General features: G+C 67.6%; 48 protein-coding genes and 1 pseudogene (1 of these 49 running past the window's edge). 31 read left to right on the top strand and 18 right to left on the bottom strand.

Annotated features, from left to right (window positions below):
• The 8 genes and pseudogenes from fliM to fliF all read right to left on the bottom strand — a co-directional run.
• Positions 1-108: pseudogene (gene fliM / locus ACK4ZD_RS02255) on the bottom strand (flagellar motor switch protein FliM); the annotation flags it as partial.
• Between the two features lie 125 nt (positions 109-233).
• Positions 234-803, bottom strand: a complete 570-nt coding sequence (gene fliL / locus ACK4ZD_RS02260) for a flagellar basal body-associated protein FliL (RefSeq protein WP_409658192.1) — start codon at positions 801-803, stop codon at positions 234-236.
• Between the two features lie 150 nt (positions 804-953).
• On the bottom strand, positions 954-2,114 hold the full coding sequence (locus ACK4ZD_RS02265) for a flagellar hook-length control protein FliK (RefSeq protein ID WP_409658195.1): 1,161 nt from the start codon (positions 2,112-2,114) through the stop codon (positions 954-956).
• 10 nt (positions 2,115-2,124) lie between these two features.
• The gene (gene fliJ, locus ACK4ZD_RS02270) at positions 2,125-2,598 is read right to left on the bottom strand and encodes a flagellar export protein FliJ (protein ID WP_409658198.1); all 474 of its coding nucleotides are present in this window, start codon (positions 2,596-2,598) and stop codon (positions 2,125-2,127) included.
• A 27-nt stretch (positions 2,599-2,625) separates the two neighbouring features.
• Positions 2,626-4,044: a flagellar protein export ATPase FliI gene (fliI, locus tag ACK4ZD_RS02275; RefSeq protein ID WP_409658201.1), complete on the bottom strand. Its 1,419-nt coding sequence runs from the start codon at positions 4,042-4,044 to the stop codon at positions 2,626-2,628.
• Positions 4,041-4,757 (bottom strand): FliH/SctL family protein, encoded by a 717-nt coding sequence (locus tag ACK4ZD_RS02280; protein WP_409658204.1) that lies wholly within the window; start codon positions 4,755-4,757, stop codon positions 4,041-4,043. The genes fliI and ACK4ZD_RS02280 overlap by 4 nt, the downstream gene beginning before the upstream one ends.
• Before the next feature lie 17 nt (positions 4,758-4,774).
• Entirely contained in the window at positions 4,775-5,770 is a 996-nt protein-coding gene (gene fliG / locus ACK4ZD_RS02285) for a flagellar motor switch protein FliG (RefSeq protein ID WP_409658207.1), read from the bottom strand.
• A gap of 37 nt (positions 5,771-5,807) precedes the next feature.
• On the bottom strand, positions 5,808-7,514 hold the full coding sequence (fliF, locus tag ACK4ZD_RS02290) for a flagellar basal-body MS-ring/collar protein FliF (RefSeq protein ID WP_409658210.1): 1,707 nt from the start codon (positions 7,512-7,514) through the stop codon (positions 5,808-5,810).
• A gap of 227 nt (positions 7,515-7,741) precedes the next feature.
• Here fliF and fliE point away from each other — a divergent pair, with 227 nt between their 5' ends.
• Positions 7,742-8,074, top strand: a complete 333-nt coding sequence (gene fliE, locus ACK4ZD_RS02295) for a flagellar hook-basal body complex protein FliE (RefSeq protein ID WP_409658213.1) — start codon at positions 7,742-7,744, stop codon at positions 8,072-8,074.
• A gap of 36 nt (positions 8,075-8,110) precedes the next feature.
• Here the strand turns inward: fliE and ACK4ZD_RS02300 are convergent, their stop codons facing one another.
• From ACK4ZD_RS02300 to ACK4ZD_RS02330, 7 genes are all read right to left on the bottom strand, one after another.
• Entirely contained in the window at positions 8,111-8,740 is a 630-nt protein-coding gene (locus ACK4ZD_RS02300; RefSeq protein ID WP_409658216.1) for a protein phosphatase CheZ, read from the bottom strand.
• 9 nt (positions 8,741-8,749) lie between these two features.
• Positions 8,750-9,142 carry a chemotaxis response regulator CheY gene (gene cheY / locus ACK4ZD_RS02305; RefSeq protein ID WP_409658219.1) on the bottom strand — a complete coding sequence of 131 codons (393 nt, stop codon included), beginning with the start codon at positions 9,140-9,142 and terminating at the stop codon, positions 8,750-8,752.
• A 38-nt stretch (positions 9,143-9,180) separates the two neighbouring features.
• A complete protein-coding gene (gene motB / locus ACK4ZD_RS02310; protein ID WP_409658222.1) occupies positions 9,181-10,146 on the bottom strand; it encodes a flagellar motor protein MotB in 966 nt (321 codons plus the stop codon).
• 12 nt (positions 10,147-10,158) lie between these two features.
• Positions 10,159-11,022 carry a flagellar motor stator protein MotA gene (gene motA, locus ACK4ZD_RS02315; protein WP_409658224.1) on the bottom strand — a complete coding sequence of 288 codons (864 nt, stop codon included), beginning with the start codon at positions 11,020-11,022 and terminating at the stop codon, positions 10,159-10,161.
• Positions 11,023-11,226: 204 nt separating this feature from the next.
• Positions 11,227-11,760, bottom strand: coding sequence for a flagellar transcriptional regulator FlhC (gene flhC / locus ACK4ZD_RS02320; protein ID WP_409658227.1), 534 nt, complete (start codon positions 11,758-11,760; stop codon positions 11,227-11,229).
• Between the two features lie 44 nt (positions 11,761-11,804).
• Positions 11,805-12,134, bottom strand: coding sequence for a flagellar transcriptional regulator FlhD (flhD, locus tag ACK4ZD_RS02325; protein ID WP_409658229.1), 330 nt, complete (start codon positions 12,132-12,134; stop codon positions 11,805-11,807).
• 175 nt (positions 12,135-12,309) lie between these two features.
• Positions 12,310-17,463, bottom strand: a complete 5,154-nt coding sequence (locus tag ACK4ZD_RS02330; protein ID WP_409658232.1) for a rhamnan synthesis F family protein — start codon at positions 17,461-17,463, stop codon at positions 12,310-12,312.
• Positions 17,464-17,928: 465 nt separating this feature from the next.
• On the opposite strand from ACK4ZD_RS02330, the gene ACK4ZD_RS02335 reads away from it, so the two are divergent.
• The 17 genes from ACK4ZD_RS02335 to ACK4ZD_RS02415 all read left to right on the top strand — a co-directional run bounded on the left by ACK4ZD_RS02335 (position 17,929) and on the right by ACK4ZD_RS02415 (position 43,203).
• Positions 17,929-18,864, top strand: a complete 936-nt coding sequence (locus ACK4ZD_RS02335) for a flagellin (protein ID WP_409658235.1) — start codon at positions 17,929-17,931, stop codon at positions 18,862-18,864.
• A gap of 193 nt (positions 18,865-19,057) precedes the next feature.
• Positions 19,058-19,996, top strand: coding sequence for a flagellin (locus tag ACK4ZD_RS02340; RefSeq protein WP_409658238.1), 939 nt, complete (start codon positions 19,058-19,060; stop codon positions 19,994-19,996).
• A 104-nt stretch (positions 19,997-20,100) separates the two neighbouring features.
• The gene (fliD, locus tag ACK4ZD_RS02345) at positions 20,101-21,489 is read left to right on the top strand and encodes a flagellar filament capping protein FliD (protein ID WP_409658241.1); all 1,389 of its coding nucleotides are present in this window, start codon (positions 20,101-20,103) and stop codon (positions 21,487-21,489) included.
• 164 nt (positions 21,490-21,653) lie between these two features.
• Positions 21,654-22,058: a flagellar export chaperone FliS gene (gene fliS, locus ACK4ZD_RS02350; protein ID WP_409658243.1), complete on the top strand. Its 405-nt coding sequence runs from the start codon at positions 21,654-21,656 to the stop codon at positions 22,056-22,058.
• Positions 22,059-22,122: 64 nt separating this feature from the next.
• Positions 22,123-22,425 carry a flagellar protein FliT gene (locus tag ACK4ZD_RS02355; RefSeq protein WP_409658455.1) on the top strand — a complete coding sequence of 101 codons (303 nt, stop codon included), beginning with the start codon at positions 22,123-22,125 and terminating at the stop codon, positions 22,423-22,425.
• A 53-nt stretch (positions 22,426-22,478) separates the two neighbouring features.
• Positions 22,479-23,249, top strand: a complete 771-nt coding sequence (locus ACK4ZD_RS02360; protein WP_409658246.1) for a flagellar brake protein — start codon at positions 22,479-22,481, stop codon at positions 23,247-23,249.
• A 119-nt stretch (positions 23,250-23,368) separates the two neighbouring features.
• Positions 23,369-24,532, top strand: a complete 1,164-nt coding sequence (locus tag ACK4ZD_RS02365) for a flagellar biosynthesis protein FlhB (RefSeq protein ID WP_409658248.1) — start codon at positions 23,369-23,371, stop codon at positions 24,530-24,532.
• Positions 24,532-26,634 (top strand): flagellar biosynthesis protein FlhA, encoded by a 2,103-nt coding sequence (gene flhA, locus ACK4ZD_RS02370; protein ID WP_409658251.1) that lies wholly within the window; start codon positions 24,532-24,534, stop codon positions 26,632-26,634. Before ACK4ZD_RS02365 ends, flhA begins: the two co-directional genes overlap by 1 nt.
• Positions 26,631-28,187 (top strand): flagellar biosynthesis protein FlhF, encoded by a 1,557-nt coding sequence (gene flhF / locus ACK4ZD_RS02375; protein WP_409658254.1) that lies wholly within the window; start codon positions 26,631-26,633, stop codon positions 28,185-28,187. Before flhA ends, flhF begins: the two co-directional genes overlap by 4 nt.
• The gene (locus ACK4ZD_RS02380) at positions 28,180-28,989 is read left to right on the top strand and encodes a hypothetical protein (RefSeq protein ID WP_409658257.1); all 810 of its coding nucleotides are present in this window, start codon (positions 28,180-28,182) and stop codon (positions 28,987-28,989) included. Before flhF ends, ACK4ZD_RS02380 begins: the two co-directional genes overlap by 8 nt.
• A 17-nt stretch (positions 28,990-29,006) precedes the next feature.
• A complete protein-coding gene (locus tag ACK4ZD_RS02385) occupies positions 29,007-29,720 on the top strand; it encodes an RNA polymerase sigma factor FliA (protein WP_409658260.1) in 714 nt (237 codons plus the stop codon).
• Between the two features lie 43 nt (positions 29,721-29,763).
• On the top strand, positions 29,764-31,119 hold the full coding sequence (locus tag ACK4ZD_RS02390; protein ID WP_409658263.1) for a methyl-accepting chemotaxis protein: 1,356 nt from the start codon (positions 29,764-29,766) through the stop codon (positions 31,117-31,119).
• A gap of 167 nt (positions 31,120-31,286) precedes the next feature.
• A complete protein-coding gene (locus tag ACK4ZD_RS02395; protein ID WP_409658266.1) occupies positions 31,287-32,681 on the top strand; it encodes a diguanylate cyclase domain-containing protein in 1,395 nt (464 codons plus the stop codon).
• Positions 32,682-32,683: 2 nt separating this feature from the next.
• Positions 32,684-34,009: a glycosyltransferase family 2 protein gene (locus tag ACK4ZD_RS02400; RefSeq protein ID WP_409658269.1), complete on the top strand. Its 1,326-nt coding sequence runs from the start codon at positions 32,684-32,686 to the stop codon at positions 34,007-34,009.
• An 11-nt stretch (positions 34,010-34,020) separates the two neighbouring features.
• Positions 34,021-36,126 carry a TolC family protein gene (locus ACK4ZD_RS02405; protein WP_409658272.1) on the top strand — a complete coding sequence of 702 codons (2,106 nt, stop codon included), beginning with the start codon at positions 34,021-34,023 and terminating at the stop codon, positions 36,124-36,126.
• Positions 36,123-37,118 carry an HlyD family efflux transporter periplasmic adaptor subunit gene (locus ACK4ZD_RS02410; RefSeq protein ID WP_409658275.1) on the top strand — a complete coding sequence of 332 codons (996 nt, stop codon included), beginning with the start codon at positions 36,123-36,125 and terminating at the stop codon, positions 37,116-37,118. Before ACK4ZD_RS02405 ends, ACK4ZD_RS02410 begins: the two co-directional genes overlap by 4 nt.
• Before the next feature lie 121 nt (positions 37,119-37,239).
• Positions 37,240-43,203 (top strand): amino acid adenylation domain-containing protein, encoded by a 5,964-nt coding sequence (locus tag ACK4ZD_RS02415; protein ID WP_409658278.1) that lies wholly within the window; start codon positions 37,240-37,242, stop codon positions 43,201-43,203.
• Between the two features lie 104 nt (positions 43,204-43,307).
• Here the strand turns inward: ACK4ZD_RS02415 and ACK4ZD_RS02420 are convergent, their stop codons facing one another.
• The 3 genes from ACK4ZD_RS02420 to flgA all read right to left on the bottom strand — a co-directional run bounded on the left by ACK4ZD_RS02420 (position 43,308) and on the right by flgA (position 44,944).
• Complete coding sequence (locus ACK4ZD_RS02420) at positions 43,308-43,724, bottom strand: hypothetical protein (protein WP_409658281.1); 417 nt, start codon at positions 43,722-43,724, stop codon at positions 43,308-43,310.
• A gap of 145 nt (positions 43,725-43,869) precedes the next feature.
• Entirely contained in the window at positions 43,870-44,178 is a 309-nt protein-coding gene (gene flgM / locus ACK4ZD_RS02425) for a flagellar biosynthesis anti-sigma factor FlgM (RefSeq protein WP_409658284.1), read from the bottom strand.
• A gap of 94 nt (positions 44,179-44,272) precedes the next feature.
• Complete coding sequence (flgA, locus tag ACK4ZD_RS02430; RefSeq protein ID WP_409658287.1) at positions 44,273-44,944, bottom strand: flagellar basal body P-ring formation chaperone FlgA; 672 nt, start codon at positions 44,942-44,944, stop codon at positions 44,273-44,275.
• A gap of 285 nt (positions 44,945-45,229) precedes the next feature.
• Here flgA and flgB point away from each other — a divergent pair, with 285 nt between their 5' ends.
• From flgB to ACK4ZD_RS02495, 13 genes are all read left to right on the top strand, one after another.
• Positions 45,230-45,643, top strand: coding sequence for a flagellar basal body rod protein FlgB (gene flgB, locus ACK4ZD_RS02435; RefSeq protein ID WP_409658290.1), 414 nt, complete (start codon positions 45,230-45,232; stop codon positions 45,641-45,643).
• An 11-nt stretch (positions 45,644-45,654) separates the two neighbouring features.
• The gene (gene flgC / locus ACK4ZD_RS02440) at positions 45,655-46,071 is read left to right on the top strand and encodes a flagellar basal body rod protein FlgC (protein WP_409658293.1); all 417 of its coding nucleotides are present in this window, start codon (positions 45,655-45,657) and stop codon (positions 46,069-46,071) included.
• A 23-nt stretch (positions 46,072-46,094) separates the two neighbouring features.
• Positions 46,095-46,742 (top strand): flagellar hook assembly protein FlgD, encoded by a 648-nt coding sequence (locus tag ACK4ZD_RS02445; protein ID WP_409658295.1) that lies wholly within the window; start codon positions 46,095-46,097, stop codon positions 46,740-46,742.
• 36 nt (positions 46,743-46,778) lie between these two features.
• On the top strand, positions 46,779-48,131 hold the full coding sequence (flgE, locus tag ACK4ZD_RS02450) for a flagellar hook protein FlgE (RefSeq protein WP_409658298.1): 1,353 nt from the start codon (positions 46,779-46,781) through the stop codon (positions 48,129-48,131).
• 28 nt (positions 48,132-48,159) lie between these two features.
• Positions 48,160-48,891 carry a flagellar basal-body rod protein FlgF gene (gene flgF / locus ACK4ZD_RS02455; RefSeq protein WP_409658300.1) on the top strand — a complete coding sequence of 244 codons (732 nt, stop codon included), beginning with the start codon at positions 48,160-48,162 and terminating at the stop codon, positions 48,889-48,891.
• 13 nt (positions 48,892-48,904) lie between these two features.
• Positions 48,905-49,687 (top strand): flagellar basal-body rod protein FlgG, encoded by a 783-nt coding sequence (gene flgG, locus ACK4ZD_RS02460; RefSeq protein ID WP_409658303.1) that lies wholly within the window; start codon positions 48,905-48,907, stop codon positions 49,685-49,687.
• Positions 49,688-49,707: 20 nt separating this feature from the next.
• On the top strand, positions 49,708-50,379 hold the full coding sequence (locus tag ACK4ZD_RS02465; protein ID WP_409658306.1) for a flagellar basal body L-ring protein FlgH: 672 nt from the start codon (positions 49,708-49,710) through the stop codon (positions 50,377-50,379).
• A 41-nt stretch (positions 50,380-50,420) separates the two neighbouring features.
• The gene (locus tag ACK4ZD_RS02470) at positions 50,421-51,554 is read left to right on the top strand and encodes a flagellar basal body P-ring protein FlgI (RefSeq protein ID WP_409658309.1); all 1,134 of its coding nucleotides are present in this window, start codon (positions 50,421-50,423) and stop codon (positions 51,552-51,554) included.
• Complete coding sequence (gene flgJ / locus ACK4ZD_RS02475) at positions 51,554-52,411, top strand: flagellar assembly peptidoglycan hydrolase FlgJ (protein WP_409658311.1); 858 nt, start codon at positions 51,554-51,556, stop codon at positions 52,409-52,411. The genes ACK4ZD_RS02470 and flgJ overlap by 1 nt, the downstream gene beginning before the upstream one ends.
• Positions 52,412-52,420: 9 nt before the next feature.
• Positions 52,421-54,310 carry a flagellar hook-associated protein FlgK gene (gene flgK, locus ACK4ZD_RS02480; protein WP_409658314.1) on the top strand — a complete coding sequence of 630 codons (1,890 nt, stop codon included), beginning with the start codon at positions 52,421-52,423 and terminating at the stop codon, positions 54,308-54,310.
• A 28-nt stretch (positions 54,311-54,338) separates the two neighbouring features.
• A complete protein-coding gene (flgL, locus tag ACK4ZD_RS02485) occupies positions 54,339-55,547 on the top strand; it encodes a flagellar hook-associated protein FlgL (RefSeq protein ID WP_409658317.1) in 1,209 nt (402 codons plus the stop codon).
• Between the two features lie 49 nt (positions 55,548-55,596).
• Positions 55,597-56,802: an EAL and HDOD domain-containing protein gene (locus tag ACK4ZD_RS02490; protein ID WP_409658320.1), complete on the top strand. Its 1,206-nt coding sequence runs from the start codon at positions 55,597-55,599 to the stop codon at positions 56,800-56,802.
• Between the two features lie 192 nt (positions 56,803-56,994).
• A protein-coding gene (locus ACK4ZD_RS02495; RefSeq protein ID WP_409658323.1) for a PAS domain S-box protein crosses the window boundary here: on the top strand, positions 56,995-57,671 show its 5' portion. Its footprint extends 2,968 nt past the window's final position; only the first 677 of its 3,645 coding nucleotides appear in the window; the start codon lies at positions 56,995-56,997; the stop codon falls past the right edge of the window.

Below are 57,671 nucleotides of genomic sequence, written 5' to 3' on the forward strand. Positions count from 1 at the left end.
GCGGATGCCGCCGGACGGAGCTTCTTCTTCCTCCAGTTTCTGGCTCTCGCCGGTGATGCCCTGTAGCAGGGCATCGACCTCGTCTTGCGACAGGATTTGCTGGTTCATCGTTCAGTCTCCACGCCTTGCGCAGCCTGCTCAGGCCGAGCGAGCGCTGCGGCGTCGGCCTGGCCCGCCCGCCGGCAAAGCCGTGCGCCCGGAGCACGCGACGCTTGCAGCGAGGGGGCCATGATTCACTGGATGATGAAGTTGGAGAAGTGCACGGCCACGATGGGGTTGTGCACGCGAGCGCGCGGGCGCCGCCCATTGCCTGCAGCGTCAGTGTTTTGCTCCTCCAGATCGATGCCCAGGGGCCGTACGGCCTCGCGCATGATTTCCATGGCGAGTTGCTCTTTGCCAGCGCGCTCGTGTAGTTCGGTCGAGGTCTTCTGCGACAGCAGCATCAGCACGTTGCTGCGGATCGCCGGCATGTAGGCTTTGAGCTGCTCGGCCACTTCCTTCGATTCGACCTCCAGCGTGACGCCCACTTGTGCATAGCGTTCGGCCGGCCGGTCGGCCAGGTTGACGGTGAAGGTGTCCAGAGGCAGGAAGGTCGGCGCGGCCGCCGAACCCTTCTTCGCCGGCTGTGAGGCGGCGGGCCGGCCGTCCAGGTCTTCTTCTTCGTCCTCGGCGGGGTTCTTCTTGAGCAGCATCACGGCGGCTACTGCGGCCAGGGCCAGCACCAGCACGCCGATGATGGCGAACAAGATGAGCTTTTTGCCCCCTTTGGCCGGGGCGGCGTCGGCGGCTGCGGCTGCAGACATGGTCGTGTCCTTCAACGGGGCGGCCGGGCCATGGGGCCAAGCCAGGGGATGTGGCTCCGATTATTCGGCTCGATGCGCGGCCCGAACCCGGAAATAGGGGCGGAAATCCGGGCCTGCCGTGAGGTTTTGCCGGTTCGGGCGTCGGGGTGTTCAGGCATAGAGATCCAGCCGGCCGGGCAGGGGCGCGGCGCGGGGCCGCAAGCCCGAGGCCGCATCGGCCGGCCTGTCATCGCCGCGATGGGGGCCCGGCCCGTGCCTGAGGTCGTCGGCTTGGCGGCGCGGCATCGCATCGCGGGACACGCCGCCGCCGGTCAGCGTCAGGCCGGCTTCGTGCAGTGCGGCCGCCAGATGGGAGAAGCTGGCTTCCAAGGCCGCTCGGGTGGCGCTGGCACTGGCCGTGAATTCCACGTGGGCCTGCTGGCCCGAGACTGCGATGTGTACGTTCACGGGGCCCATGTCGGCGGGGTTGAGGTGGAGCTGGGCTTCCTGGACACCCTGACGGGTGAGGACGGTGATGTGCTGGGCCAGGGCGTCTGGGAAGTCGGGGTCGTGCACGGGCGTGGCCAGCGTGGTTCCGGGCGCGGGGGCTGCCGCAGTGCTTGCGCCGCCCGCCGCGGGGACCGGGGGCGCCGAGCCGGCCAGCCAGGGCACTGGGCTGGCTCCGGGGGCTTCTGCACTGTGCAGGCCCTGGGGCGCGGGGGCGGCCATGAGCGTGGCGTCGAGCTCCGACGGCGGAGTCTGCGCCACGAGCAGTGCTGCATCGGTGTCGCCGGCTGGCGCCACGGCGGGGCTGTCGATCGGTGGCTCGGACATGGGTTCGAGCAGCCCGGAGGTCGGCGTGCGCGTGCCGGCCTTGGCGTCTTGGTCCGGGGCCGCCAAGGCCAATCCGTCTTTGCGGTCGAGGGCTGCGGTGGCATCTGCCGCCACGGCGGGCGCTTCGGGTGTCATCCACCACCAGGGTGCGGGCAGCTCGCCGCCGGCGGCCGCAGGGGTGGGCTCGTCGCGCTCGGGTTCGTCCTGAGTGGTTGAGGGTGCGCTGGCGGGGCGACCGTCCGAGGCCCTGTCGGGGCGTTCTGGGGCAGGGTCGGATGAGCTTTGCCGGGCCTCGTGAGGCGGGGGGGCAGGCCGGGCGTTCGGACCATGGTGGGTGGACGCAGGAAGGGGGCGCGAGGCCGGGGCGCTAGGCTGGGCACGCTGCAGCCAGTGGCCGAAGTCGGCCGCGGCGTCGGCGCGGGTGCTGCCGTTGCGGGCGGGCGGCGTGGCGCCGACGCTTGCCGCGGCGGGGGCGAAGGGCAGGGCGGTGACGGTCATGGGCGGCCTCTCAGGCCAGGGCGAGGTCGCCGGGGGTGGCGGGGCGGCGGGACCAGGCCACGCGCGAGGCTTGTTCGTCGGTGAGCTTTTGTTCCTGGCGTTGGGCGGCCAGGGTCAGTTCGTCTTGGCGGCGCTCGATCAGCTTTCGGATGGACGCGGCGCGTGTCTCACGCTCGCGCAGCACCTGCAGCGCCTGGTCGAGGTGGTGTTGCAGGCGTTGCACGGCTGCATCTTGCTGGGCGCCGGCTTGGTCGAGGCGGGACATGAAGTCCTGGTAGCACTGGATGATCGGCGCCGAGCCCTCGACACGGAACCGGTCCCCCCAGCGCCGCTGGTAATCGCGCCGGTAGTCATCGAGCTGGCGGGCCTGTGAGCAGGCGGCGTTCACCTGGTGCTGCAGCCGCACCACGGTCCGGCGGGCCTGTTCGCAGTCTTTCTCGGCCACTTCGAGGGCCAGGGTCAAAGGGTGGAGGCTGGGGTGCATGGCGGGTTCTGTGCAGTAAGAGGGCAATCAGCGAGGAGGAAGGCAGTCCATCATCCGGCGCACGCTGTCGGCCAGAGAGGCGCGCTCGTGCATGTCCTGTTGCAGCAGCGAGCGGATGGCCGGCCAGGCTTGGACGGCGGCGTCGAGCTCGGCGTCCTGGCCGGGCACGTAGGCGCCCAGTTGCAGCAGATCGCGGCTGCGGTTGTAGCGGGCGAGCATCTGGCGCAAGCGGCGTGCGGCCTCGAGGTGGTCGGCCGTCGCGACGTTGTGCATCACACGCGAGGCGGACTTCTCCACGTCGATGGCGGGGTAGTGGCCGGACTCGGCCAGCTCGCGCGTGAGGACGATGTGCCCGTCGAGGATGGCCCGGGCGGCGTCGGCGATCGGGTCTTGCTGATCGTCACCCTCGCTGAGCACGGTGTAGAAGGCCGTGATCGAGCCCATGCCGTTGAGCCCGTTGCCGCTGCGCTCCACGAGCTGCGGCAGCTTGGCGAAGCAGCTGGGGGGGTAGCCCTTGGTGGCCGGGGGTTCGCCGATGGCCAGGGCGATCTCGCGTTGAGCCATGGCGTAGCGGGTGAGCGAGTCCATCAGCAGCAGGACGTGCTGGCCGCGGTCGCGGAAGTGTTCGGCGATCGCGGTGGCATAGGTGGCGCCTTGCATGCGCATCAGCGGCGGCGCATCGGCCGGGGCGGCCACCACGACCGAGCGGGCCAGCCCCTCCTCGCCGAGGATGTCCTCGATGAACTCTTTGACCTCGCGGCCGCGCTCGCCGATCAGGCCCACGACGATGACGTCGGCTCGGGTGTAGCGCGCCATCATGCCCAGCAACACGGACTTGCCGACGCCGGAGCCGGCGAACAGGCCGATGCGCTGGCCGCGGCCTACGGTCAGCAGGGCGTTGATGGCGCGCACGCCGGTGTCCAGCGGCTCGCGCACGGGGTCGCGGTCCATTGCGTTGATGGGGCGACGCACGAGGGGTTCGTTGTGTACCTGGGTGACCGGCCCTTTGCGGTCCATCGGCCGGCCATGAGGGTCGATCACACGGCCGAGCAGTCCGTCGCCCATGGGCAGGTGCAGGCTGCGGTCCTCGGTGCGGCGCCAAGGGTGACTGACCTGCCCAAGCCTCGGTGGCGTGATCGGGCTGCTCAGCGGCACGACACGGGCCCCGCTGGCCAGCCCGTGGACTTCGCCCGTGGGCATCAGGTAGGCGCGATCGCCAGCGAAGCCCACCACCTCGGCCTGCACCGGGGGCTGGCCGTCCATGCGAACCTCGCAGACCGAGCCCACGGGCACTCGGATGCCAGCGGCTTCGAGCACGAGGCCGGCCACCTTGACCAGGGTGCCCTGGGCCTCCAGGCCCAGCGGCGCGGCCGCGAAGGCCCGCAGGTCCTCAAGGTACTGATGCCAGGCCGCGAGTTTGACGGCCGCAGGGTCCAGGCCGCTCATGGGGTGTCCTCTGTCGTCGATGCCGTTTCGCTATCGGCCTGCCAGGCGCTGTCGTGGCCCAGGGCAGCGGCGGCGCGACGCCAGCGGGTCTCGATACTGGCGTCGATGAGGCCAATGTCCGATTCGACGATGCATCCGCCGCGGCTTACTTCGGGGTCGCTCACCAGCCGTGCGCCACGGCTGTCCAGGTCGAGCTGCCCTTGTTGGGTGAGGAGTTGGTGGTCGTCGGGGTGCAGGCGCACACGGATGTGGCGGGCCGAGTGCACCAGGGCATTGAGGGCTTCCTGGGCGACGGCTTCGATCAGGGCCGGCCGGGTGCTCAGCTCGCTGCGCACCGCCTGGCGGGCAATCTCCATGGCCACCTTCGACAGGCCCTGGGCGAGCTGTTGTTCCATCGCGTCGAGCTGGGCCCGGAAGGCTGCTGCCACGGCAGCCACCTGGGCGGTGACCTGGGCGGCATAGCTCTGCTTGAAGCCGTCGAGTGCCACCAGCCCGTCGCGGTAGCCGTCCTTGTAGCCGGCCTGCCGGGCTTCGGCGATTTGGGCCTGCAGCTGCGCTTCGCGTTCTTCGGACGTGGGCTGGGGGGCCGGTGCCGGCGGCATGCCCGGCGACGGCGCGGTGGCCGACTCATTGGAGAAGGAGTCCGGGCTCCATGCGGAGAAGGAATGGAGCTCCTCGCGCGGAATGAAGCGGCTGTACAGCGGTGTTGCCATGGGCGTTCGCGGCCGGTTCAAACGAAGCCGTCATCGCCGCCAAGGGACAACACGATCTGTCCTTCGTCGGCCAGGCGGCGCACGATCTTGAGCAGTTCCTTCTGCTCGGCCTCGACCTCGGACAGGCGCACGGGCCCGCGCGACTCCAGATCCTCGCGCAGCGTCTCGGCGGCGCGTGAGGACATGTTGCTGAAGATCTTCTCGCGCAGCTCCGGCGTGGCGCCCTTGAGGGCGATGATGAGCGACTCGGTCTGCACCTCCTTGAGCAGGGTCTGGATGCCCCGGTCGTCGATCTTCATCAGATCGTCGAACGTGAACATGTTGTCCATGATTTTCTGCGCCAGATCGGGATCGGCCTGACGGATGTAGTCGAGCATCGGGCCTTCGATGGCCGAGCCCATCATGTTGATGATCTCGGCGGCCGTCTTGACGCCCCCCAGCGAGGCCTTGCGCAGCTTGTCCCCGCCGGCCAGCACCTTGGACAGCACTTCGTTGAGGTCTTTCAGCGCCGAGGGCTGAATACCATCGAGCGTGGCGATACGGATCATCACTTCGTGTCGCTGGCGCTCGGCGAAGTGGCGCAGCACCTCGGCAGACTGCTCGAACTCCAGGTGCACCAGGATGGCGGCGATGATCTGGGGGTGTTCGTTGCGAAGCAGTTCGGCCACCGATCCCGGGTCCATCCACTTCAGGCTCTCGATCCCGGAGACGTCGCCGCCTTGCAAGATGCGGTCGATCAGCAGGTTGGCCTTGTCCTCGCCCAGGGCCTTGCGCAGCACCGACTTGACGTATTCGTCGGTGTCGTTGACCAGCATGCTCTGGTCCGAAGCGTCGGCGGTGAAGCGATCAAGCACCGATTCCACTCGCTCGCGCGGGATCACCTTCATCTTGGCGATGGTCTCGCCCAGGCGCTGCACCTCTTTCGGGGTGAGGTGCTTGAAGACCTCGGCGGCCTCTTCTTCGCCCAGCGACATGAGGAGAATGGCCGAGTCTTGCAGTCCGTCTTCGTCCATGGTGTCTTTCGGTGAAGTGGCAGGCCGTGCCGACCGCTCAGGCGGCGGCCTCCTTGGAGACCCAGCTGCGCACGATGTTGGCCACGGCCGCGGGGTTGTCTCGTGCGAGCTGGCGCGCCGCCTCGAGCTTGTTGTTGTTCAGCGGGGCGGCCAGCAGCGGCACGCCGGGGGCTTCGTCGCCGTTGCCGCCGGCCAGCGGCGGGAGCATCTCCGGACCGTCGATCACGGCATCCACCTTGGCAGCCGGGGCCTCAGGGGTCATCGCAGCCTTGAGCGCGGGGCGTACCACGCCGAGCACGAGCAGCAGCGCCACCAGGCTCAGGGCCCCCGGCACGACGAACTGTCGCACCAGATCCAGCACCTCGGGCTGTTGCCACAGCGGCCGTTCGGCAGGCTCCTCGGGCTTGCTCACCTGGAAGGGGGCGTTGATCACCTGCAAGGAGTCGCCGCGGTCGGCCGAAAACCCCATGGACTCCCGCACCAAGTTCGTGAGCTTTTGGAGTTCCTCCTCGCTCAGCGGCACCTGGGTCGTGCGGCCGCGGGCGTCGGTCTGGGTGCGGTGGTTCACGACCACTGCGGCACTCAGGCGCTTGATCGTGCCGGTGGCATTGCGCGTGACGCGCACGGTCTTGTCCACCTCGTAGTTCGTCACCGCCTCGCGGCGCACCTGGGCGTTGCCGGCACCACCGGCATTGGCGGCTTGCAGCGCCTGGGCGGGGCCGTTGATCGGGGCCTGGGCTGGGACCGGTGGTTGGTTGGTGGCCGCACCAGGCACGCCGGTGGGGGGGGCTGCCTCGGTCTGGGTGGATTCCAGGTGCTGCATGCTGCGAACGGCCGCCGGCTCGCCACCTTGGTTCGGGCGAAACTGCTCGGAGGTCGATTCGCTTTGCGAAAAGTCCACCTCGGCGGTGACCTGGGCCCGCAGGTTGTCGCGGCCGACCACCGGCTCGAGGATGTCGGTGATGCGACGCGTCAGCGTGGCCTCGATCTGCGCAACGTACTGGAGCTGGTTGGCATCGAGGCCTTGGGTCTTGCCTTCGGGCGACTCGGTCAACAGGTTGCCGTTCTGGTCCACGATGGAGACGGCTTTCGGAGCGAGATCGGGCACGCTGCTGGAGACCAGGTGCACGATGCCGGCAATCTGTGCGCGGTCCAGGCTGCGTCCCGGATGCAGATGCACGAGCACCGAGGCCGAGGGTTTCTGCTGCTCGCGGAAGAAGCCGTTCTGGTTGGGCAGGGCCAGATGAACCCTGGCGCTGCTCACGGCAGCCAAAGCTTCGATGGAGCGGGTCAGCTCGCCTTCGAGGCCACGCTGGAAGGTCAGGCGCTCCTGAAACTGCGTGATGCCGAAGCGGGCGTTGTCCATCAGCTCGAACCCCACGGTCGAACCCTTGGGCAACCCGGCCGAGGCCAGGCGCAGCCGCACATCGTGCACGCGGTCGGCCGGCACCAAGATGGCGGCTCCGCCGTCGGCGTGTTGGTATGGCACGTTCATCTGCGACAGCTGCGCGATGATCGCGCCACCGTCCTTGTCTGACAGGTTGGCGTAGAGCACCTTGTACTGCGGCTTCACGGACCACAGCGACAGCGCCACCACGATGGCCACCAGGCCAGCCAGGCCGGCGGCCAGCAACAGCTTGCGCGGGGTCGGCAACGCGTTGATGCGCTGGACGAACCCAGCGGAGGCCGGTGGGGCAGCCAGGGCGGGCGGCAGGTTCTGAGGCAGGGCGACGGCGTTGTCCATCGTGCGGGTTCCCGAGGTTCTGGGCAGGCCCCGGGGCGCCAGGCGCTGGCCTGCGATCCCCAGGGTGTCGTTGGGGACCGATTATTCGGAGGGGAAGGCTCGCCCAAGGGCGAAAGAGGGCAACAAACGGCAGTCAGTTCGACGCATCGTGCGGACCCGGCACGCCTACCATCGGCTGATCGGCATGAAGGGCTCGCACTTGAGCCCTCCATGCAGGAGATGGCATCATGGACGTCCGACTCAAGCCTTTCAACTTCCAGCAAGCCCTGGCCAAAAGCGGCATGGCGCTGCCCTCGGATGCCGTGCGGCCGGGCCGTACGGAGTCGGGGCCTGCTGCCGTGGGCTTCTCGCAGGCCCTGAGCCAGGCCCTCAAAACGGTGAGCGCCACCCAGTTGCAGGCCTCGGAGATGCAGCGGCAGGTTCAACTGGGCAACCCCACGGTGTCCCTGGAGGAGACCATGGTCACGATGCAGAAGGCCCAGATCGGATTCCAGGCCACCCTGCAGGTGCGCAACCGGCTGGTGCAGGCCTACACCGACATCATGAACATGTCGGTGTGAGGCCCCGTACCGCGAGAGGGCGGGCCGGGTGCGCGCTCAGAACCCGAGGCTGGCCAGCAGGTCGTCGACCTGTTCCTGGTTGGTGACGACGTCGGTACGCCCTTCGGGGTTGACCACGGGCCCGTTCAGGAAGGTCTGTTCCACCTTGTGCACCTGGTCGGGCGGGGCGGTCTGCAGCAGCAGCTTGACGAGCTGGTCCTCGATGTCGGCGGCCAGCTTCACCACGCGGGCCACCACCTGGCCGGTGAGGTCGTGGAAGTCCTGGGCCATCATGATGTCGGTGAGGTGCTGGTCGATGCGCGCCGAGCGTGCTTCGACATCGCTGACGAAGTTCATCACGCTGCCGCTGGCCACTGCGCGGACCGGATCGGCGACGATGGCCTGGGCGATGCGCCGGGTCTCCGAGGCGATCTGGTCATGCTCGGCCTTGGCCTGGTCGACCAGGTTGAGCACCTTCTCGGCGGCCTCGCCGGTCTTGGTGGCGATGTAGTTCAGGCGGCTGCGGGCATCGGGCAGGCTGTCGGTGATCTCGCCCAGCTTGGGCATGAAGCCGAGCTGCGCCAGCGTGTCGTGCAGGTTGCGCGTCATCTCGCCGATGCGCTGATACACCTCGGGCGAGGTGGTCAGAGGCGGGGTGCTGCCATGGGGGCTGAGGGTGTCGCTCATGGCCTGGCCTCACTTGCCCAGTTTTTGGAGAATCTTCAGCACCTTTTCCTCCAGCGTGGCCTTGGTGAAGGGCTTGACGATGTAGCCGGCCGCGCCGTCTTGCGCCGCCCGCACGATGTCCTCCTTGCGGGCCTCGGCCGTGACCATCAGCACCGGCAGGTGCTTGAGCTTGTCGTCCTTCTTGATGGCCGACAGCAGCTCGAAGCCATTCATGTTGGGCATGTTGATGTCGCTGACCACGAAGTCGAAATGGCCGTTCTGAAGCATCTGCAGGGCCACGGCGCCGTCCTCCGCTTCCTCGGCATTGTTGTAGCCAATCTCCTTCAGCAGGCCCCGCACGATGCGGCGCATGGTGGAGAAGTCATCGACGATGAGGAATTTCAGGTCGGTGGCGGTACTCATGGGGAGTGTCCTCGCAGGGAAAACAGGGGTTCGCAGGCTTATCGGCCGGGCGCCGGAAAACTGAAGCTCTGTGCAGCCGATGCCGGTGCGACGGCCTCTTGCACCTGCGGGGCCGTGCCGGCCTCGACGTCACCGCCGCGTTCGAAGCGCTCCTGGGCGTCCTTGTTCATCACGATGATGCTGATGCGCCGGTTGATCGGGTTGAGCGGGTTGTCCTTGTCCAGCAGCGAACTGGACGCCAGACCCAGCACACGCACCACCTGGCCTTCCCGCAGGCCGCCGGCCACGAGTTCGCGCCGCGAGGCGTTGGCCCGGTCGGCCGAGAGCTCCCAGTTGCTGTAGCCCCGCTCGCCGCTGGTGTAAGGTGCGGCGTCGGTATGACCGGCCAGCGTCACCTTGTTGTCCACCTCCGACAGCACCTTGCCGATCTCGCGCAGGATCGCGCGCATGTAGTCTTTCACCAGGGCGCTGCCGGAATCGAACATCGGGCGGTTTTGCTCATCGACGATTTGGATGCGTAGTCCATCTTGCGTGATGTCCAGGCGGATCTGCGAGCGGAACTGCACCAGCAGCGGGTTGTTCGTGACGGACTGCTCGATGCGTTGCTTCAATCTCTCCAGGCTGGCCGCCTCGGCGCGGGCGAGCTGCTCCTTCAGGGCTTGCAGGTTGATCGTCTTGCGCTCGGCTTCGATGTCGCCCTGTCGAACCTGGCCGGTGGTGCGCGTGAGGTCGGTGCCGCCCCCCTTGATGACGTGAGAGGCGTCGCCTGCGCCACTGCCCCCGCTGAGCAGGGCGATCTTCAGGGGCGAGGTGAAATAGTCGGCAATGCCCTTGCGGTCGCCTTCGGTGGTCGAGCCCAGCAGCCACATCAGCAGGAAGAAGGCCATCATCGCCGTGACGAAGTCGGCGTAGGCGATCTTCCAGGCGCCGCCGTGATGTCCGTGGCCACCCTTCTTGACCTTTTTGATGATGATGGGCTGGAGCTTCTTGGAGTCGCCGGCCATGATGCGTCCTGGTCAGGCCTTCTTGCCCTTGACGTGGCCTTCCAGCTCCGAGAAGCTGGGACGTTCGGTGGAATACAGCACTTTGCGGCCGAACTCCACGGCGATTTGCGGCGCGTAACCCTGCATGCTGGCCAGCAAGGTCGTCTTGATGCACTGCAGCTCCTTGGTGGCTTCGTCGTTCTTCTGCTCCAGCAGGCCAGCCAGGGGTTCCACGATGGCATAGGCCAGCAAGATGCCCAGGAAGGTGCCCACCAGTGCCGAGCCGATCATCGCGCCCAGCACGGCCGGCGGCTGACCCACGGATCCCATCGTATTGACGACGCCCAGCACGGCCGCCACGATGCCGAAGGCCGGCAGGCCACCAGCGACCCGCTGGATGGCAGCAGCAGGCGCATGGGCTTCGTGATGGTGGGTCTCGATTTCGCTATCCATCAGTGACTCGATTTCATGCGCGTTCAGGTTGCCTGAGACCATCATGCGAAGATAGTCCGTGATGAACTCCACGACGTGGTGATCACTGCCGACGGTCGCATACTTCTTGAATAGCGCAGACTCGTGGGGGGCTTCCACATCTTTCTCGATGGACATCAGCCCCTCTTTGCGGGCTTTTTGCAAAATGTCATAGAGCAAGGCCATGAGCTCCATGTACCGCGCCTTGGTGTATTTGGAGCCTTTGAGGAGCTTGGGAATGGCGCCAAAGGTGGCTTTCAAGACCTTGGGCTGGTTGTTGACGATGAAGGCACCGAATGCGCCGCCGCCAATGACCATGAGTTCGGTCGGCAATGCTTGAAGAATGACACCCATGTTGCCGCCATGGATGATGAAGCCGCCGAAGATGCAGCCCAGCGCCACGATGTAGCCGACGATGACGAACATGTTGCGGGTCTTTCCAGGTGGGTGAGGCGGCCTGACTCGAACCAGGGGCTCTGACCGTGTTCCGATGGGTTATCGGCCACAAGCTGCAGCACTTGAGAGCGCGTTGACCGTGAAAAAAAGCACGGGCTCTCGAGGAGCCCGTGGTCAAGGCGCCGCGCGGGCGCTCAGGAGGAGACGACTGAAAGTCTTGCCGCGTGGCCGGGATCAGTGCAACTGCAGGCCGCCGGACTTGCCCTTGCCGGCGCGCGCCGGCGGGTTGCACAAGCCGCACACGAAATGCTTGGCGATCTCATGGGGATGGGTGACGAAGTGGCCGCCGCACTTCGAGCACGGGGTCAGGGTCAGCATTCCGTTGTCGATGAACTTCACCAGGCGCCAAGCGCGGGTGATGGACAGTTGTGGCTCCAGCCCCTGGGACTGGGTCTGCTCGAGATACAGACGGTAGGCCTTGATGACCACGTCGATCTCGTCGAGCTCGACGGCCTTGTTCAGGTATTCGTGGATGTTCAGGAACAGCGAGGCGTGGATGTTGGGCTGCCAGGTCATGAACCAGTCGGTCGAGAATGGAAGCTGGCCCTTGGACGGCGACTTGCCGGCCACCTCCTTGTACAGGCGCAGCAGCCGCTCGTAGGACAGGTCGGTCTCCGACTCGAGCACCTGCAGGCGGGCGCCCAGCTGGATCAGCGTGACCGCGCGTTCGATCTGCTTGGCTTCGGTGAGGATGCTCTTGGTACGCATGACGGGCTCCGTGGCTTTCGGTGGAAACGGCGGGCCGGGCCCGCTCAGGCGGCTTCCTGGTGGCGGCCGGCCATCAGAATGCTGGCGTGCAGGCGGGCGGTGGCGTCGTTGGCGGCCGTCTTGCCATGGTTGGTCAGCAGGCCCCAGACCAGGTCGTCGTCCATGCGGAAGCGGCACAGCAGCGTGTTGCCAGAGGCGATGCGCATGATCTGGGCCGGGCTCAGAGCGGCGATCAGCTCGGCGGTCTCCTCGGAGATGCCCAGGCGGAAGAGGGCTTCGGCACGATCGGCGCGGATCAGGTTCTGCGCCAGCATCAGGTAGGACAGGTTGGCTTCGCGGATCTCGGCGAGGATTTGTTCGGTTTGCGGGTTCATGGTCGGCTCCGTTCTTCAGTCTGTCGATGTGCGGGGTGTTCCCGGGCTTGCTTTCGCTGACTCCGTGGAACGCACTTTAGGCAGACCGGAAAAGAGCCGATATCAGAGCCTTTCTGTTCGGTGTGTCGAGGTTTTCCGAGGCTGTTGTCAGGCAAATTCTGACAAGGCGTTCATCTCAAGCTTGGGTCCAAGCGGCGGCCCAGTCGTCCAGTGCGGCCCCTTCGAGCATCCAGTGGGCCAGCACCTGTTCTCGTAAAGCGTCGCCGGCCCGGGCCGAAGCGTCCAGATCGTGAATGTGCATCCGGATGGCCTCCACCCAGTCCTTGAAGCGATTTTTCACGCGAGTGACCGGCAGACCGTCTTCGCTGTAGCAGCGCAAGTCACTGCACACCACGGGGTACCCGCACACGCCGTACTCGATCAGACGCAGGTTGCTCTTGCATTCGTTGAACAGGTTCTGCTCGAGCGGTGCCACAGCGAGGTCGAGATCGAGACTGGCGAGCTTGGCAGGGTACTTCTCGATCGTGACACCCGCATGCACCTCGTGAACGATGGGCAGTATCTCTGGCGGACACATGCCAAAGAAGACCCACTCGACCTCGTCGGCCAGTTCCTTGACCACGTCGACGATGAGCGACAGGTCTCCCGCATGTCCTGCGCCACCGGCCCAACCCACGCGTGGTTTGCGGCCTCGCCGGCGCTTCGATTGCAGTCCCGACCACCACGCACTGGGTAGTCGATTCTTGACGACCCGAATATCGGCGTGCAGGCCTTCAAACGCATCGGCGAGCGCGTGCGTGGAGACGACGAAGCGATCCACGTAGCCTAGGCCTTTGCGCAAGGATTTCAGGGCGTCTTTCGGAACGCCTTGACGGTATGCGCTCTTGAGCGGCAAGTTCGGCAGGTAGTCATCCAGCTCATAGACCTTGAACGCGCGCGAGAAGGCCTTCATTCGGCGCATGTCCTCGAGTCTTTGATCGCCGATTTGCCGCTGCAGCACGATGACGTCGGGGTCGAATCGGGCCAGTTCGGACGGCAACAAAGCCGTGTCCGTCAGCAAGCCGTCGATCCGGTGAGTTTCGCGCATGGCTTGGAAGGGCTGAATGACGCGATAGTGCCCGCAACCCCAGCGGTCGGCCATGTAGGCCAACACCACCGGATGGGGGCGCCACGACAGAGGACGCCACACCAGATCGGTGCGTGCTTCGAAAGCAAATCCCTTTCCGCTGAGCGAGAGATTGCGGTTGTAGGCAGGGTCGTTGGCCAGCTGCGGCATCCACTTGGCGTAGAACGCATCTTGCTCGCCGACGAATCGCGCGCGCTTGGCAGCTTCGGCGTGCGCATCGAGCTGCTTTTGGCTCACGCTCCCTTCGTGCATCACGAGCGCGTGCGGCGTCCAGACGTTGAGGTAGCCGGCCGCTCCGACTTTGAGGCACAGGTCCACGTCGTTGTAGGAAACCTTGAAGTCAGCCTCGTCCATGCCCCCCACGTCCTGGTAGAGTGATTTGCGAATCATCAGGCAAGCCGCAGTGACGGCGCTGTAGTTTTGGTCTACACGCAGCCGTTGCATGGTGCCGGGAGCGTCCATTGCTTCACCGATGAAGGGATGGTCCGCGGGACCGCGCAAACCGAGCACGACCCCCGCGTGCTGGACCGTGCCGTCCGGATACAGCAGTTTGGCTCCGACGATTCCGACTTCTGGACGCAAGGCATGGTTGAGCATGGCCTCCAGCCAGTCCGGCTGGATGATGGCGGTGTCATTGTTCAGCAGCACAAGGTAGTCGCCCCGAGCATGCTCGACCGCCAGGTTGTTCATGGCGGAAAAGTTGAACGGGTGGTCGTAACGAAGAACCCGCACGCGCTCGTTGCCCATGGACGCCACGCCCTCGAGCCAAGCCTTGGCTTCTTCGGTCCGGCTCTGGTTGTCGACGATGAGCAGCTCGTAATTCGGATAGGCAGTCTTTTCGATCAAGGACTCCACGCAGCGCTGCAGCAGCGGGAGCTGATCGCGCGTCGGAATGATGATGCTGACCAGTGGCCGATCCGCATGGCCATACTCGATGCGGTACTGACGGGGCAGGTGCTGGTGCACCTGGGCATGAACGTAACCCCGGCGGGTGAGATGCTTGAGCAAGGCCGCGTGTTCATCGGGCTGGTCTGTGGCCGAAGGGGGGGCGGTGATGAGCAGAGGTTCACTGACGTGGCCCAAGCCGTTCAACCCGCTACGTTCCATCAGGCGCAGCACGAGATCGAACTCCGCCGCGCTGCCTGCCTCGACATCGAATCCGCCAAGATCCAAGAACTGGTCCCGCCGGAAGCACCAGTGAGAGGCCATGGCGGCCGGAAAGCTCAGCAGCAGATCAAGGTTGAAGTCGGGTCGAAACGCTGCACCCAAGCTTCCATCGGGAGCCCGGTACAGCTCATCGCAGTACACGGCAAGACAATGATCGGCTCCGATCAGATCGAGCGCCAGGACGGTCAAGCCATTGGGGGTGAACACATCGCCCGCTCTGGCCGACAGAATCCATTGAGCGTCGCTGGATCGGGCCAGTTCGTTGAGCGCCGCAAGCTGGTGTGCTGTGGACGCTGTCTTCACCCACGGTTGACCGGGCAGATTCGATGTGTTCACCGCTGGGTCGGCCACCACGGCCACATCGACCCGCAGTCCCAGACGTCGGGCTTCTTGGAGGCTGCGTAGCGTTGCCTCCAGCCGTTCCTGGGCGCTGGCCTCAGCTTGTATCAGGATCGACATGCGCGGGCCGCCATCGTTGGCTTTCAGGCGCGAACGGATCTCGGACTCCTGTGCCGGAGTGAAACACCGGGCGCTGAGCCAATCCTCCAGACATGTCACGCCGTGGGTGTGGCCGTCCTGCACGATTTCATCTGGCAAGACGCTCGCATCCAAGCCACAACTGAATGCCAGAACGGGCATCAGTCGCTCGATGGCATGGGCCAGTGTGCCGTCTAGCTGGCCGGCTTCCGGTTCGAAATCGTCAAGTGCAAGATTGAGCTTTCGAAGTTCGGCCAGCACGCTTCCACGAACCCAGAACATGGTGCCCGCAGGGAAACGGTAGTCGCCGGCCTCGACGTCGAAGCCCAGGCGGGCCGCCAGGACTTTCAGTTGGGGCAGGTTGGCTCGGTAGCTCGGTGATCCATGCAGGCTCAGCAGCCAATCCCGCGGGGCATACAGGCCAGTCTGCGGATGCTGTTCGAAGTGATCGAGCAGTTGCGACACGCGACCCTGGGGCACAAGGCTGCGAATCAACGCGCGGCGCCATCGGTCTCCTTCTCCGGGCGACAAGTGGGGGGATCGTTTCGTGTGCAGTTTCAGTACGTAGTCGTACTGATCCAGGGGTTCGCTGCGCAGCAGTTCCACCAGTGGCCCGACGTCACGCCCCCGGTTCTCGAAGGCCACGACCTTCGCCGTGGGCAGATCTGTTTGCACGAGCTTGCGGGTCCACAAGAGCTTGTCGGCCGGCGTGGTGATGTAGAAGTCCGTGCCTTCGGGAAGCTCTGTCAGCGCTTGCGCGAAGTCGCCCCAATACTCCGGGTAGAAAACGTGGACGACCACCGCCAGGCGAGGCTTTCCCGAGATCGGCCTGTGGGCGAGGGGCGGATCCGCATCGATCCTGGGCTTTGGTCGAGGCGGCGCCTGGCGCTGAGCTTGCGTTGGGGGCGCGGTGTGCGACCTCACATGCAATGGCGCTCTGAAGTCCTTTGGTCGAGGCTGAGTCACTGTGACCGATGCTTGAAGTGCTGCCTCGTCATCCAGCCATCGACCGATATCGCAAGGCCGATTCAGCAACTGGCGGGTCACTTCGGCGCTGATTTCTGCAGTGTCGTTGGGTACGTCGGGTCCAGGGCAGGCGACGCTGCCCATGCGGTTGAGCGAGTGAAACACGCCCCGAAAGACCACCCGTTCCAGCGGGACGTCCTCTCCATCGACCCACTCTAGATCGATCAGGCGACCTCGACCCTGCGCGTCGATGAGGAAGTTGAAGGGGGTGGCATCCAGGTGGTCGGGCGGAAGTGTGTCGCCGCGAGCGGCCGCCATCAGGGTAGACATCAAGGGGCGGTACCAGGCGACCAGGTCTGCGATGCTCCAGCCTTCGCGATTCACGACGGCGAGCAATCCGTTGAACAGGCTTTCCCCTTCGGCCAGTGGTTCTTCATGCGGAAAGTGCATGCCCGCGCTCGGGTGTTGTGCATGAAGCAGACGTCGCCGCACCACCACCGATTGATCGCGCGACAACAGCGCGACTTCCTTGCGGTACACCTTGCGTCGACCGTCGGAATACACGAAGGCCAGATCTCGCGCATCGCTTCTTGCGGATGCGCCGGACACGCCAGCCACGACGAGGAAGGAGTTGGCCAGTTCCCCGAGCAGCCCGTTGTCTGCGAGTGCCAGCAACGCTGCGTTCTCCGAGAACGTTCGCATGTAAGGTTTGTCTTGGTTCGGCGCGTGGCAGCTCGACACCAGGTTGCGCAGCGCTGCGCGGGGCAGTCGTAAGGACTGTTCCGTCAACACGAGGCTGGGCAGCTTGTAATCGGGGTAGGGATAGTAGAAGTCAGTGCGGCCGAACCCCGCCTCATGCAGGAGGTTTTCCAGTTCGTGTCGTCCGAACGTCACCGGGGTGCGCGGCCCGTACAAGCCATGAACACCGTAGAACGGCACTCCTAGATGATCCTCCGGAGCACCGGCCAGGTACTTCAGACCAAGCTTGTTTTCGATGGCAACGATCAAGAGGCCATCTTTCTTCAGGAAGCTGCGAGCCAGCGCCAGCGCCGTGGCCACGGGATCGGAGCCCGAGAGAAAGGCACGGCTGTACTCCAAGACGCCGATGAGCGTGACGACGTCGTAGAGCCGGTCGGGTTGAAACGCTTGAAAATTGTCGTTGATCACGGCTACGTTGGGAAGGTCGCGACAACGCAGGGCAGTGATGGTGGCCCGTCTGGGGCTGCCTTCCACGCAGGTCAGGTCGCAGCCCAGCTCGCCGAGGTAGCGGCTGATGGCACCGCACCCCGATCCCAACTCCAAGACCCGCTTGCCGCGGATCAACGACTCGATGGGGCGCAGCAAATTGGCGCGTGCAGCACTGAGGTGATAGCGCGTGGGCCAGTCGCTGATCCTGCGCATCAGTTCGTCTGAGCCGCAGCTCAGGTCGGCACTGGAAGCGATGATGTGATGAATCGCAACCTCGACCGCATCGCCGTCGTTGTATCGAAACGGCGGCGCATCGGCGCGCCTGAGCACTCCCGAGGCGTCATCCACCACGTAGGGTGAGTGACCGTTGGCGGGCTGACGTTGGGTTGTCGAAGGGGATGACATGACCGAAGCTCCTGGCCATTGGGGCCTTTCCGATTCGAATGTAGCGGGCTTCTCAGGGTCGGCAAGCAAGAAGATGGCAAGGCTTTGGTGGTCAGTTGTGCCGGCGACGCGCTTGCGGCCTCAACTGCGCCCTCGGGGCGTCGATAAAGTGACGAAGGGTCCGCCTGCTGCCGATCAATTGCGTGAGGAAGTTCCTTCTTCTCGTGGTTGACAAAGTCCTAAAGTTGTCACGCAACCCTGTCGATAACTGGACTAACGGGCCCGAGCGATCGGCAACCCGTGGTCCGGGGAACAGCCGGCCGATGGTTCGACGAGGAATGCCTTCCTTCGCTCGCATCTGAGGATGACTGCCGCCGGACGCAGCCAGCGAAAGCTGGCAAGGCTGCGCAGCCGCAAGGCTGCCGCGGCTGAGGCAAAGCCGGCGTCCATGCCGGGAGTCATCGACTTTGAAGGAGAACCGAAATCATGGCTATGTCCGTCAACACCAACGTCGTTTCGCTCAATGCGCAACGCAATCTTTCCTCTACGGCTTCGTCGCTTGCGACATCGATGCAGCGTTTGTCCTCGGGCTTGCGCGTCAACAGCGCCAAGGATGACGCAGCCGGTCTGGCGATCGCCGAGCGCATGGGCGCTCAGGTGCGCGGCATGAACGTTGCCATTCGCAATGCCAACGACGGCATCTCCCTGGCTCAGACCGCCGAAGGGGCGTTGTCCAAGATGGGTGACATGCTGCAGCGCATGCGAGAGCTGGCCGTGCAGTCGCGCAACGCCACGAACAGCGCTGGCGACCGCGACAACCTCCAGAAGGAGTTTTCGCAGCTGCAAAGCGAGATCAGCCGGGTGATCAAGTCGTCGAGCTTCAACGGCAAAGCCCTGTTCGATCAGAACGGCAGCGGGTACGAGGCCACGCTGTCGTTCCAAGTAGGTGCCAACACCACGGCCAACGATCGCATCGATGTGAGCTCGACCAACCTGTCGGGCACCGCCGTCGAAGGCGGCACGATCACCAGCGCGTCTACGGCGGCTACCGTGATGGCTACGGTGACCACCACCGCCTCGGCCTCGGGTGGCAGCGGTATTGCCATCGGCGGGTGGACCACCACGCCGGCCAACGTGGGCCAGGAGATCGACGAAGCGATCAACGTGATCGACCGCGCGCTCAACGTCGTCAATGATCAGCGAGCCACCTTCGGTGCGGTGCAAAACCGCTTCGAGGCGGTGATCCAGACCTTGCAGGTCAGTGTCGAGAACCAGAGCGCTTCGCGAGGTCGCATCATGGACGCCGACTTTGCGGCAGAGACGGCGAACCTTTCGCGGGCGCAGATTCTGCAGCAAGCCGGCACGGCGATGGTCTCGCAGGCCAATCAGTTGCCCCAGCAGGTTCTGTCGCTGCTGCGCTGAGCGACGCAAGTCGCTTTGGCAAGGAGCCCGGCCCTGGCCGGGCTTTTGCCATGAGCGTCCCAAATCTGGGGGGCAAAAGCCCCGCTATTTGCCGCCTGGCCCGTTGCGGCACTCTCCCACAATCAGGCTGACCGAATTGGTGGAGCCGGCGCTCGAAGCCGGAGTCAGTCTTGATTCTTGAAGGAGAGCTGCCATGCCTCAGACCATCAACACCAACGTCGTTTCGCTCAACGCGCAACGCAATCTCAATGCGTCCCAGTCATCGCTGGCCACTGCGATGCAGCGCTTGTCCTCTGGCGTGAGGGTCAATAGTGCGAAGGATGATGCAGCCGGTTTGGCAATCGCCGAGCGCATGAACACCCAGATCAAGGGCATGAACGTGGCGATTCGCAACGCCAACGACGGCATCTCGCTGGCTCAGACGGCCGAAGGGGCTCTCGGAAAAATGGGTGACATGCTGCAGCGCATGCGGGAGCTGGCCGTTCAGTCGCGCAACGCCACCAACAGCGTTGGAGACCGGGCGAATCTTCAAAAGGAGTTTGCCCAACTTCAAGAAGAGATTCGGCGAACGATGCTCTCCTCGCGGTTCAATGGCAAGGCGCTGTTCAACAGCGCGGACGCGACGTTCGAGTCGACGTTGACGTTCCAAGTGGGGGCCAACACCACAGCGAATGATCGCATCGATGTGAGCTCGGTCAACTTGTCCGGCACAGCCGTCGAAGGCAGCACGATCACCAGCGCTTCGCCTGCCGACACCGTCATGTCCACGGTGACCGCCACGGCGACCGCCTCTGGCAGCACGGGCATTGCCATTGGCGGGTGGGCGACTGCGCCCGCGGACCCGGGCGCTGAAATCGATGAAGCCATCAATGTGATCGACCGCGCTTTGGATGTGGTCAATGACCAGCGGGCCACCTTTGGCGCGGCGCAGAATCGCTTTGAAGGCGTGATCGCCAACCTGCAGACCGCGTCGGAGAACCAGGCGGCGGCTCGCGGGCGCATCATGGACGCTGATTTCGCTGCAGAAACGGCCGAGTTGTCCCGAGCGCAGATCCTGCAGCAAGCTGGCATGTCGATGGTGGCCCAGGCCAACCAGTTGCCCCAGCAGGTGCTTTCCTTGCTGCAACGTTAAAAATGCACTCAAGCGACCGCGTTCATGGGCCGAAAATCTGTCGAGCGCCATCAGGCGCTCGATGCGCCGGCTGTGTCGGCTCTTGACTCGGAAGTGTCTGTTTCATGGCTACGATCTCGTCCCCGGGTGTTGGAAGCGGGCTGGATGTGCAAACCATCGTCTCGCAGCTCGTGGCGCTCGAGCGGCGACCGATCGATTTGCTCAAGCAACAGGCATCTCGCCTGTCGACCCAGCTTTCTTCGTTCGGGCTGCTGCAAAGTTATGTCGGCAACCTGCAATCGGCCGCCGAGCAGCTCACGCGTTCGGGCTTGTGGCGTCAAAACGTTGCGAGCTCATCGGATGCGGCCTCGGTGGGGGTGACGGTCTCGGAGTCGGCGTCTGCTGGAAGCTACAGCGTCGAGGTCTTGCAACTGGCGAGAGCTCAGTCTCTGGCCTCATCGGCCTACGCTGACGAATCGGCAGTTCTGGGGGAAGGTACGCTGACGTTCACGCGCGCAGACGGGTCCACCGCTTCAGTGACGATTGGGCCGGAGGACACCACCTTGGCCGGCGTGCGAGACAGGATCAATGCGTCCGATGTGGGGGTGAGAGCGTCTATCGTGCGCGATGCATCCGGCGCAAGGTTGGCCTTGACCAGTACATCCAGCGGTGTGGATGCAGCGGTGACTCGCATCGATGTGGTCGGCGATGTGGGCTTGCAGGCACTGGCTTTCGAGCAAGGTGTGCCGGGCACTGTGACCGAGACGATGACTGCGCGCAATGCGCAGGTGCTGATCAACGGGTTGAGCATCGAGTCAGGCTCGAACGTCTTGAGCAATGTGATCGACGGCTTGACATTGACGCTTTCTCGCACCACGGCCTCACCCGTGCAGGTCAGTGTGTCGGCCGATGATGAAGCGGTGCGCAAAAGCGTGGGAGACTTCGTCAACGCCTTCAACGACCTGGCACGTTTTCTGGCCAAGGAGACTGCTTACGACGAAGCCACGAAGAAGGCGGGGTCTTTGCAGGCCGATCGCACTGCCGTGGGTTTGATCAATCGGCTGCGCTCGCTGGTAACGCAGTCGTCGTCGGCATCTTCGGTGTTTGGAACGCTGTCCAGTATGGGCGTCGAGCTGCAGCGAGACGGAACTCTGAGGCTGAACGGCACGCGCTTGACGCAGGCGTTGACGCAACGCGGGGAGCTAGAGCAAGCGTTGCGACGCTCCGCCGATCCGACCCCAGAGCACGAGGGATTCGCCCAACGTTTTCTATCGTTTGCCAACTCGATCGTCGGCACCAGCGGCTCTCTGACCGCAAGAACCGATGGATTGAGGGCTTCGATTCGCCGCAATGAACAACAACAGGCGCAATACGAGGACCGGGTGGCTTTGGTGCAGCAGCGCCTGCTCGCACAGTACCAGGCGCTTGACGTCAGTCTCGGCCGGCTCAACGGCTTGAGCAACTATGTGACGCAACAGATGAATGCGATCAACAACTGGAACAAGGCGAAGTAGTCACCCAGGGTCTTTGCTTGGCGGATGGATCTTCGTGTAGGGGCCCGAGTTGGGCCCTTTCGATTTCCTGGGGCGCTTGGCACGAGAGTTCGTTGCAGACTCAAGCCGCGTCTCGTCGCGCCGATAAGCATGCACAAGCCTTTATCTTTTTGCGAGCAATGACCATGTTTGCACCCTTCCGAAGCCAAGCCACCGCGTACGGACACGTCCAAGTCGAAACGGGGGTGGCAGCTGCCGATCCGCACAAGCTGGTGGAGATGCTGTACGACGGCGCTTTGGATGCGATGGCCCGAGCCCGGGGGGCGCTGGCCCGCGGCGATGTCGAAGCCAAGGGTGCGGCGATCGGTCAGGCCGTTCGTATCATCGAAGAGGGCTTGCGCAGCGCTCTGAACAAGAAGGACGGGGGCGCAGTGGCCGAGTCGCTCGACATGCTGTACCTTTACCTGACCACTCGGCTGACCTACGCCAACTTGCACAATGACGACGCCGCCCTGCAAGAATGCGTCAGGCTGCTCGCGCCGGTGAGGGATGCCTGGGTGACCATGAAGTCCTCTTTGAAGTCTCTGTGAAAGGGTGGATGGCCAGATGCTGACCGATACCGCCAAGGATCAACGCCCCTCACCGGAGCTCGGCATGGACGATGATGCCCTGCTGGATTGTTACGAAGCCATCGAAAAGGCCAGTCAAGAAATGCTGGAGGCGGCGCGCAGCGGAGACTGGGATCGGGTCGTGCATCTGGAAGGTGCGTGCGCTATCTTGATTTCACGCTTGAAGCAAGTCGCGGCGGGTCGCCAACTCGGCCCAGAGCAGGCCCGCGCCAAGCACCGCGTGATGATGCGCATCCTGCGTAACGACGCGCAGATCCGCCATCTTGCCGAGCCTTGGCTGGACGAATTGGATCGACTCCTGGCCACATCGCCGCGTACACTGCATTGAGCGCGTCGGCATCCGGGCGACCGGGTGTCGCGATCGCGCCACGGGAGGTTGCCATGGAAACCATGCCCATGCCCCTGTCGCCCGAGGAGCCCGAGGAGCGCTCGGCCCTGGACGATTTCCGCATCACCGAACCCTTCGAAATCCTGTCCTTGCTGCGCCAGATGCAGGAGCAGAAATCGCTGCTCACCATCGCCACGCCGCGGGGGGCGAGTTTCGTCACCACCATTTTCGAAGTCAACAAGGCCAAGGGGGTGGTGCGCTTTGCGGTCGAGGCCCACGAGCCCCAGCTCGAGCGGGTGCTCGACTCCGACGAGGTGGTGGCGGTGGGCTACCTGGACAGCGTGAAGATCCAGTTCGACCTGGACGGCCTGGTGCATGTCCACGCAGGTGCGGGTCAAAGCGCACTCAATGGGCGGCTGCCGCGCGAGGTGTTTCGCTTCCAGCGACGTGCGAGCTATCGGGTGCGTCCGCTGTCGAAGGTTGGCCCTTCGTTGCGGTTGCGCCATCCGGCCCTGGAAGATGTGTGGCTGGACCTGCGCATCCTCGATGTCAGCATCGGCGGTCTGGCTGTCTTGGTGCCCGAGGGCACGCCCTTGCTGGAGCCGGGCACGTTCATCAGCCAGTCGCTGATCGAGTTGGATGACGACACCCGCTTCAATGCGAGTCTGCGGGTGGCGCACATCACCGCCTTGAACGACACGGCCCAGGGGGTGCGCATGGGCTGCGAGATGGAGGGCATGAGCGGCGAGTCGTTGCGGGCCCTGCAACGCTTCATCGACCAGACCCAGAAGCAACGCCGCCTGCTGGCCCTGGACCGGCCCTGAGGCACGGCGCCCGCTCGTTTCGCGGGCATGAACTGAACTGGCGGGATTTGCGCCGTTATTCCGGCTCAAGTCCTCAGCCGGGCTTTCCACAATGGCGATGACGCAATCCGCCCATCGCCATGTCCAACGACGCCCAAGACCGGAACCTACCCGCATCAGAGCGCAAGATTCGCAAGGCGCGGGAAGAGGGCCAGGTAGCGCGTTCACGCGATTTGGGCCATTTCCTCATCGTCGCCGGCGGAATCGCCGTGGTGGTGGCGGCCAGTCCCTGGATGACGGGCTGGATGCTGGACATGATGGCCAGCGAACTGCGTTTTGCAGGGGCCGATGTTCGGGAGAGCGCGCGCATGGCCGAGCGGCTGTCCGCGGCGACGGCGAAGTTCCTGGCCGTGACGGTCCCCCTGGGCTTGGGGGTGGCCGGCGTGGCCGCCTTGGGCGCCGTGCTGTCGGGGGGTTGGAACTGGACGATGAAGGCTCTGGCGCCGCGGTTTTCGAAGCTCAATCCGGTCCAGGGGCTTGGGCAGCTTTTCTCCAAGGACAACCTGATCCAGGCGCTCAAAGCCTGCCTGTTGGCGCTCATCCTGGGCCTCATCGGGGGGGTCTATCTCTACCGCCAGCTCGACGCCTTCCCGGCCGTGCTGGGCATGGCCCTGCCGGCGGCGGTGGGGCAGGCCACGCAGCTGATCGTGTGGGGCGTGGCCCTGCTGCTGCTGGCCCTGGGCGTGTTCGCTGCCGTGGACGTGCCCCTGCAGCGTCACCTGCTGAAGAACCGGCTCAAGATGAGCCACCGCGAGGTCAAGGACGAGCACAAAGAGCTCGAGGGCAATCAGGAGGTCAAGTCCAAGGTCAAAGCGATCATGCGCGAGAACGTCAAACGCCGCATGATTGCCGCCGTGCCCAAGGCCGATCTGGTGGTGATGAACCCCACGCACTACGCCGTGGCGCTGAAGTACGAGGAAGGCCGCATGAGCGCCCCGCGTGTGGTGGCCAAGGGCGCCGACCTGCTGGCCCTGCGCATCCGTGACGTGGCCCGAGACGCCAAGGTGCCGGTGCTGCAGGCCCCGATGCTGGCGCGCGCGCTGTACGCCCACGCCGAGCTCGACCGCGAGATCCCGGCCGCTTTGTATGCCGCCGTGGCGCAGGTGCTGGCTTATGTGTACCAGCTGCGTGCTGCGATGGCCGGCCAGGCCCCCATGCCGGGTGAGTTGCCGGCCCTGCAGGTGCCCGAGGAACTCGATCCGCATCACGGCAAGACGCCAGCGGACATCGCCGAGGCTGAATGATGAGCAATGCTTCCATCCCCGCCCTGCCGCGCCCCTTGCAGGAGCTTCTGGGCAGTGTGCCCTTGAAGGCGCTGGCCGCGCCGCTGCTGGTGGTGCTCATCCTGACGATGATGGTGCTGCCGCTGCCGCCCTTCCTGCTGGATCTGCTGTTCACCTTCAACATCGCCTGCGCGCTGATGGTGATGATGGTGTCGGCCTACATGGTGAGGCCGCTGGACTTTGCGGCCTTCCCTTCGGTGCTGCTGCTGACTACGATGCTGCGACTGTCGCTGAACGTGGCGTCCACGCGCGTCGTGCTGCTCGAAGGCCACACCGGCACGGGCGCGGCCGGCCAGGTGATCGAAAGCTTCGGCCACTTCCTGATCGGCGGCAACTTCGCGGTGGGCCTGATCGTGTTCGCGATCCTGGTGGTGATCAACTTCGTCGTGGTCACCAAGGGGGCCGAGCGCATCGCCGAGGTGGGCGCGCGCTTCACGCTGGACGCGATGCCCGGCAAGCAGATGGCCATCGATGCCGACCTGAACGCCGGCCTGATCGACGAGAAGGAAGCCAAGCGCCGCCGTGCCGAGGTGGGCGAGGAAGCCGAGTTCTTCGGCTCCATGGACGGCGCCTCGAAGTTCGTGCGCGGCGATGCCATCGCGGGCATCCTGATCCTGCTCATCAACATCGTCGGCGGCTTGGTCATCGGCATGGTGCAGCACGGACTGAATGCCTCTCAGGCGGCCAACTCCTACATCCTGCTGGCCGTGGGCGATGCGCTGGTGGCGCAGATCCCGGCGCTGCTGATCTCGATCGCCGCGGCAATGGTGGTCTCGCGCGTGGGCAAGGAGCACGATGTCGGCACGCAGATCACCGGCCAGGTGCTCCATTCGCCCAAGGCCCTGAGCATCACGGCTGGCGTCATCGGCGTGATGGGCGTGATCCCGGGCATGCCGCACCTGGTGTTCCTGGCGATCGCCGGCGGCCTGGGCTATGCGGCCCACCACCTGCATCGGCGCCAGGAGCGGGCCCGGCTGCAGGCCCAGCACACCCCGGCGGCGGCCCAGCAGGCCAGCCCGAATGCCGAAGCGAGCTGGGACGATCTGCAGCCGGTGGACATCCTGGGCCTGGAGGTGGGCTATCGGCTGATCCAGCTCGTGGACAAGGACCGTCAGGGGGACCTGCTGGCGCGCATCAAGGGCGTACGCCGCAAGTTCGCGCAAGACGTGGGCTTCCTGCCGCCTTCGGTGCACATCCGCGACAACCTGGAGCTCAAGCCCAGCGTCTATCGGGTCTTGCTGCGCGGCGCGGTGGTGGGTGAGGGGGAGTGCTTCCCCGGTTTGCTCCTGGCCATCAATCCTGGACATGCCAGCACACCGCTGATCGGCACCACCACCACCGACCCGGCTTTCGGCTTGCCCGCGGTGTGGATCGAGGAGGCCCAGCGGGAAAGCGCCCAAATGGCTGGCTATACGGTGGTTGATTCCTCGACTGTCGTGGCCACCCATCTCTCACACTTGATGCAGGTTCACGCGGCCAAGCTGCTGGGACGCACCGAAGTGCAGCAGCTCGTGGATCACGTGACGAAGTTGGCACCCAAGCTCATCGAGGACGTGGTACCCAAGATGGTCAGCATCCCCACATTGCAAAAAGTGCTCCAGATGCTGTTGGAGGAATCCGTCCACATCCGCGACATGCGTACCATCGTGGAGACGCTTGCCGAGCACGCTGCCAGCGTGACCGATCCTGCCGAACTCACGCGTCGTATTCGTGTGGCCTTGGCGCCGGCCATCGTGCAGCAGATTTACGGTCCGGTGAAGGAGCTCGATGTGATCGCCATCGAACCCGAACTGGAGCGTCTGGTCACTCAAGCGCTGACTTCTCCGCATGGAGCGAGCCTCGACCCCGGGGTGGCCGAGCATCTGACGCAGTGCGCTGCTCGCGCCAGCAAAAAGCAGGAGGATCTGGGGGTGCCTGCATGCCTGCTCGTGCCGGACGCGATCCGTCCGGCCCTCGCGCGGCTGCTCAAGCGCGCCGCACCGCGTCTGGCTGTGTTGAGCCACAGCGAGATTCCTGACACCCACACCATCCGCATCGGCTCCGTCATTGGAGGCACCGCATGAACGTCAAACGCTTTGTCGCGAAGACCTCGCGCGACGCCCTGGTGCAGGTTCGCCAGGCCTTTGGCGAGGACGCCGTGATCCTGTCCACCCGTCCGTGCCGGGAAGGTGTGGAAGTGCTGGCCATGGCGCCTGAAAGCGTCGCGGCGCTGGAGACCTTCAGCCACCCCGCCCCGGCGGCAGCCACCGCGAAAGCGCCCGCTGCGACCGGTGGGGCCGCGCCGAAGGCCGTTCCCGCCGCCCCGGCGGTGGCCAAGGACGTGGAACAGCTCGCGATGAGCACGCTGTCGTTCCAGGACTACGTCCGCGAGCGCATGCTCAAGCGCCGTCAGGCGGCCCTGCAGCAGCAGGCCCAGACGGCTGCAGCCGTCACGCATCCGGCCGCGATGCCCGCGGCGGCGCCCATCGCGGCCGTCCCCGTGGCGTCCGGCCTGCCCGTCGAGCAGCGTCTGGCCGAGCGCGCCGCGCAGCGCAAGGCGGGCCGCACGGCCGTTGCCCCGGCCGGCGAGGCCGCCGCCCCGGTCCGCGCTGCGGCGCCGGCGCCCACGGTGCCGGCCCTGGCCGATGAGGCGGCTTGGGCACCCGCGGCGCCGGCCGCACCGGCGGCCGAGGATCGTGCCATGCTCGCCGAGCTGCGCGAGATGAAGGGACTGATCGAGGAGCGCTTCGGTGCCCTGGCGTTCATGGAGAAGATGCAGCGCAATCCGGCCCAGGCCCAGCTCACGCAGAAGCTGCTCGATTGTGGCTTCTCGCCGGCGTTGATCCGCAAGCTCGCTGCCCACACCCCGCATGACGCGGCCGACCTCCATGCTTGGGTGGCCGGGGTGCTCGAGCGCAACCTGCTGACGGGCGAGGAGGGGCCGGCCCTGGAGGACGAAGGCGGCGTCTACGCTCTGGTGGGCTCCACCGGGGTGGGCAAGACCACCACGACGGCCAAGCTGGCGGCGGCCTTTGCTGCGCGGTACGGAGCTTCCAACCTGGGCCTGGTGACGCTGGATGCCTACCGCGTCGGTGCCCATGAGCAGTTGCGCGCCTATGGCCGCATCATTGGCGTGGCGGTGCATACCGCGCACGACCGCGCGGCGCTGGAGGATCTGCTCGAACTGCTGTCGTCCAAGAAGATGGTCCTGATCGACACGGCCGGCATCGCCCAGCGCGACACGCGCACGCAGGAGCTGCTGGAGATGGTCAGCCACCGTCGCATCCAGCGTGTGTTGGTGGTCAACGCCGCCGCCCAGGGCGAGACCATCGAGGATGTGCTCATCGGTTACCGCGCCAATCAGTGCAAGGGGGTGGTTCTGTCCAAGATCGACGAGGCCGTCAAGCTGGGCCCGGCGCTGGACGCAGTGATCCGTCACAAGCTGCCGGTGCTGGGGGTGGCCAATGGCCAGCGCGTGCCCGAGGACTGGCACCGCATGTCGGCCCAGGCCCTGGTGCACCGCGCCCTGCGGGGCGGGGGCAGCGCGGCCTACCGCCTCGACCGCGACGACGTCAACCTCGTCTTCACCGCGCCGGTGGTCTCGCGCGCAGCGGCTCAGGGGGCGGTGCATGTCTGAGCGCGCCTACGATCAGGCCTACGGGCTGCGTCGCCTGTTCGCCCATCACACCGTGCATCTGCTGCCGGTGGCTGCCAACCCGTTTGCTCGGGGGGCTCACATGCTGCTCGAGGGGCTGTGCCACGGCTTTGCGGCCCAGGACTTGCACACCCTGGTGGTTGACGCGGCCCCGAGCCCCTACACCACCGGCGTGGACGTGGCCGAGGCCGTGGCCCGCGACCTCGACCTGGGGCAGTGGATCGACCCTCTCGATGCCCACACCTGCGTGCTGGCCGCCAGCCCGACACTGGCCTGGTTCGGCGAAGCGCCCGGCTCGGCCGCACTGCTCTTCGAGGCCCTGCGAGAAGCCGCGCCCAGCGCCGATGTCATCGTCTTCCATGCCGATGCGGCGTTGCTCAGTGGCCTGTTCGCCGGGCGCCGCGTGCGGCCGCTGATCTTTGCCGGCGACGACGCGCCCAGCCTGACCGAGGCTTATGCCGCGATCAAGATCCTGCTGCAGTATGCCGGCCTGGGCGAGCATGCCGTCGTGATGGATCTGGCCACGCCCACCCTGGGCATGCCAGCGGCGGCCGACCGTCTGGCGCATTGTGTGCAGGAATTCCTGGGGGGCACGGTTCATCTCGAAGCCATCGCCTGCACGGCGGTACAGTCCGAGGCCGATCTGGCCCGGGCCTTGCACCCGCTGTCCACCACCTTGTTGCACCACGCCCTGCCGTTCTCGCTGCAAGACGACGAAGACGCAGGCTGGACGGGAGCGGCCAGGCCCGTGACCGCCCAGGTCACCCCTTGTGCGTTCAACTGATCCCGGAGCGCTTGCCCATGTACACCGCCAAAGGCCGCCTCGACAACCACGCGATGCTGCAGCAGTACAGCCCTCTCGTGCGCCGCCTGGCGCACCAGATGATCGCCAAGCTGCCGGCCAACGTGGAGATCGACGACCTCATCCAGGTCGGCATGATCGGCCTGAACGATGCGCTCAGCCGTTTCGACACCAGCCAGGGGGTGCAGTTCGAGACCTTCGCGACCCAGCGCATCCGCGGCGCGATGCTCGACGAACTGCGCGGGGCCGACTGGATGAGCCGCGGCCACCGCAAGCAGCAGCGCTCCATCGAGGCGGCCGTGCACCGGCTCGAACAGAAGCTGGGGCGCGCGCCGTTGGAAAGCGAGATCGCTCAGGAAATGGGCATGAGCCTGGCCGACTATCAGGAGTTGCTCAGCAAGGTGCGTGGCACCCAGCTCGTCTACCTGGAGGACATGAGCGGCGACGAGGGCGACCACGACTATCTGGACCGTCACGTGGCCGACCAGGAGGCCGATCCCCTGAGCCAACTCAACGACCGGCGCCTGCGCGAGGCCCTGGTGGCGGCCATCAAGACCCTGCCCGAGCGCGAGCAGTACGTGATGAGCATGTACTACGAACAGGACATGAACCTGAAAGAGATCGCCGCCGTGCTGGGCGTGACCGAATCGAGGGTGTGCCAGCTGCACAGCCAGTCGATCGCCCGCCTGCGCGTGAAGCTGCGCGAATGGTGAAACGCCCAGGGAAGGCCGGTGTCACGGTGCGAGGAGATGAACCATGTTGACCCTGTTTCGAGGCCGTGAAGGCCAGGCCCAGTCCGCGCCGGCTCAGGCCCCGGCCGTCGGCGGTGGGACGGACGCGCGCGCGCTGATTCAGTCCCTGCAGCAGGAGACCTCCGGCCTGGGCCGCGAGGCGGCCGAGGTGCGCGGCGTGCTCGACGACAGCATTCGCAGCGCCGAGCGCCAGCAACAGGCCGTCTCCACCTTGGCCGACCATCTTCGCACCATCGTCAAGGCCCAGGATGGCATCGGCGACGTCACCGAGCAGAGCCTGCAGGCCGTGGGCCGTGCGCGCGAGGCGGTGGAGGGTGTCGGCCGCGGCGTGGCCGGCGTGGTGGACACACTGCGCGAGGTGGCCGAGGCCGCCCAGCAGATCACGCAGATCGCGATGCAGACCCGGCTCGTGGCCTTCAACGCCTCGGTCGAGGCCAAGCGGGCCGGCGAGGCCGGCCGCGGTTTCGGCGTGGTGGCCGACGCCGTCAAGGATCTGGCCGCCAAGGTCGAGGCCTCGTCCAAGCAGATCATGGGCACGGTGGGCACGCTCGACGAGCGCATCGGCACCCTGGCGCGCGAGATCCGCAGCGAGGGCAGCGAAGGCCGCCAGGGCGCCTTCCATGCCGCACTGGCCGAGGTCGAGGGCGGTGTGGGGCGCATCGCCCAGGCCGCCGCCCACAGCCGGCAGCTCAGCGCGGGCATGAACGAGGAGATGGCGCTCATCGAGCGCGAGACCCGCCAGACCGCCCAGGCGCTGCAGCAGGCCCTCCAGCGCAGCGAGTCCTTCCTCAAGGTCAGTGAGCACCTGATGGAACTCACCGCCGCCAGCGGCATCGAGACCGAAGACAGTCCCTACATCCAGGCCGCCCAGCAGGCGGCCGCTCAGATCGCCCGCCTGCTGGAGGACGCCGTGCGCACCGGCGCGATCAGCCTGGCCGACCTGTTCGACGAGCAGTACCGCCCGATCGCCGGCACCAACCCGCCCCAGTTCGAGACCCGCTTCGTCGCCCTGACCGACCGGCTGTTCCCGCAGGTGCAGGAGAAGCTGCTGGAGCTGTCACCCAAGGTGGTCTACTGCATTGCCGTGGACCGCAACGGCTACGTCCCCACCCACAACCGCAAGTACTGCCAGCCGCAGCGCCCCGGCGACGTGGTCTGGAACACCGCCCACAGCCGTTACCGCCGCATCTTCGACGACCGCACCGGCCTGGCCAGCGCCCGCAACCGGCGGCCCTTCCTGTTGCAGACCTACCGCCGCGACATGGGGGGCGGCCGCTTCGTGCTGATGAAGGAGGCCTCGGCGCCGATCGAGGTGCAGGGGCGGCACTGGGGCGGGCTGCGCCTGGCCTACCAGTTCTGATCCGATCAACCGCAGGGGCGCCGTGAGCGCCCTTTTTTATGAACAAACGCACGAATGTGCCCGCAGCGTCGGCCAGCCTGTGCATCCGGAGGAACCCTCGGTCCGTTATATAAACTCAGTTACAAATGACTGAATCCAGGCCTCGAAAGAGGCTACGGAGAAATCTCTTGTTCACCGAACTGCTCGCCCCATCGACGGAGGATCGCCGCCAGTTGCACGTGGCCGTGCTGCGTGGGCCGCTGGCCCCGGGCGTCGGGTCGGCCGGTGGCGAGTTCGATTCCTGGAACGCCTGGGAGCGCAGCGGGGCGCAGGCCTTGGCCTTTTACCTGACCGGTTGGGACGATGCGACGCTGCGGGCGATGGTCGCACGCATCCGCGCCTCGCAGTGGTGGGACCGTCCCGTGTGGGCCGACGAGGCTGGTGTGCGGGCTGCCTGGCTGGACGGGGTAGGAAGCATCGAGCAGGCCCGCCAGGCTGGGGAGCGAGCGCTGGCCGTGCGCCGCAGCCTGAATCTCCAAGCGCAGGCCCTGCACTTCGACGAGCGAGTGTTGTATTTCCTGGTCCAGCGCGACGGGGCCGAGCTGCTGCCTGTGCGCGACCGTCACCTTGCTTCGCTGTATCACTATCCCGTGCTGGACATGCTGGCGCGCGAGGGCGAGGATCCCATGGTCGCGAGGGTGGCGCTCGTGCGTCGAGGCCTGTTGGAGCCCTCGCGGCTGATCGATCGCACGCGTCATTGCCGCTCTTGCGGTAGCGCCCATCTGCACTATCTCGATGTCTGCCCGCATTGCAGCAGCATCGAGATCCGCAAGTCGCCTTCCCTGCACTGTTTCACCTGCGGCCATGTCGCGCCCGAGGCCGACTTCCGCGGGGAGTCCGGGCTGAGCTGCCCGAAGTGCGCGGCCCGTCTGCGCCACATCGGCGTGGACTACGACCGCCCGCTGACGCAACTGGCCTGCGCAAGTTGCCACCATGTCTTCGTCGAATCGGCCGTGCAAGCGCGCTGTCTGGACTGCAACGCCACGGCCGAGCCCAGCGAGCTGGACGTGCACGAGATCAGCGCCCTGCGGCTGAGTGCCCAAGGCCGCGCCGCGCTGCGTGCCGGGCAGGTCCAGGAATCGATGGCGGCCCTGGACAGCGCCAACTACGTGGTGCCGGCGCAGTTCCGCCAGCTCGTGAACTGGGCCCTGGCCGCCCGGTCGCGGCATGCGCAGATGCAGTTCGGCCTGATGATGGTGGAGTTCCTGAATGCAGCCGAATTCGTCGAGCGCCACGGCGCGGCGCGGGCTTACCTGATGCTCGATGAATTCGCCCGCCGTCTGCACGAGCTGCTGCGCGCCTCGGATGTGACCACACGCACGGCGGAGGAGCGGCTGTGGTTCTTCCTGCCTTTTTCGCAGGCCGCTGGGCTGGCCGCGCGTGTGCAGCATCTGCTGGACCAGCAGGCCCGTGCCGAGGGCGGTGTGGGCCTGCGCGCGCGCATCACCTGCCTGGCCGTGCCCGAGGACTTGCGCGCCGGCGACGACTGCGACCGCCTGATGCAGCGACTGGCCGAAGCCTGAGCATGTGGGAGCAAGCGGTTCATGCTTTCGGTACGCTCGTCCTGTCCACCAGTGAACAGGGCTGGCTGGAGATCGCCCTCAAATTCTTCCCCTTCGTGCTGCTGCTGGAGCTGCCGCTGTACGTCCTCGTGATGGCCGGCATCGTGCGTTTCGGCCTGCGCGAGCACCGACCCGACCGGCAGCGCGAACGCTATCCAAGGGTGTCCTGTCTGGTCACCTGCTATGCCGAAGGCGAGGATGTGCGCAAGACCATCCACAGCCTGGCTCAGCAGGACTATCCCGGATTCATCGAGATCGTCGTGATGGTGGACGGGGCCGTGCAGAACCGGGCCACGCTGGAGGCGGCCCGGCGCGCCCAGGATCTGGTCGCCGGCTTGCCGAGGCGGCAGCTCATCGTGCTGCCCAAGTGGCAGCGCGGCGGGCGGGTGTCCGCACTCAACGCGGGATTGCAGATCGCCACCGGCGAGGTGGTGATGGCGCTGGACGGCGACACCTCGTTCGACAACGACATGGTGCGCCACGCCACGCGACACTTCGACGACCCGCGCGTGGTGGGCGTGGCCGGCTGCCTGCGTGTGCGTAACGCCGGCCAATCGATGGCCACGCGCCTTCAGGCGCTGGAGTACATGCTGTCCATCGGGGCGGGCAAGACCGGGCTGTCGGAGTTCAACCTCGTCAACAACATCTCGGGCGCCTTTGGCGTGTTCCGCACCGCCTTCATCCGCAACCTGGGCGGCTGGGATGCCGGCACGGCCGAGGACTTGGACATCACGCTGCGCATCAAGCAGTACTTCGGGCGCCACCCGGGCTTGCGGATCGTCTTCGATCCGCATGCCGTGGGCCACACCGATGCGCCCGACACCTGGCGCGGCTTCTTCCGCCAACGCCTGCGCTGGGATGGCGACCTGTTCTATCTGTATGTGCGCAAGTTCCGCTACAACTTGCGTCCGCGGCTGTTGGGCTGGCCCAACTTCCTCTTCGTCACCTTCAACGGCCTGTTCCTGCAGGTGGTGATGCCCTTCATGATCGTGGCCTACACCGGCGTGCTGTTCTGGACGCTGCCCGCTGGCGCGGTGCTGGGGGTGCTCGGGTTCGTCTACGTCGTCTACCTGGCCGCCCTGGTGCTGTACTTCCTGCTGTATGTGGTGGTGGTGTCCGAACGGCCGCTCGAGGATCTGGCCTACCTGGGCTGGCTGGTCCCGTTCCCGCTGTTCGCCTTCGTCAACCGTGTGCACTGCTCGCTGTCGACGCTGCAGGAGATGTTCCTGAAGGCCCATCTCGATTCCTCGATGGCGCCCTGGTGGGTGCTGCGCAAGACCAAGTTCTGATGATGCGGCGATTGTGGCTCCTTTGGTCGCATGCGGCGGCCCTGATCCTGGGCCTGGCCGCCCTCGCGCCGGCCGCCCGGGCCGGCAGCCTGCCGCTGGCCGCCTGGGAAGCCCAGGCTCTGGACCAGGCCCTGGCACGCCGCCTGGCCCAGGCCGAGCTGGAGCAGCGCCTGCATCAGCGCGAGGCCGCGCAGGCGCTCGATGGTGCGCGGCTGCAGGCCGGGGCGGGGCTGGCCCGCGCACGCGAGGCCCTGACCGACACCACCGTGCGCCGCTACGAACGCGGCCAGGTCCAGCTTGGTGTGCGCTGGCCCTTGCTGGGCAGCCGGCTGGCCGCGCAGCGCGCCCTGGACGAGGCCGACACGGCCGTGGCAGCGGCCCGCCTGCGCGAGCAGGACGCGCGCCAGGCCGTGCGCACCGAGGTGCGCCGGGCCTACGTGGCCCTGGCCGCCGCGCAGGCTCGCGAGGCGGCCGCGCGCGCCTGGCTGGCGCAACGAGAGGCGCTTCAGGCAGGGCTGGACCGGCGACGCGACGCCGGCCTGCTGCTCGGGGCGGATCGTCTGGCCTACCAGACCCAGGCCGACACCGTCGAGCGCGACCTGGCTCGACAGCGGTTCGCCCAACGTCTGGCTTGGCGTGAACTGACCCTGCGGACGGGTTTGGAGGGGCCGGCGCCACCGGCGGTGCCTTGGCCGCAGTGGAGCACTTCGTGCTTCGATCCCGAGAGGCTGGCCGGGGCCGCCGCCGAAGCCTTGCCGGTGGCTCTGGCGCGGCTGGAGGGGCAGGCGGCGCAGCAGGAGGCCCGCCGCCTGCGCTGGGATGGCGTCGAGGCCGGTGTGAGCCTGTCGCACGGCCTCAGCCGCGACCTGGGAGGACCAGCCGGCTACGGCACCGCCATCGGCGTGGACCTGAGCGTGCCGCTGCAATGGCGTCGCTGGCACGACGCCCGCCAGGCCCAGGCTCGCAGCCGGGCCGCGCAGGCCCAAGCCCTCGTGGCCTTGCGCGAACAGGAGCAGCGCCTGGCCATTGCGCAGGCCCTGGACGAACGGGAGTTGCGCGGCCAAGAGCGCTCGACCTATGCGCGGCGGCTCGAGGCAGCGCTGCAGGGCGCGCGCGTGGCCAGCCTGCGGGCCCATGCCTTGCAGGAGGGGGACGGGTACGAGCGGGCCGCGCAGGCACGTTATGCGCTGTACCAGACACTGGTGGACCACCTGGACGCGCGCGAGCGTGCCGCCTTGGCCGACGTGCAGGTGTTGGCCCTGGCGGGCGAGTGCGACGCCGCCGCCGCGCCCGACGAGAACCTGGAGACCCAGGCGCTGGCGGCGTTGTCACAGAACCTGGCCGCGGATGCGGTCGCACCGGCGCCGGCTGCCGGGCCGATGGGCTGGTATGTCTGGCAGGCCCAGGCGCTGCTGGACGACCCGTCCCGGCTGGACCGCCTGCCCGCAGGCACCGGCCGAGTGCTGCTGTCGTTCGACGCGGCGCAACTCGAGCGCCTGACTCTCGACCCCTCGGCGCACCAGCGGCTGCTCGACCTGCTGGCTCGTCTGCGGGCGCGCGGGTGGCGCGCCGAGTGGCTGCTCGGTGAACCGACCTGGGTGCTGCCCCAGCATCGTGGCGACTTGCTGGCCCGGCTGGCGGCTTGGCGCGCGCTGCCCTTCGACGCCGTGCACCTGGATCTCGAACGCAGTCAGTTGCCACCGCAGCACCAGCGTCGCTGGGCGCGTGACCTGCTGGATACGGTGTCGGCCGTGCGCCGCACCGTGGACTGGCCCATCGTACTGACCACCCACCCCCGCGAGCTGACCGAGGCCCGCCTGGGCCGGCAACTGCGCGAGGCCGGCGTGGACGAGGTGGTGGCGATGGTCTATGTCACCCACCCGCAGCGGGCTGTACAACGGGCCCGCCAGATCCTGGACGCCGTCCCCGAGGGGCTGACCGTTTCCTTGGCCTGGAGCATCGAGCCGACCCTCGATGCCGTCCACAGCCACTTCCACCGCGGGCGCATCGCGGCGCTGGCGCAGTGGCAGGCCTGGCACGAGGCCTTGTCGGGCCATCCCCGCTATGGCGGCTGGCTCGTGCAGTCCCTGGAAACCTATCTCGACGCACCGCCATGAAAATTCGCTTCGATGCACCGCCCGGCGCCGGCCAGGATCCTAGCGGCCTGGCGGTGCGCTACGCTGCGGCCAAGCGGCAGGTGCCGCGCTGGCGCTGGTACTTGCTGCTGGCTTTGGTGATGGCCGCACCGTTGTACCTGGCCGCGCGCTTCTTGGGCGGCGTGCTGTTCGCTCAGGTGCCCGCCAGCGTGGTGCTCGAGCAAAGCGTGGTGCGCGTACCGCAGGCGGGCCTGATCGAGTACGTGGCCGCGCAGGGGCAGGCCCTGGCGGCCGGTGCACCGGTGTTGCGGATGCGCGAATCGGCGGTGTCCGCCCCCGCGTCCCAGAGGCCGTCGATGCCGCTGCCGGTGGGGCAGGCCCGCGACCGCATGTTGCGCGAGGCCGTGGCCCTGGCCGAGCGGCAGTGGCGGCTGCGTCGGGAGCGCCTGGCCCGCATCGAGGCCCTGCAGGCCCAGGGGGCGGCCACGCGGCCTGAGGTCGAGGCCGCGCGGGTGCAGGCGCTGCAGGCCCAGGCCGACCTCAACCGCGCCCGCGGCGAACTGGCCGAGCACCGAGAAGCTCTGGCCGCCCAGGGACAGGCTGCCGTCGCGGCGCCGGCTCAGGCCGCCCTCGTTGCCGCGGTCGTCCCAGCCGCTTTCGATGCTCAGGTGGCCCGCGTGTACGTGCATGCCGGCGAGTGGCACCCGGCAGGCGCCGAGGCGGTGCTGCTGCAGTCGGCGGGCCCGCCCCAGGTGCAGGCCTACCTCGACCCTGCCGAAGCGCGGCGCGCCCAGCCGGGCCGGCGCGTCACCCTGCGTTTTGCCGACGGGCACCGCGCTGCGGCCGAGGTGGCCGAGATCGTGCCCCATGTGGAGCGTCTGCCGGCCGACCGGGTCTCCCCGCTGTCACCGCGCACAGCGTCGGTGCTGGTGATGCTGCGCCCCTTGGAGCCCCTGCCGGCGCGCTACCGCATTCACGGCTTGCCGCTGGACGTGCAGTTCGGCCTGTGGTGAGGCCCCCTGGCGGGGCCCCTCCCCCGGATGGAGGATGAAACCGCGCAGCAGCTGCTCCATCATCGGCGCTGACTGAAAAAAATTGGGGGGCGGCGCGTGCGACCCCTCCACTGCCGCCCCGATGTTCCCGCCCGAGCCCGCTGCTGAGCCCCCATCCCCCGATGCTGCCTCGTGGGGAGGCGGCGTCGGGCCTGCCGCGACGCTGACGGGTCTGTTCCTGTCTCGCTGCCGGGCTGATCCGCAGGCACTGGCCTATGCCGGGCTGGACGAGCAGGGGGCGATCGCCTGGACGCGCACCCGTGCCGAACTGCTCGAACGCAGCACCGGCTTGGCGCGGGCCCTGCGTGGTCGGGCCGGGTCCGGCGAGCGCGTGCTGCTGGCCTTCGAGGGCGGGGTCGATGCCGTGGAACTCTTCTGGGCCTGCCTGCTGGCCGGCGTGGTGCCCGTGCCGGCCCCTCCGCCGGACCTGCGGCTGGGGGCGCGCGGCTGGGACCGCCTGTGCCGCATCGCCGAGGATGCCGGGGCCGTCCTGGGTGTGCGCAGCCCGGACCCGGATCCCGCGCCACCGGCCCCCGGGCCCCTGGCTTGGACGAGCCCCCAGGCTCTGCACGAAGCCGGTGCGGCGCTTCCGGGCGAGGCCCTGCGCGGCGGGGCCGTGCAGCCGCAGGATCCGGCCTACCTGCAGTACACCTCGGGCTCCACCGAGGCGCCGCGCGGCGTCGTGATCACCCATGCCCAGGTCTTGGCCCACGGGGCGGCCCTGGCCGGCGTGGTCGGGCGCAGGGTGGCGCAGCCCCCACGGGCCCTGAGCTGGCTGCCTTGGTTCCACGACTACGGCATCGTGCTGGGCCTGATCCAGCCGCTGCTGCAAGACGGCGTGTCCTACCTGATGCCGCGGCGGGCCTTCATGCGCCGGCCCCTGCGCTGGCTGGAGGCCATCGCGCGTCATCGCATCACGGTCTCCGGCGCCCCGGACTTTGCCTATGCCGCCTGCGTGCGGGCCCGATCGCGCGAGCCGGGATGGACGGCCGACCTGCGCGGCTGGCGCCTGGCCACCTGCGGGGCCGAACCGGTGCGCCCGCACACGCTCTCGTCCTTCGAACAGGCCTTCGGCCCCCAAGGGTTCGACCCCGCGGCCTGGGCGCCGGCCTACGGCCTGGCCGAGGCGGTGCTGACGGTCAGCCTCTCGCCGCAGTCCATCCCCCCGCGCTGTCTGGTGTTGTCGGCCGCCGCGCTCGAGCACGGCCAGGTGCGGGAGGTCGAACCCGGGGCGCCGGGCTCGCGCACCCTGGTGTCGTGCGGACCGGTCCTGCCCGGGCTGACGGTGAAGGTGGTCGACCCGACCGGCCTGTCTCCACTCGGTGAAGGCCGGGTCGGCGAGATCTGGGTGCGGGGCCCCAGCGTTGCGCAGCGCTACTGGCGCAAAGCCGCTCCCGAGGTCTTCGCGGCCCGGTTGCAGGGCGATGCCGTCGGCCAGGGTTGGTTGCGCACCGGCGACCTCGGATTCCTTGCCGATGGCGAGCTCTATCTGGCCGGACGCCTGAAGGATCTGATCATCGTGGGAGGGCGCAACCTGCATCCCGAGGATCTCGAAGCCGTGGCCCAGTCGGCCCACCCCGCGCTGGCCGATGGGGCGGCGCTGGCCTTTGGCGTCGAGGCGCAGGCGGGCGAGGCCGTCGTGCTGCTGGTCGAAGTCCGCGGTCGGCCCGACGCGCCGGCCGTGGCAGCCATCGTCGAGGCCGTGCGCGCGACCGTCGCTGCGGAATTCGAGGTCGAGGTGGCCGAGGTCGTGGTGCTGCGCGGCGGCGTCCTGCCGCGCACCTCCAGCGGCAAGCCCCAGCGCGCCCTGGCCCGCGAGCGCTACCGGCGCGACCGCTGGCAGTCGCAGGCCTGGTCGGCACGGCCCCAAGCCACCGCCGCGGCCGGTGCGGCGGTGCACCCGGCGGTGGCCGCTGCCTGGCAGGCCGTTCTCGGAGCCGGACGGGCCGTCGATCCCCACACCAACTTCTTCGATCAGGGCGGGGATTCGCTCACCGCCACCCAGCTCGTGTCGCGTCTGCGGGCCCACACCGGGGTCGAGCTGTCCGTCCGGCAGCTCTTCGAGTCGCCCACCCCGGCCGGACTGAGCCGATGCCTCGAGCAAGCTGCCATGACCTCGCCAGCGCTGGCGCCGCCGCCGCTTGCCGCGCAGGAGCCGGTGCTGTCCTACGCCCAGGAGCGCATGTGGTTCATGCAACAGCTCGCGCCGGCCAGCACGGCCTATCACATGCCGCTGGCCCTGCACCTGCGTGGCCCACTGGACATCCAGGCCCTGCAATCGGCGGTGGACGAGGTGGTGGCGCGGCACGACATCCTGCGCACCGTCTTTGTGCTCGACGGCGAGACCGTGCGCCCCCGGGTGCGGACCGAGGCGGCGCCCGTGGTCGAGACCGTGGCACCGCCCCCGCAGGCCCGCGGTCCCGACGACCCGGCCGTCCACGCACTGCTCGCACGCCTGTCTCAGCAGCCCTTCGACCTTGCGCGCGGGCCCCTGATGCGGATGCACCTGCTGCCGCTGGGCAGCGACGAGCACGTGCTCCTGATCGTGCAGCACCACCTCATCGGAGACCAGTGGTCCTTCACCGTGCTGGCTCGGGAACTGGCCGCTGCGTATGCCCGGCATCACGCCGGTGGGGCCGGCATGCCGCCAGCCCCACCGGCGTTGCAGTATGCCGACTACGCCATCTGGCACCGCCGCTGGTACGCCGGCGAACGTCATGCCCAGGAACTGGCCTACTGGCGCGAACAGCTTGCCGATCTGGAGCCTTTGGAGCTGCCCACCGACCACCCCCGCCCGAGCCCGCAGGGCCACCGCGGCGCGCGTGTGCGCCTGCCCCTGGCGCCGGCCCTGCTGCACCGGCTGACCGTGCTCGGTGCGCGCCACCGCGCCAGCCTGGCCATGGTGATGATGGCCGCGTTCAAGCTGCTGCTGTACCGCCACAGCGGTCATGCCGACCTGGCCATCGGCATGCCCATTGCCAATCGACACCATCTGGCTGCCGAGGATCTGCTAGGCACCTTCGTCAACACCCTGGTACTGCGCAGCCGGATCGATGCGCGACAGAGCTTCGAGGCCCTGCTGGAGCAGGTGCGCCATACCGCGCTGGAGGCCTATGCCCACCAGGACATGCCCTTCGAGTTGCTGGTCAGGGAGCTGGGCGTCGTGCGCGACACCAGCCGCTCGCCACTGTTTCAGGTGCTCTTCAACATGGTCAATGCCCCGCTGGGGCAGATCGACTTCCCGGGACTGGCCTGGTCCCGGGTGGACTTCGACCGCCAGGCGGCCCAGTTCGACCTGGCCGTCACCATCGATCCCGAGCTGGACCGCTCCGCGGTCTTCGAATACGCGCTCGACCTGTTCGAGCCGGCCACAGTGCAGCGCTTGGCGCGTCACTATGAGGCCTTGCTCGAGGCCGCGGTGCGCGCGCCGGGGGAACACGTCGCGGCGCTGCCCATGCTCGCGCCCGACGAACTGGAGGCCTTGCGCACGCTGGCCAGCGGCCCGGCGTTGCCGCAGCCTGCCGGCGATGTCTGGTCCTGGCTGGTCCCTGCCTTCGAGCGATACGCCGCGCAGCCGGCCCTCGAATGCGCCGGGCAGGTGCTGTCGTATGCGCAGCTCGAGCAGCGCAGTGCGGCGCTGGCGCGTGCCTTGCGCCGGCGCGGCATCGGCGTCGGACAGCGCGTCGGGCTGTGCCTGTCGCGCAACCCCGATCTGCTGGTGGCCCAGCTGGGTGTGCTGCGCAGCGGGGCGGCCTATGTCCCGCTGGATCCGGCTTATCCGCCCGCCCGCCTGGCCGACATGGCCGAGGACGCGGGGCTGGCCCTGCTGATCGCTGGCGAGACGGCGCCCCCCTGGGCCGTGGGTCTGTCAACGGCCGGCGTGCGCGCGCTGCAGGAGGAGGGGGCGGGGCCCTCGGGCGAGCCCGCCTCGTGCGCCGGGCCTGGCGACCCCGCCTACGTGATCTACACCTCGGGCTCGACCGGGCGCCCCAAAGGGGTGGTCGTGCCCCAGGGCGCGGTGGTGAACTTCCTGGCCAGCATGGCACGCGAGCCCGGCCTCGGGCCCGGCGAGCGCTGGCTGGCCGTGACGACGCTGAGCTTCGACATCGCCGTGCTCGAGACCCTGCTGCCGCTTGGGCGCGGCGCCTGCATCGTGCTGGCCACCGACGAACAGGCCACCAACGGACCCGCGCTGAGGCGCCTGCTCGAGGGCGGGCGCATCACCGGCATGCAGGCCACGCCGTCGCGCTGGCAGATGCTGCTGGAAGCCGGCTGGACGGGCCCTGCCGGCCTGAAGGCCTTGGTCGGCGGGGAGCCCCTGCCGCACGAACTGGCCGCACAGTTGCTGGCCCATGGGGCCGAGGTCTGGAACATGTACGGCCCCACCGAGACCACGGTGTGGTCCACCTGCGTGCGCATCGTGTCCGCACGCCCCGAGCACCTGAGCATCGGCCGGCCCATCGCGAACACCCAGGCCTGGGTGCTCGATGCGCACGGTCAACCCTGCCCCTGGGGGGTGGCTGGTGAACTCCATCTCGGCGGTGCCGGCCTGGCCCTGGGTTACTGGCGCCGGCCCGAACTCACGGCGCAGCGGTTCATCGAGTGGGCCGCCGACCCCGGCCAGCCCCCGCAGCGGTTGTACCGCACGGGTGATCGGGTGCGTTGGCGCCGCGATGGCCGGCTCGAGCACCTGGGCCGGCTGGACGACCAGATCAAGCTGCGCGGCCACCGCATCGAGCCGGCCGAGATCGAGGCGGTGCTGGCCGCCGACGAGCGGGTGCATCGCGCCGTCGTGATGCGCCGTGAGGACCGTCCGGGCGATGCCCGACTGGTCGCCTACGTTCACACCGACGTCCCGGCGGCTGCGCACGAGGATCTGCGGGATGCCTTGCGCGAGCGCTTGCGAGCCCGCCTGCCCGACTACATGCAGCCCCAGCACCTCGTCTTCATCGACCGCCTGCCGGTGCTGCCCAACGGCAAGCTCGACCGCCGCAGCCTGCCCGCGCCGGCCGAGCCGCTGGCGTGCGTCCAGCGCGTGCCGCCCCGCAACGCTGCCGAACAGGCCCTGTGGGAGGTCTGGGCCGAGGTGCTGGGGCACCGCCGGTTCGGTGTGCACGAGGATTTCTTCGACCTGGGGGGGCATTCGCTATTGGCCGCGCGGCTCGTCCATCGCATCGAAGCCCGGCTGGGGCTGCCGTGCAGCCTGGCCCAAGTCTTCGAGCACCCCACCGTGGCCACGCTGTGCGAGGCCCTGGACACCGGCCGCCGGCTGCACGAGGCCTCGGTGGTGTGCCTGCAGCCCCAGGGCGCGGCCCCGGCGCTGCACTGCGTGTGCGGCGTGCATATCTACCAGCCCTTGGCCGACGCGCTGGCGCCGCAGGTGCCGGTGTATGGCCTGTTCGTGCCGGCCGAGCTCGGCTTCCTCGATGTGCACGCGGATCCCCGGCAGTCAGGCCTGACCGTCGAGCGCCTGGCTGCCGACTATGTGCGATTGCTGCGCGAGCGCCAGAGCGCCGGACCTTACCGCCTGGCCGGTCTGTCCTTCGGAGGGCTGCTGGCGCTCGAGATGGCGCGGCAGTTGCGCGCGCTCGGTGAAGTGGTGGACTGCGTGGTGATGTTCGACACGGCGCGGCCCTCGCCCCCCCTGGCCGACCGCCTGCAGTGGCTGCGCCGCCAGGGCCGGCGGCTGGCCCAGGGCCGTCTGCCCTTGGCCGGCCGCCTGGGCCGCGGACGGGTAGCGGTCGGCCCCATGCACGCGGCCGAGGTGCCCCCGGGGCCGGATCCCGAACTCATCCGCGCACGCGACCGGCTGTACCAGCGCGCACGCCGGCAGTACCAGCCGCGCCCCTATGACGGCCTCGTGATGCTCGTGCGCGCGGGCGACACCGAGGGCCTCGCCCCCGACCTGGGCTGGCAGGGCCTGCTGAGCCGGCTCGTGGTGCGCGAGGTGCCGGGGGACCACCTGGGCATCTTGCGCGCGCCCCAGGTGGCGCAACTGGCGGCCCATGTGCAGGAACTGCTGACGACGCTGCCGCGGCGTTCCTGAACTTGTTCCTCCCCGGGGAGGGGATCACGCAGGGACCGGATGGGGGCCCATGCGCATTGCCCCGCGACGCGGCTCGAGCATTGCCGGGGGGCGGGAGTGGACGATCAGGCGTGCAGCGATCCGCGGCGCGCCGGGCCGAACGCACGCCCCGGGGCCGGGCGGTAGACCCACTCGGCCTCGCTCGGCATCAGCACATCCATCGCGCGATCCAGCGCGGCCGTGGCGCGAGACAAGCTCTCGCGATGGGCCGCCACGGCGCCTGTGGCCCGCACCAGGCGCTGGCGCAGCGCGGTCGGCACCTGCGAGCCGCTGCGCGCGACCTGGCTGAAACGCGCCACCGCCTCGGTCAGCGCACGTTGCAACTCACCGGCGCAACGTTCCAGCGCCGTGGCGTCGCGGGCCAGCAGGGCGTCGCCCAGCGCCTGCAGCCGGGTTTCCACCTCGGCGACGGTCGGCTCCAGGTCGTGGGGGGCGATGGCCGCGGCGGCGGCCGTCAGGAAGGTCGGGGCATGTGCAGGCATCGGTGGCGCCATCCGTGTCAGTACTCAGAAGCAGGATCAGGGCAGACTCAATAATCCGCAGGGCCGAACGTCGTCTCTGCCCCCCAACGAGGGCGGGAGTCCCGCCCCGCCGGAAGGCGAGAGCCCGACGCGGAGCGCCCAGACCTCAGCGCCCCATCCGGTTCAGCAGCTCTTGTGCATTGGCGATCAGCTTGTCGGCGATCGCCTCGGCATTGGGCTTGAAGGTGCCCTCGGCAATGGCCTGCCGGATCGCAGCCACCTTCTCGGCGTCGAATTCGGGGGTGCTGGCCATCAGACCGGCCGCGGTGCTGGACAGCTTCACAGTGGCGCTTTCGCTGAGGGTGGAAGCCGCTGCTGCGGCAGAGCGGGCGGCAGCCGGTCGCGCCTCGCCGGCGGCCGGGCGAGCCTGGCCTGCCGCAAGGGCAGCGGATTCTGCAGTGTGAACGATCTTCATGACCTGCTCCTGGACCGGGTCCGGTCCGACATGCTCGGGGTATCGACCCTCGGACCGACAACTTGAGCGTGGATCTCGAAAATATTACAAATGCTCACAAATTCACCTCCAGCACGCCCTCGGCGCTGGCCACGCCGGTGACGATGCGGCCGTTGTCGGTGCGCACCCGGGCGGTGCGCCCGGCCAGTCCCGGCGTCAAGGCTCGGCCCTGACTGCTCACGGCAAAGCCCTGGCCGCGGGCGATCACGCGCACCGTGTCGCCGCTGTCAAACCACTGGATCGGCCGCAAATGGTTGTCCCTCAAGGCCTGGCCGGCGGGCAGCGGCCGCGCCAGCACCCGGCCGGCCAGCGCGTCGAGGTCGGCGACCACCGGCGACCGCTCGGCGGCCCAGTCGGCCTCGACGGTGCGCAGCAGCGACGGCTGCAGCCGCGTGCCGGCCGGCAGTGGGCTCGCGGCCACGAGGGCAGGACCAAACACACGCACCGTCACGGGCAGGAACACATTCCAGCGTGTGGATCCTTCGACGCAGCGCACCCCGACGCGGGTGCGGCCCCAAGGCCGCGCTCCGGCAGGCAAGTAGGGCTCCATGCGCGTGCAGGGGGCCAGCTTCACCCGGCTGTCGAGCGCACCCACCTCCACCTCGATGCGAGTGGGGCGGACTGCGGGGGCTCCCGCGGCGGTCGACAAGTGCAGGTGATGCGCCTGAGCCAGCGAACGCACGTGGGTCTGCAGATCCCATTCGACCTCGGCGGCCGCGGCCGGCATCCCCGTGAAAGCTGCCCACAGGAGCCAGCGCCCGACCGTCGGTCGGCGCAGGAGGCTAAGCGAGGGCGCGCAAGTGGGGTGCATGGCGTTCGGGGTTCGGTGCACCGCACTGTAGGCCCCGCGTGTGTCGCTGCAGGGTGGGAAATAGACAGGTTTTGCGCGGCTATTCCCGCTAATGTGGGACGGCTGGCGGCAGAACAATGGCCTCCAACCTGCCGGCCCTGCATCCCCACCGGGTTGCCGAGCCGGACGCCGCGCCCCGCATGGGTGCATGGAAATGGCGCCATGTTCGACCGACTCACCCAATCGCTGAACTTCCAGGCCGAGGCCCTGGTGTTGAGGGCCGAGCGCCAGCGCATGATCGCCAGCAACATCGCCAACGCCGACACGCCGGGCTACGTGGCGCGCGACATGGACTTCGCCGCCGCGCTCAGGCAGGCCACGGCGGGGCAGGGCGGGTCGGGCGGCGCCCGCACGGTAGCCACCAGCCATCCCGGCCACATCGCACTCAGCTCCAGCGCGCCAGCGCCCACCACGCTGCTCTATGCACGGCCGGCCCAAACCAATCTGGACAGCAACACCGTGGACATGGACCGCGAGCGCGCCAGCTTTGCCGACAACGCCGTGCGTTACGAGGCGACGCTGCGCTTCATCAACGGCAGCGTGCGCACCTTGCTCAGCGCCATCACCGGGCAGTGAGGGAGGCTCCCATGTCGATGTTCAACATTTTCAGCATCTCCGGCAGCGCGGTCAGCGCCCAGTCCCAGCGCCTGAACACCGTGGCCAGCAACCTGGCCAACGCCGACACCGTGGCCGGGCCCGACGGCCAGGCCTACAAGGCCCGCCAGGTGGTTTTCCAGACCGTGCTGATGGGAGCCCGGTCGGGCGATGTCTCGGCAGCCGGTGTGAAGGTTGCCCGCGTCGTCGAAGACGCCACACCCGGACGTCGCGTGCACGACCCGGCGCATCCGCAAGCCGACGCCGAAGGCTATGTCACGTACAGCAACGTCAATGCGGTCGAAGAGATGGTCAACATGATCTCCGCCTCGCGCTCCTACCAAAACAACGTCGAGGTCATGAACACCGCCAAGAGCCTGTTGCTCAAGACCTTGCAGATGGGCCAGTGAGCCCGCCCTCATGAAGGCAGACCATGGACCTCACCTCCATCAATGGCACCACCAAGAGCAGCACGTCCGGGATCTCTGCGAGCAACGAGATCGGCGCCCAGGACCGCTTCCTGAAACTGCTCGTCGCGCAGATGCAGAACCAAGATCCCCTCAACCCGCTGGACAACGCGCAGGTCACCAGCCAGATGGCGCAGATCCAGACGGTCACCGGCATCGAGAAGCTCAACGGCAGCCTGCAGTCGATGGCCTACTCCTTCACCCAGGCACAGGCCCTGCAAGGTGCGGCCCTGATTGGGCGTGACGTGCTCGTGCCGGGTCAGCACATGAACATCATCGATGGCGAGGGTCGCGCCGCCTTCGAGCTGCACGGCGAGGCCGACCTGGTCAACGTGGAGATCACCGACGCCTCCGGGCAGGTGATCGATCGCTTGAGTCTGGGCGCCATGGGCCGGGGTCGTCACCATTTCTTCTGGGCCCCGGAGGACGGGACGGACCTCTCCCAGGTGAACTTCAAGGTCACCGCCACCTCGGGCAAGACCCCGGTCCAGGCCGACACCTTTGCCCGCGAGACCGTCGGTGCGGTCAGCACCACGGCCAACGGCCTCGAACTCGACCTCTTCAGCGGAAAGACCGTGCCCTACAACAAGGTCGCCGCCGTCGTCTACCACTGAAGCGGCCCCGCATTCTCACCCACAAGGACACGCACCATGGGCTTCCAGCAAGGTCTTTCCGGTCTGAACGCCTCCAGCAAAAACCTGGATGTCATCGGCAACAACGTCGCCAACGCGGGCACCTTCGGGGCCAAGACTGCACGCGCCGAGTTTGCAGACATGTACGCGGCCGCGATGAACGGTGCCGGGGCGACCAACATCGGCATCGGGGTCAACCTCGCTGCCGTGGCCCAGCAGTTCACCCAGGGCAACATCACCACCACCGAGAACCCGCTGGACCTGGCCATCAACGGCTCGGGCTTCTTCCAGGTGGCCGACGTGGTGCGCGACCCCAATGCCGCGCCCAACACCGCCCCCACGATGGACGGCCCCCCCCTGTACACCCGCAACGGTCAGTTCAAGGTCGACCGCAACGGCTATATCGTCAACAACCAGGGCCAAGTGCTGCTGGGCTACGTGGCCAGCGCCAACGGCGTGATCGCGCCGCAGCAAGCCCGTCCCATCCAGCTGCCCACGGCAGGCATCAACCCGCTGGCCACCACGGCCATCGAGCTGGAGTTCAACCTCGATTCGCGCTCGGCCGTCACCCAACCCAGCGGGGGGGGCATCAACTTCAACGACCCCACCACCTTCAACAACGCCACCTCGGTCACCCTGTTCGATGCGATGGGCCAGGACGTTGCCGTGACGTACTACTTCCAGAAGACGGCGCCCAACACCTGGGACGTGTACGCCACTGCCAACGGTGTGCCGCTGATGGGCACCAGTGCCAGTCCCGCGCCGGTGGCCACGATCAACTACCCGCCCACCTCGGGCGGCAACCCCACCGCCGCAGGCGGCGGCTCGATCACCTACTACATGGGCGGCGGCGGCACCTCGACGGACGGTCGCATCCCCATCGATGTGCCCGCCACGGTTCGCCCCGACGGCAGCTCCACCTTGCCGATCGCCGGTATCCAGCTCAACATGGGCAACTCCACCCAGTACGGCACCACCTTTGGCGTGACCAACCTCACGCAGAACGGTTTCGCAGCGGGGCAGCTCGTGGGCGTGACCATCGACAACAGCGGGATCATCATGGCCCGATTCTCCAACGGACAGTCGCGCCCGGCAGGACAGATCGAGCTGGCGACCTTCCGCAACCCGCAGGGGCTGCAACCCCTGGGCGGCAACGTCTGGGCCGCCACCTATGCCTCGGGCGACCCCACCGTCAGCCCGCCCGGCTCGGGCAACATGGGTGTGCTGCAGGCCGGTGCGCTGGAGGAGTCAAACGTCGATCTGACCGCCGAGCTGGTCAACATGATCACCGCGCAGCGGGCCTACCAGGCCAACGCCCAGACCATCCGCACGCAAGACCAGGTGTTGCAAACGCTCGTGAGCCTGCGTTGATCTTCACGCCTGAACTGCAGGAGCCTCCATGGACCGCATGATCTATCTGGCCATGTCCGGCGCCAAGGCCACGATGCAGCGCCAGGACGTGCTCGCGCACAACTTGGCCAACGTCTCCACCAACGGTTTTCGCGCTGAACTGCAAGCCTTTCGGGCCGTTCCGGTGCGAGGCGATGGGGCCAGCACCCGGGTCTATGCGCTGGAGACCACCACCGGCTACGATGCCGCGCCGGGGCCGGTGCAGCACACCGGCCGGCCTCTGGACGTCGCCTTGCAGGGCAACGCTTGGCTGGCCGTGCAGGCTTTGGACGGTACCGAAGCCTACACCCGCGCCGGCGCGCTCACGGTGGCAGCCGATGGCACCCTGATGACCCAGGGCGGTCTGATCGTCATCGGCGATGGCGGGCCCATCCAGGCCCCACCCAATGCACAGCTGAGCATCGCTGCCGACGGCACGCTCAGCGCCCGCAACGCCAACGGACAGAACCTGCCCGTGGCCCGCCTGAAGATGGTGACGCCAGAGGCCCCGCTGCAGCGAGGGCCCGACGGCCTGTTCCGCAGCGCTGACGGCGAAGAACTGCCCGCCGACCCGAACGCGCGCTTGCAAGACGGCGCGCTCGAAGGTTCGAACGTGAGCGCCATCGAGACCATGGTGGCCATGATCTCGGCGGCCCGCCAATTCGAGCACCAGATGAAGATGCTCAAGACGGCCGAACAAAACGAAACCACCTCGGCCAAGCTGTTGTCGACCAACGCCTGAAGGAGCCCCCGCCATGATGCGATCGCTGTGGATCTCGAAGACCGGCATGGAGGCCCAGCAGGTCCAGCTGGATCATGTCTCCAACAACCTCGCCAACGTGGCCACCACAGGCTACAAGCGTTCCCACGCCCAGTTCGAAGACCTGATCTACCAGAACCTGCGCCAAAGCGGCGCCAACACCGCCGAGCAGGCTCAGTTGCCCACAGGGCTGCAGGTGGGCCTGGGCACACGCGCCGTGGCCACCGCGCGCAGCTTCGCGCAGGGCAGCCTTCAACAGTCCACCAACCCACTGGATGTGGCGATCAACGGCAACGGTTTCTTCGAGATCCAGATGCCCGACGGCACCTCGGCTTACACCCGGGACGGTTCATTCAAGACCGACGCCAACGGCCAGCTCGTCACCAACAACGGCTTTCCCGTCGCGCCGGGCATCACCATTCCGCCCAACACCCGCAGCATCACCATCGGGTCCGACGGAGTGATCACCGCGGTGGTGCCGGGCTCGGCCCAGCCGGTGCAGTTGGGCACATTGCAGCTCGTGAACTTCGTCAATCCGGGCGGTCTGGACCCACGCGGGCAGAACCTGTACGTCGAGACGGCTGCTTCCGGGCCACCGGCAGCCGGCGTGCCGGGCAGCGAAGGCCTGGGCACCTTGCAGCAAGGCTTTCTCGAGACCTCCAATGTCAACGTGGTCGAAGAGCTGATCGGCATGATCCAGACCCAGCGCGCCTACGAGCTCAACTCCAAGGCCATCCAGACGTCCGACCAGATGCTGCAGCGCTTGGCCCAGCTCTGATGCCCGCCGAAGGACCACTGATGCAACGCCTGATCTCCTGTGGCCTGGTCCTGGGGGCCGGCCTGCTCGCTGGGTGCCAGACCATGGCGCCCAAGGTCGAGATGCCCGAGGCGACGACGGCCCGCCCCCAGCCCGTGGCCTATGCGCCGGCCAACAACGGCGGATTGTTTCAAGCCGCCAGCTACCGGCCTCTCTTCGAGGACCACCGCGCGCGTCTGGTGGGCGACAGTCTGACAGTGAACATCGTCGAGCGCGTGCAGGCCAGCCAGCGCTCGGCCTCCACCGTCGAGAAAAGCGGCAGCATCAGTGGCAGCGTCACGGCGTTGCCGGGCATCAACCCCAACTCCTTCGGCCGCGCCAGCGTGGGCGGCAGCTCCGAGAACACCTTTTCCGGCAAGGGTGGCACGGAAGCGACCAACAACTTCACCGGCACCATCAGTGCCACCGTGCTGGAAGTGCTGCCCAACGGCCACCTGCTCATCGGGGGGGAAAAGCAGATCGGCCTGAACCAGAACGTGGAAGTGATGCGCTTCACGGGTCGTGTCGATCCCCGATCGATCCAACCGGGCAACACCGTCAACTCCTCGCAAATCGCCGACGTGCGCATCGAGTACCGCGGGCGCGGCCAGCAGGCAGAAGCGCAAGGAATTGGCTGGCTCGCCCGCTTCTTTTTGAGCGTTATCCCCTTCTGAGCGCGGCCAACAATGTCCTCAAGTTTCGAGGACATGGGCCGATGAACACCCGCTACGAACGTTTCCTGCGCATCGCCATCGCCGTGGCCGCCATCGCGGCGAGCACGGCGCTGTGGTGGCCGGTGCCTGCGCAGGCCCAACGTATCAAGGAAGTGGCCTCCGTCCAGGGCGTGCGGCCCAACCAGCTCGTGGGCTATGGCCTGGTCGTGGGGCTGGACGGCACCGGCGACCAGACCACGCAGACCCCCTTCACCGCCCAGAGCATCACTGCAATGCTGCAGCAAATGGGCGTGTCCATTCCGCCGGGGGTCAACATGCAGCTCAAGAATGTGGCAGCGGTGATGGTGACGGCCCAGCTGCCGCCCTTTGCCCAACCAGGGCAGGCCATCGATGTGAACGTCGCCTCGCTGGGCAATGCCAAGTCGCTGCGCGGCGGCACCTTGATCGCCACGCCGCTCAAGGGCGCGGACGGCCACATCTATGCGCTGGCACAGGGTCAACTCATCGTGGGTGGAGCCGGGGCCTCGGCCGGCGGCAGCAAGGTCCAAGTCAACCACCTGAGCGCCGGTCGCATCCCTGGCGGCGCCACGGTCGAGCGCAGCGTGCCCACGCCGCTGCACCAGGGCGAATTCCTGCAGCTCGACCTCAACGCCGCCGACTTCCACACTGCGCGCCAGGTCGCCCAGGCCATCAACCGCGCCAAAGGCGAAGGCGTGGCCGAGGCCCTGGACGGTCGCACCGTGCGGGTGCGCGCCCCGCAGTCGCCCGGCGAACGTGTGGCCTTCCTGGCCGACATCGAGAACCTCAGCGTGCAAGGCGCCGCTCCGGCGGCCAAGGTGGTGCTCAACGCGCGCACCGGATCCATCGTGATGAACCAGGCCGTGACCCTGCTGCCTGCCGCCGTGGCGCACGGCAACCTCTCGGTCACGATCAGTTCCACGCCCGTCATCAGCCAGCCGGCACCGTTCTCGCGCGGCGAGACCGTCGTGGCCGAGCAGGCCGACATTCGCATCAAGCAAGACGGCGGCTCGCTGATCGAAGTGCCGGCCGGCACCCAGCTCACCGATGTCGTGCGCGCCCTCAACGCCTTGGGCGCCACGCCCATGGACTTGCTGGCCATCTTGCAGGCCATGAAGGCCGCTGGCGCCTTGCAGGCCGAACTCGAGGTGATTTGATGAACTCGCCCCTGACGCTGCAGCGTGGCCTGTCCGGCGACGTCAAGTCGCTGGACCTGCTTCGCGCGCGGGCAGGACAAGACCCGCGCGCGGCGGTGAAGGAGGCCGCGCGCCAGTTCGAGGCCGTGTTCATGCAGGAGCTGCTCAAGAGCATGCGCGCCACCACGATGGCCTCCGGGCTGACCGACAACGCCGGCTCGGATCTGGGCACCGAATGGCTCGACCAACAATACGCCACCCGACTTGCCGGCCTGCCCGGCGGCCTGGCCGACATGATCGCGCGGCAGCTCGAGCGGCACCTCGGCCCGCCTGCCACGCCCCCAGGGCCGGGCCCCTCGACCCCGCGCCCGCTGCCTGCGGCGCTGTCCGCACCGCGAGCGCTCGGTCCCCAGGGAGAGTTCCTGCGCCAGCACTGGTCGGCCGCCCAGATCGCCTCGCGCGAAACCGGCATCCCGGAGCACTTCATCCTGGCGCAGGCGGCCCACGAGTCGGGCTGGGGTCGCCGCGAGATCAGGAACGCCGACGGCACCCCCTCGCACAACGTGTTCGGCATCAAAGCCACGGGGGGGTGGCAGGGCAAGGTGGCCGAGGTCGTCACCACGGAGTACGTCAACGGCGAGCCGCGCAAGATGGTGCAAAAGTTCCGCGCCTACGACTCGCTGCACGAGGCCTACCGCGACTACGCCCGACTGATCAAGAACAACCAGCGCTATGCCCGTGTGATCGAACAGGGGCATACGGCCCAAGGCTTCGCGCAAGGACTGCAGGACGCCGGCTATGCCACCGATCCGGCCTATGCCGACAAGCTCACACGGGTCATCAACACCACCTTGCGGCTGCAGCGCGCCACGAGTTAAGGATCCATCATGAGCGGACTCATCAGCCTGGGCACGCGCACGATGTTCGCCGCGCAGGCGCAGCTCAACACCACGGCGAACAACATCTCCAATGCCAACACGCCGGGCTATTCGCGCCAGACGGTGCAGCTCGAGACCGCCGGCGGACAGTTCAGCGGCGCCGGCTTTTTCGGCAAGGGGGTGAACATCACCACCGTCGAGCGTGCCCACAACGCTTTCCTGAGCGCCGAGGCGGCCAGCACCGCTGCCTTGGCCGCGGGCGACGCCACGCGCCTGGACTACCTGCAGCGCATGGAGAAAGCGTTTCGCCTGGGCGAGTCGGGCCTGGGCTTTGCCGCCGGGCAGCTCCTCAATGCCTTCGTCGATGTGGCTAGCAACCCCTCGGATTCGTCGTCCCGCCAGGTGGTGCTCTCGCGCGTGGAGGCCCTGGCCTCGCGCTACCGCTCTGCGGCCGGCGAGCTGACGGCGCTGCAGCAGGGCATCACGCAGGATCTCAAGACCTCGATCGGCACCGTCAACGAGCTGACTCGGCGCGTGGCCGACCTCAACCAGCAGATCGCGCGCGTCAAGGGGCTGGGCCATGAACCCAACGACTTGCTCGACCAGCGCGATAGGCTGGTCGGCGAGATCAGCCAGTTCATCCAAGTCACCCAGATCCCTGCGCCGGACGGCACCGTCGGCCTGTTCATCGCCGGCGGCCAGCGCCTCGTTCTGGGCAATGATGCCCTGCCGCTCACCCTGGTCCCCGACCCTTACGACCAGAGCATCGGGCGCCTGGGGATCCGTGAGGCCGGGGTAGACCGCCCTCTGGTCGAAGGCAGCCTGGGCGGCGGCACCCTGGCCGGCATGCTGCGCTTCCAGAGCCAGGATCTGCCGGCGGCCATCAACCAGGTCGGGCGCATGGCCGCGGTGCTCGCGGCCCGTCTGAACGAACAGCAGGCCTTGGGCCACGACCTCAACGGCAACCCCGGTGGGCCGCTCCTGAGCACGGGCGCTGCGCGCACCTTGCCGCACGCGGCCAACACCGGCACCGCGCAGGTCACCGTCACCATCACCGATGCCACCGCGCTGGAGGCGACCGACCACGAGCTGCGCTTCCAAGGCGGCTCTTGGCAATTGCGGCGCTTGCCCGATGGCGGCTGGGCGCCGTACACCCCGGGCACGCAAGTCGCTGGCATCACCCTCACGGTGCCGGCCGGCACCCCTGCCGAGGGCGATCGCTTCCTCGTCCAGCCGGTGCGCTTTGCCGCCACCGACCTGCGCTCGGCCCTGAGCGACCCAAGCGGCATCGCCGCCGCCTCGCCGGTGGTCGCGGTGGTGAGCCCTGCCAACGAAGGCACGGTGGGCGTGAGCACCTTGCTGCCCAAGCAGGCCGACCCCAACCTGGGCCAGCCCTTGCAGATCGTCTTCACCTCGGCCACGACCTTCAACATCGTCGGGCCGGTCAGCGGCACCCCGAGCACCACGCTCGTGCCGGGCGAGCCCATCCGCATCAACGGCTGGGAGCTCACCCTCACCGGCGTGCCCCAGGCCGGCGATACGATCGAGATCCTGTCGACCACGACGGTGTCAGGTGCGCTGGCCAGCAACAACGGCAATGCCCTGGCCTTGCTCGACCTGCGCGACGAACCCATGGTGGGGGGGGAGACCCTGGCCAATGCCTATGCCAGCGTGCTGGCCGACGTGGGCATCCGTGTGCAAGGAGCCAAGGCCTCGGCCGATATGTCCAAGGCCATCGCCCGCGACGCCCAGGCCGCGCGCGACAACTTGTCGGGTGTCAACCTCGACGAGGAAGCTGCTCGACTCATCCAGTTCCAGCAGGCCTACCAGGCCGCCGCCAAGGTGCTGCAGGTGGCCCAGCAGGTCTTCGACACCATCTTGCAGACCGCTGGCCGCTGACCCGGCCTGACCGCCCGGAGACCCTCTCATGCGCATCGCCACTGCCACGGCTTACCAGGCTGCAATCCAGAACCTGCAAGACCGCCAGGTCGACCTCACCGATGCCCAGGTGCGCCTGACCAGCGGCAAGCGCGTGCTGCGTGCCAGCGACGACCCCACCGCCGCGGCCCGTGCCGAGCGCGCCGCAGCCGCGGTCGATCGCAGCGTCGTCTCGCAGCGTGCAGTGGAGTCCAGCCGCACGGCCATGAGCCTGGCCGAAAGCGCTCTGGGCGATGCGGTGGGCTTGCTGCAGTCGGCCCGCGAGTCCCTGGTGGCGGCCGGCAACGGCAGCTACACCGCCGCCGAGCGCCGGGGCTTGGCTGAGCAACTTCAGCAGTACCGCGACCAGTTGCTGTCCATTGCCAATCGCCAAGACGGCGCGGGCAACTACCTGTTTGCCGGCCAGGGCGCTGCCGGGGCGCCGTTCGTCAACACCCCGGGCGGCGTGCAGTTCACAGGCATCGGCGGGGCCGTGTCGGTGGCTTCGGGCGAGGTGTTGCCGGCCACGGTGGACGGCCAGGCCGCCTGGATGAGCGCGGCCACGGGCAACGGCGTCTTCGAAACCCAGCGCATCAACGTGAACGGTGCGGCGTGGATCGATGCCGGGCGGGTCACCGACCCGGGCCTGGTACAGGGCCTGCGCTACGACGTGACCTTCAGCGTGACGGCCGGCACCACCACCTATACCGTGCAGCCGCGCGACCCCGACACCGGCGCTCCCGTGGGTGCTGCCACCACGGGCAGCTACCAATCTGGCGCGGCCATCACCATCGACGGCATTGCCTTCAACATCAGTGGCGCACCGGCCGACGGCGACGAGTTCCGCATCATGCCCAGCACCCCCACGCTCAGTGTCTTCGACGCCCTGGATCGGGCCATTGCAGGCCTGCGCGACGCAAGCGCCACCCCTTCCGAGGTGGTGCAGACCACCACCGACGGCCTGCGCAACCTCGACTCCGTCCTGGCGCGCCTGCAAAGCGTGCGCAGCGCCGTGGGCGACACCCTCAACCGCATCGACGGCGTCGAAGATCGCCTGTCGGCGAGCAAGCTCCATGCGCAAACAGACCGCTCGAATGCGGAAGATTTGGACATGGTGCAGGCCATCTCCGAGTTCCAGAACAAGCAAACCGGCTACGATGCGGTGCTCAAGACCTACGGCACGGTCCAGCGGATGAGCCTGTTCCAGTATCTGGGCTGAGCCGCCGAGGACCGCGCCTTTCAACGACACTGCATCGAATCCGTCGCCCATGGACAACGACGTCCTGCGCAACATCGCGCTGAGCTATTCCCCGATGGTGGACCGCAGCCGCAAGATCGTGGCCACCCGTCTCACCGTGTCGTCGCTGCGCACGCAGGAGACCCTGAAGGCCGATCACCTGCTGGCCGCGATTGCCGAGGTCTGGCCCGAGGGGGGGCAACCCGTGTCGCTCAACGTCATGAGCGAGACGCTGCTCAACGATCTGCTGCGTGCCAAGCCGCTGTCGTCGGTGATGGTCGAGATCCCGTCGTTCATCGCCTGCGATCCGGCCAACACGCAGGCCATCGCCCAGCTCCACGCCAACGGCAACACCCTGCTGCTGCACGGACGTCCGCCCTCGCTGCTGCCGCGCGAGATCCTGCCGTGCTTCAAGCATTCCATCATCGACCTGGCCGACGACCGCCGCAAGAACGAGATCCCCGGCCACGTCGAGCCCGGCGCGGTGCGTCACATGGGCTTCATTCAGAGCAATGTGCGCACCGTGGCCGAGATGGAGGGTAGCTTCGCGCGCGGGGCGCTGGCCATCCTGGGCTGGCCCATCGAGGAGGTGACGGGCGCGGCGGCTGCGGCCGGCGGCCGCTCGGGGCAGCCGGACATGGCCGTGTTGGTGGAACTGATCCGCCGAGTCGATGAGGGCGAGGACATCGACAAGCTCGAGGCCGTGCTCAAGCGTGACCCCTCGCTGGCCTACCAGCTCATGCGCTACATCAACTCCCCGGCTTTCGGCTTGTCCGTGGAGATCGGCTCCTTCCGACACGCCATCATGTTGCTGGGCTACAAGCGACTGAAGCGCTGGCTGGCCCTGCTGCTGGCCACGGCCAGCAAGGACGTCAACATGCGCCCGGTCATGTACGCCTCGGTGCGCCGGGGCATCTTCATGGAGCAGCTCGTGGCCCACACGGGCGATGACGAGACTCGCGGCGAGGTCTTCATCTGCGGCGTCTTCTCGCTGCTGGACAAGATTTTCCAGAAACCCTTCGGCGAACTGCTCAAGACCATCCCCGTCCCCGATCGGGTCTACCAAGCCCTGGTCGATGGCGAAGGGCCGCACCACCCCTACCTGGAGCTGGCCCGCGCGGTCGAATCCGAGACCGCGCCGGTGATCCATGAACATGCCGAGCAGCTGCTGATGAGCCTGCAGGAGGTCAACCGCGCCGTGCTGGGCACGCTGACCATGGCCAACCAGCTCGATTGAGCTCCCTGCAGTGGGCGCCCCCCAGAACGGGGGCGGCCTTCGGTTGGCGCTGCCGCAGGGCTGCTCTACACTGCTGGGGCGCGATCCCGCGCTCGCCTTCGCCGGCTGTCCGCAAGGGCCACTCGCGGACTTTGCACGCCACACGTCCATGACGGCTTGTCTCGCCCCGCCTCTGCCTTGCCCGCCGCCTCGATGAGTGCCGTCAACGCCGACCCGCCCTCCGGTCCGGCCCCGGACTTCGAGCTCCAGCCCGACCCTGGCCTGTGGCTGGACGACACCGGCCGCATCGAGCTCGCCAACCGGGCGGCGCGTGACCGGCTGCGTACCACACCGGGCGCGACGGTGCACACCTTGGTGGGCGCGCTGGGGTTGTCGGCCGTGCAATGGGTCCTGGCCCAGTTGCGGCAGGCGGCGCGGCTCGTCCCCGCGGACACGCCCCAGGCCTGGAGGCTGGGGCCAAGGGTCATGGGCCCGGGCGGTCAGGCTTGGCGGCTCGCCCTGGCCCAACAACCCGGCCGGCGTTGGTGGCTGCGTCTGAGCCCGGCCCAGGCAGCCGCTGGCGCACCGGCGGCCGCACCAGCCGAGCCCGAGCCGCTGCGAGAGCTGCGGCGCATGTTCTGGGACTCCCCCTTTCCCGTCATCTTGCAAGACGCGCAACTGCGCGTGATCGACGTCAACCAGGCCCTGCTCGACTTCACCGGCTTTGCTCGCGACTACCTCATCGGTCTGGACCCGATCGTGCTGCTGCACCCCGAGGACAGGGAGGCCCAGCTGGAGACGCGCCAGCAGCTCAGCCTGGCGCTGGACGAAGGCGGCGAGGCCTCGGCCTTCACCCAACGCCGGTTCATCGATGCCAGGGGGCAGACCCG

The sequence above is a fragment of the Caldimonas sp. genome, assembly GCF_046291045.1.
GTDB lineage: Bacteria > Pseudomonadota > Gammaproteobacteria > Burkholderiales > Burkholderiaceae_C > Caldimonas.

Coding starts and splice junctions, on each gene's coding strand:
- ACK4ZD_RS02465 (WP_409658306.1), top strand. CDS start 49,708: ATGCAACGCCTGATCTCCTGTGGCCTGGTCCTGGGGGCCGGCCTGCTC.
- ACK4ZD_RS02365 (WP_409658248.1), top strand. CDS start 23,369: ATGTCCAACGACGCCCAAGACCGGAACCTACCCGCATCAGAGCGCAAG.
- flgE (WP_409658298.1), top strand. CDS start 46,779: ATGGGCTTCCAGCAAGGTCTTTCCGGTCTGAACGCCTCCAGCAAAAAC.
- ACK4ZD_RS02390 (WP_409658263.1), top strand. CDS start 29,764: ATGTTGACCCTGTTTCGAGGCCGTGAAGGCCAGGCCCAGTCCGCGCCG.
- flhC (WP_409658227.1), bottom strand. CDS start 11,760: ATGCGTACCAAGAGCATCCTCACCGAAGCCAAGCAGATCGAACGCGCG.
- flgJ (WP_409658311.1), top strand. CDS start 51,554: ATGAACTCGCCCCTGACGCTGCAGCGTGGCCTGTCCGGCGACGTCAAG.
- ACK4ZD_RS02330 (WP_409658232.1), bottom strand. CDS start 17,463: ATGTCATCCCCTTCGACAACCCAACGTCAGCCCGCCAACGGTCACTCA.
- flgL (WP_409658317.1), top strand. CDS start 54,339: ATGCGCATCGCCACTGCCACGGCTTACCAGGCTGCAATCCAGAACCTG.
- ACK4ZD_RS02385 (WP_409658260.1), top strand. CDS start 29,007: ATGTACACCGCCAAAGGCCGCCTCGACAACCACGCGATGCTGCAGCAG.
- fliS (WP_409658243.1), top strand. CDS start 21,654: ATGTTTGCACCCTTCCGAAGCCAAGCCACCGCGTACGGACACGTCCAA.
- fliJ (WP_409658198.1), bottom strand. CDS start 2,598: ATGCACCCCAGCCTCCACCCTTTGACCCTGGCCCTCGAAGTGGCCGAG.
- ACK4ZD_RS02340 (WP_409658238.1), top strand. CDS start 19,058: ATGCCTCAGACCATCAACACCAACGTCGTTTCGCTCAACGCGCAACGC.
- flhA (WP_409658251.1), top strand. CDS start 24,532: ATGAGCAATGCTTCCATCCCCGCCCTGCCGCGCCCCTTGCAGGAGCTT.
- ACK4ZD_RS02470 (WP_409658309.1), top strand. CDS start 50,421: ATGAACACCCGCTACGAACGTTTCCTGCGCATCGCCATCGCCGTGGCC.
- ACK4ZD_RS02410 (WP_409658275.1), top strand. CDS start 36,123: ATGAAAATTCGCTTCGATGCACCGCCCGGCGCCGGCCAGGATCCTAGC.
- cheY (WP_409658219.1), bottom strand. CDS start 9,142: ATGAGTACCGCCACCGACCTGAAATTCCTCATCGTCGATGACTTCTCC.
- fliE (WP_409658213.1), top strand. CDS start 7,742: ATGGACGTCCGACTCAAGCCTTTCAACTTCCAGCAAGCCCTGGCCAAA.
- flgM (WP_409658284.1), bottom strand. CDS start 44,178: ATGAAGATCGTTCACACTGCAGAATCCGCTGCCCTTGCGGCAGGCCAG.
- flhD (WP_409658229.1), bottom strand. CDS start 12,134: ATGAACCCGCAAACCGAACAAATCCTCGCCGAGATCCGCGAAGCCAAC.
- ACK4ZD_RS02380 (WP_409658257.1), top strand. CDS start 28,180: ATGTCTGAGCGCGCCTACGATCAGGCCTACGGGCTGCGTCGCCTGTTC.
- ACK4ZD_RS02300 (WP_409658216.1), bottom strand. CDS start 8,740: ATGAGCGACACCCTCAGCCCCCATGGCAGCACCCCGCCTCTGACCACC.
- fliG (WP_409658207.1), bottom strand. CDS start 5,770: ATGGACGAAGACGGACTGCAAGACTCGGCCATTCTCCTCATGTCGCTG.
- flgG (WP_409658303.1), top strand. CDS start 48,905: ATGATGCGATCGCTGTGGATCTCGAAGACCGGCATGGAGGCCCAGCAG.
- ACK4ZD_RS02400 (WP_409658269.1), top strand. CDS start 32,684: ATGTGGGAGCAAGCGGTTCATGCTTTCGGTACGCTCGTCCTGTCCACC.
- fliI (WP_409658201.1), bottom strand. CDS start 4,044: ATGAGCGGCCTGGACCCTGCGGCCGTCAAACTCGCGGCCTGGCATCAG.
- ACK4ZD_RS02360 (WP_409658246.1), top strand. CDS start 22,479: ATGGAAACCATGCCCATGCCCCTGTCGCCCGAGGAGCCCGAGGAGCGC.
- fliF (WP_409658210.1), bottom strand. CDS start 7,514: ATGGACAACGCCGTCGCCCTGCCTCAGAACCTGCCGCCCGCCCTGGCT.
- flgC (WP_409658293.1), top strand. CDS start 45,655: ATGTCGATGTTCAACATTTTCAGCATCTCCGGCAGCGCGGTCAGCGCC.
- flhF (WP_409658254.1), top strand. CDS start 26,631: ATGAACGTCAAACGCTTTGTCGCGAAGACCTCGCGCGACGCCCTGGTG.
- flgF (WP_409658300.1), top strand. CDS start 48,160: ATGGACCGCATGATCTATCTGGCCATGTCCGGCGCCAAGGCCACGATG.
- flgA (WP_409658287.1), bottom strand. CDS start 44,944: ATGCCGGCCGCGGCCGCCGAGGTCGAATGGGATCTGCAGACCCACGTG.
- motB (WP_409658222.1), bottom strand. CDS start 10,146: ATGGCCGGCGACTCCAAGAAGCTCCAGCCCATCATCATCAAAAAGGTC.
- fliL (WP_409658192.1), bottom strand. CDS start 803: ATGTCTGCAGCCGCAGCCGCCGACGCCGCCCCGGCCAAAGGGGGCAAA.
- ACK4ZD_RS02280 (WP_409658204.1), bottom strand. CDS start 4,757: ATGGCAACACCGCTGTACAGCCGCTTCATTCCGCGCGAGGAGCTCCAT.
- flgK (WP_409658314.1), top strand. CDS start 52,421: ATGAGCGGACTCATCAGCCTGGGCACGCGCACGATGTTCGCCGCGCAG.
- ACK4ZD_RS02265 (WP_409658195.1), bottom strand. CDS start 2,114: ATGACCGTCACCGCCCTGCCCTTCGCCCCCGCCGCGGCAAGCGTCGGC.
- motA (WP_409658224.1), bottom strand. CDS start 11,022: ATGTTCGTCATCGTCGGCTACATCGTGGCGCTGGGCTGCATCTTCGGC.
- ACK4ZD_RS02415 (WP_409658278.1), top strand. CDS start 37,240: ATGTTCCCGCCCGAGCCCGCTGCTGAGCCCCCATCCCCCGATGCTGCC.
- fliD (WP_409658241.1), top strand. CDS start 20,101: ATGGCTACGATCTCGTCCCCGGGTGTTGGAAGCGGGCTGGATGTGCAA.
- ACK4ZD_RS02355 (WP_409658455.1), top strand. CDS start 22,123: ATGGACGATGATGCCCTGCTGGATTGTTACGAAGCCATCGAAAAGGCC.
- ACK4ZD_RS02420 (WP_409658281.1), bottom strand. CDS start 43,724: ATGCCTGCACATGCCCCGACCTTCCTGACGGCCGCCGCCGCGGCCATC.
- ACK4ZD_RS02490 (WP_409658320.1), top strand. CDS start 55,597: ATGGACAACGACGTCCTGCGCAACATCGCGCTGAGCTATTCCCCGATG.
- flgB (WP_409658290.1), top strand. CDS start 45,230: ATGTTCGACCGACTCACCCAATCGCTGAACTTCCAGGCCGAGGCCCTG.
- ACK4ZD_RS02445 (WP_409658295.1), top strand. CDS start 46,095: ATGGACCTCACCTCCATCAATGGCACCACCAAGAGCAGCACGTCCGGG.
- ACK4ZD_RS02335 (WP_409658235.1), top strand. CDS start 17,929: ATGGCTATGTCCGTCAACACCAACGTCGTTTCGCTCAATGCGCAACGC.